At 37.1% G+C, this 57,671-nt stretch carries 55 protein-coding genes (1 of these 55 only partly in view); 33 read left to right on the top strand and 22 right to left on the bottom strand.

Going from position 1 to position 57,671, the window contains the following annotated elements:
* Positions 1 to 46: 46 nt before the first annotated feature.
* The 4 genes from J2743_RS06010 to J2743_RS05995 all read left to right on the top strand — a co-directional run bounded on the left by J2743_RS06010 (position 47) and on the right by J2743_RS05995 (position 1,439).
* Positions 47 to 391, top strand: a complete 345-nt coding sequence (locus J2743_RS06010) for a hypothetical protein (RefSeq protein WP_209625672.1) — start codon at positions 47 to 49, stop codon at positions 389 to 391.
* Between the two features lie 192 nt (positions 392 to 583).
* Positions 584 to 829: a hypothetical protein gene (locus tag J2743_RS06005; protein ID WP_209625671.1), complete on the top strand. Its 246-nt coding sequence runs from the start codon at positions 584 to 586 to the stop codon at positions 827 to 829.
* Positions 830 to 870: 41 nt separating this feature from the next.
* Positions 871 to 1,233 carry a DUF5518 domain-containing protein gene (locus J2743_RS06000; protein WP_209625670.1) on the top strand — a complete coding sequence of 121 codons (363 nt, stop codon included), beginning with the start codon at positions 871 to 873 and terminating at the stop codon, positions 1,231 to 1,233.
* A gap of 47 nt (positions 1,234 to 1,280) precedes the next feature.
* The gene (locus J2743_RS05995; protein ID WP_209625669.1) at positions 1,281 to 1,439 is read left to right on the top strand and encodes a hypothetical protein; all 159 of its coding nucleotides are present in this window, start codon (positions 1,281 to 1,283) and stop codon (positions 1,437 to 1,439) included.
* Positions 1,440 to 1,482: 43 nt separating this feature from the next.
* Here J2743_RS05995 and J2743_RS05990 read toward each other — a convergent pair whose 3' ends face one another.
* The 4 genes from J2743_RS05990 to J2743_RS05975 form a co-directional block, all read right to left on the bottom strand.
* On the bottom strand, positions 1,483 to 2,967 hold the full coding sequence (locus J2743_RS05990) for a TrkH family potassium uptake protein (RefSeq protein ID WP_209625668.1): 1,485 nt from the start codon (positions 2,965 to 2,967) through the stop codon (positions 1,483 to 1,485).
* Positions 2,968 to 2,971: 4 nt separating this feature from the next.
* Complete coding sequence (locus tag J2743_RS05985) at positions 2,972 to 3,124, bottom strand: hypothetical protein (protein WP_209625667.1); 153 nt, start codon at positions 3,122 to 3,124, stop codon at positions 2,972 to 2,974.
* 285 nt (positions 3,125 to 3,409) lie between these two features.
* On the bottom strand, positions 3,410 to 4,174 hold the full coding sequence (locus J2743_RS05980) for an ABC transporter permease (RefSeq protein WP_209625666.1): 765 nt from the start codon (positions 4,172 to 4,174) through the stop codon (positions 3,410 to 3,412).
* A gap of 1 nt (position 4,175) precedes the next feature.
* Positions 4,176 to 5,117, bottom strand: a complete 942-nt coding sequence (locus tag J2743_RS05975) for an ATP-binding cassette domain-containing protein (RefSeq protein WP_209625665.1) — start codon at positions 5,115 to 5,117, stop codon at positions 4,176 to 4,178.
* 364 nt (positions 5,118 to 5,481) lie between these two features.
* Here J2743_RS05975 and J2743_RS05970 point away from each other — a divergent pair, with 364 nt between their 5' ends.
* From J2743_RS05970 to atwA, 8 genes are all read left to right on the top strand, one after another.
* Positions 5,482 to 6,033: a hypothetical protein gene (locus tag J2743_RS05970; protein ID WP_209625664.1), complete on the top strand. Its 552-nt coding sequence runs from the start codon at positions 5,482 to 5,484 to the stop codon at positions 6,031 to 6,033.
* A gap of 200 nt (positions 6,034 to 6,233) precedes the next feature.
* The gene (locus tag J2743_RS05965; RefSeq protein ID WP_209625663.1) at positions 6,234 to 7,064 is read left to right on the top strand and encodes a hypothetical protein; all 831 of its coding nucleotides are present in this window, start codon (positions 6,234 to 6,236) and stop codon (positions 7,062 to 7,064) included.
* A 295-nt stretch (positions 7,065 to 7,359) separates the two neighbouring features.
* Positions 7,360 to 8,730 carry an MBL fold metallo-hydrolase gene (locus J2743_RS05960; protein WP_245248091.1) on the top strand — a complete coding sequence of 457 codons (1,371 nt, stop codon included), beginning with the start codon at positions 7,360 to 7,362 and terminating at the stop codon, positions 8,728 to 8,730.
* Positions 8,731 to 8,824: 94 nt separating this feature from the next.
* Positions 8,825 to 9,298, top strand: a complete 474-nt coding sequence (locus tag J2743_RS05955; RefSeq protein ID WP_209625662.1) for a pyridoxamine 5'-phosphate oxidase family protein — start codon at positions 8,825 to 8,827, stop codon at positions 9,296 to 9,298.
* A 39-nt stretch (positions 9,299 to 9,337) separates the two neighbouring features.
* Positions 9,338 to 9,823: a TspO/MBR family protein gene (locus tag J2743_RS05950; protein ID WP_209625661.1), complete on the top strand. Its 486-nt coding sequence runs from the start codon at positions 9,338 to 9,340 to the stop codon at positions 9,821 to 9,823.
* A gap of 17 nt (positions 9,824 to 9,840) precedes the next feature.
* Positions 9,841 to 10,608, top strand: coding sequence for a HEAT repeat domain-containing protein (locus tag J2743_RS05945; RefSeq protein ID WP_209625660.1), 768 nt, complete (start codon positions 9,841 to 9,843; stop codon positions 10,606 to 10,608).
* Positions 10,609 to 10,821: 213 nt separating this feature from the next.
* Positions 10,822 to 11,394: a DUF134 domain-containing protein gene (locus J2743_RS05940; RefSeq protein WP_209625659.1), complete on the top strand. Its 573-nt coding sequence runs from the start codon at positions 10,822 to 10,824 to the stop codon at positions 11,392 to 11,394.
* A gap of 56 nt (positions 11,395 to 11,450) precedes the next feature.
* Positions 11,451 to 13,055, top strand: a complete 1,605-nt coding sequence (gene atwA, locus J2743_RS05935) for a methyl coenzyme M reductase system, component A2 (protein WP_209625658.1) — start codon at positions 11,451 to 11,453, stop codon at positions 13,053 to 13,055.
* Between the two features lie 261 nt (positions 13,056 to 13,316).
* Here the strand turns inward: atwA and J2743_RS05930 are convergent, their stop codons facing one another.
* On the bottom strand, positions 13,317 to 14,000 hold the full coding sequence (locus J2743_RS05930) for a DNA alkylation repair protein (protein WP_209625657.1): 684 nt from the start codon (positions 13,998 to 14,000) through the stop codon (positions 13,317 to 13,319).
* Between the two features lie 183 nt (positions 14,001 to 14,183).
* On the opposite strand from J2743_RS05930, the gene J2743_RS05925 reads away from it, so the two are divergent.
* Complete coding sequence (locus J2743_RS05925) at positions 14,184 to 15,593, top strand: MFS transporter (protein WP_209625656.1); 1,410 nt, start codon at positions 14,184 to 14,186, stop codon at positions 15,591 to 15,593.
* Between the two features lie 40 nt (positions 15,594 to 15,633).
* Here the strand turns inward: J2743_RS05925 and J2743_RS05920 are convergent, their stop codons facing one another.
* The gene (locus J2743_RS05920) at positions 15,634 to 16,536 is read right to left on the bottom strand and encodes an AEC family transporter (protein WP_209625655.1); all 903 of its coding nucleotides are present in this window, start codon (positions 16,534 to 16,536) and stop codon (positions 15,634 to 15,636) included.
* A 623-nt stretch (positions 16,537 to 17,159) separates the two neighbouring features.
* On the opposite strand from J2743_RS05920, the gene J2743_RS05915 reads away from it, so the two are divergent.
* The 6 genes from J2743_RS05915 to J2743_RS05890 all read left to right on the top strand — a co-directional run bounded on the left by J2743_RS05915 (position 17,160) and on the right by J2743_RS05890 (position 30,591).
* Positions 17,160 to 17,768, top strand: a complete 609-nt coding sequence (locus J2743_RS05915) for a 4'-phosphopantetheinyl transferase family protein (protein WP_209625654.1) — start codon at positions 17,160 to 17,162, stop codon at positions 17,766 to 17,768.
* A gap of 60 nt (positions 17,769 to 17,828) precedes the next feature.
* The gene (locus J2743_RS05910) at positions 17,829 to 25,769 is read left to right on the top strand and encodes a non-ribosomal peptide synthetase (protein ID WP_209625653.1); all 7,941 of its coding nucleotides are present in this window, start codon (positions 17,829 to 17,831) and stop codon (positions 25,767 to 25,769) included.
* 79 nt (positions 25,770 to 25,848) lie between these two features.
* A complete protein-coding gene (locus tag J2743_RS05905) occupies positions 25,849 to 27,591 on the top strand; it encodes an MATE family efflux transporter (protein WP_209625652.1) in 1,743 nt (580 codons plus the stop codon).
* 102 nt (positions 27,592 to 27,693) lie between these two features.
* The gene (locus J2743_RS05900; protein ID WP_209625651.1) at positions 27,694 to 27,990 is read left to right on the top strand and encodes an STAS domain-containing protein; all 297 of its coding nucleotides are present in this window, start codon (positions 27,694 to 27,696) and stop codon (positions 27,988 to 27,990) included.
* A gap of 90 nt (positions 27,991 to 28,080) precedes the next feature.
* The gene (locus J2743_RS05895) at positions 28,081 to 28,497 is read left to right on the top strand and encodes an ATP-binding protein (RefSeq protein ID WP_209625650.1); all 417 of its coding nucleotides are present in this window, start codon (positions 28,081 to 28,083) and stop codon (positions 28,495 to 28,497) included.
* Between the two features lie 153 nt (positions 28,498 to 28,650).
* Entirely contained in the window at positions 28,651 to 30,591 is a 1,941-nt protein-coding gene (locus J2743_RS05890) for a SpoIIE family protein phosphatase (RefSeq protein WP_209625649.1), read from the top strand.
* Between the two features lie 393 nt (positions 30,592 to 30,984).
* On the opposite strand, the gene oadA is transcribed toward J2743_RS05890, so the two are convergent.
* Positions 30,985 to 32,703, bottom strand: coding sequence for a sodium-extruding oxaloacetate decarboxylase subunit alpha (gene oadA / locus J2743_RS05885; protein WP_209625648.1), 1,719 nt, complete (start codon positions 32,701 to 32,703; stop codon positions 30,985 to 30,987).
* 405 nt (positions 32,704 to 33,108) lie between these two features.
* Here oadA and J2743_RS05880 point away from each other — a divergent pair, with 405 nt between their 5' ends.
* Positions 33,109 to 33,936 (top strand): caspase family protein, encoded by an 828-nt coding sequence (locus J2743_RS05880; protein WP_209625647.1) that lies wholly within the window; start codon positions 33,109 to 33,111, stop codon positions 33,934 to 33,936.
* A 91-nt stretch (positions 33,937 to 34,027) separates the two neighbouring features.
* Here the strand turns inward: J2743_RS05880 and J2743_RS05875 are convergent, their stop codons facing one another.
* From J2743_RS05875 to J2743_RS05855, 5 genes are all read right to left on the bottom strand, one after another.
* A complete protein-coding gene (locus J2743_RS05875) occupies positions 34,028 to 35,131 on the bottom strand; it encodes an inositol-3-phosphate synthase (RefSeq protein WP_209625646.1) in 1,104 nt (367 codons plus the stop codon).
* Positions 35,132 to 35,428: 297 nt separating this feature from the next.
* Entirely contained in the window at positions 35,429 to 35,866 is a 438-nt protein-coding gene (locus tag J2743_RS05870) for a small multi-drug export protein (RefSeq protein ID WP_209625645.1), read from the bottom strand.
* An 80-nt stretch (positions 35,867 to 35,946) separates the two neighbouring features.
* Positions 35,947 to 36,243: a DUF2769 domain-containing protein gene (locus J2743_RS05865; protein ID WP_209625644.1), complete on the bottom strand. Its 297-nt coding sequence runs from the start codon at positions 36,241 to 36,243 to the stop codon at positions 35,947 to 35,949.
* Positions 36,244 to 36,253: 10 nt separating this feature from the next.
* Entirely contained in the window at positions 36,254 to 37,195 is a 942-nt protein-coding gene (locus J2743_RS05860) for a hypothetical protein (protein WP_209625643.1), read from the bottom strand.
* A 611-nt stretch (positions 37,196 to 37,806) separates the two neighbouring features.
* Entirely contained in the window at positions 37,807 to 38,040 is a 234-nt protein-coding gene (locus tag J2743_RS05855; protein WP_245248087.1) for an SPFH domain-containing protein, read from the bottom strand.
* Between the two features lie 446 nt (positions 38,041 to 38,486).
* Here J2743_RS05855 and J2743_RS05850 point away from each other — a divergent pair, with 446 nt between their 5' ends.
* On the top strand, positions 38,487 to 41,099 hold the full coding sequence (locus J2743_RS05850; protein ID WP_209625642.1) for a PAS domain S-box protein: 2,613 nt from the start codon (positions 38,487 to 38,489) through the stop codon (positions 41,097 to 41,099).
* A 59-nt stretch (positions 41,100 to 41,158) separates the two neighbouring features.
* On the opposite strand, the gene J2743_RS05845 is transcribed toward J2743_RS05850, so the two are convergent.
* Positions 41,159 to 43,093 (bottom strand): cation:proton antiporter, encoded by a 1,935-nt coding sequence (locus J2743_RS05845; RefSeq protein WP_209625641.1) that lies wholly within the window; start codon positions 43,091 to 43,093, stop codon positions 41,159 to 41,161.
* A gap of 530 nt (positions 43,094 to 43,623) precedes the next feature.
* Between J2743_RS05845 and J2743_RS12235 the strand changes: the two genes are divergently transcribed.
* Positions 43,624 to 44,256, top strand: coding sequence for a PRC-barrel domain-containing protein (locus tag J2743_RS12235; RefSeq protein WP_342451634.1), 633 nt, complete (start codon positions 43,624 to 43,626; stop codon positions 44,254 to 44,256).
* An 82-nt stretch (positions 44,257 to 44,338) separates the two neighbouring features.
* On the opposite strand, the gene J2743_RS05835 is transcribed toward J2743_RS12235, so the two are convergent.
* Positions 44,339 to 45,532 carry a cation:proton antiporter gene (locus J2743_RS05835; protein ID WP_209625640.1) on the bottom strand — a complete coding sequence of 398 codons (1,194 nt, stop codon included), beginning with the start codon at positions 45,530 to 45,532 and terminating at the stop codon, positions 44,339 to 44,341.
* A gap of 252 nt (positions 45,533 to 45,784) precedes the next feature.
* On the opposite strand from J2743_RS05835, the gene J2743_RS05830 reads away from it, so the two are divergent.
* From J2743_RS05830 to J2743_RS05805, 6 genes are all read left to right on the top strand, one after another.
* Positions 45,785 to 46,333 (top strand): PadR family transcriptional regulator, encoded by a 549-nt coding sequence (locus J2743_RS05830; protein ID WP_209625639.1) that lies wholly within the window; start codon positions 45,785 to 45,787, stop codon positions 46,331 to 46,333.
* 11 nt (positions 46,334 to 46,344) lie between these two features.
* The gene (locus J2743_RS05825; protein ID WP_209625638.1) at positions 46,345 to 46,803 is read left to right on the top strand and encodes a GyrI-like domain-containing protein; all 459 of its coding nucleotides are present in this window, start codon (positions 46,345 to 46,347) and stop codon (positions 46,801 to 46,803) included.
* A 107-nt stretch (positions 46,804 to 46,910) separates the two neighbouring features.
* The gene (locus J2743_RS05820; protein WP_209625637.1) at positions 46,911 to 47,288 is read left to right on the top strand and encodes a hypothetical protein; all 378 of its coding nucleotides are present in this window, start codon (positions 46,911 to 46,913) and stop codon (positions 47,286 to 47,288) included.
* 49 nt (positions 47,289 to 47,337) lie between these two features.
* Positions 47,338 to 47,751: a DUF3795 domain-containing protein gene (locus J2743_RS05815; RefSeq protein WP_209625636.1), complete on the top strand. Its 414-nt coding sequence runs from the start codon at positions 47,338 to 47,340 to the stop codon at positions 47,749 to 47,751.
* A gap of 89 nt (positions 47,752 to 47,840) precedes the next feature.
* Positions 47,841 to 48,677: an amidohydrolase family protein gene (locus tag J2743_RS05810; RefSeq protein WP_209625635.1), complete on the top strand. Its 837-nt coding sequence runs from the start codon at positions 47,841 to 47,843 to the stop codon at positions 48,675 to 48,677.
* Positions 48,678 to 48,739: 62 nt separating this feature from the next.
* Complete coding sequence (locus tag J2743_RS05805; protein ID WP_209625634.1) at positions 48,740 to 49,045, top strand: hypothetical protein; 306 nt, start codon at positions 48,740 to 48,742, stop codon at positions 49,043 to 49,045.
* Between the two features lie 24 nt (positions 49,046 to 49,069).
* On the opposite strand, the gene queC is transcribed toward J2743_RS05805, so the two are convergent.
* From queC to larC, 3 genes are all read right to left on the bottom strand, one after another.
* On the bottom strand, positions 49,070 to 49,765 hold the full coding sequence (gene queC, locus J2743_RS05800; protein WP_209625633.1) for a 7-cyano-7-deazaguanine synthase QueC: 696 nt from the start codon (positions 49,763 to 49,765) through the stop codon (positions 49,070 to 49,072).
* A 62-nt stretch (positions 49,766 to 49,827) separates the two neighbouring features.
* Entirely contained in the window at positions 49,828 to 50,118 is a 291-nt protein-coding gene (locus tag J2743_RS05795) for a DUF3795 domain-containing protein (RefSeq protein WP_209625632.1), read from the bottom strand.
* 30 nt (positions 50,119 to 50,148) lie between these two features.
* Positions 50,149 to 51,348 carry a nickel pincer cofactor biosynthesis protein LarC gene (gene larC / locus J2743_RS05790; RefSeq protein WP_209625631.1) on the bottom strand — a complete coding sequence of 400 codons (1,200 nt, stop codon included), beginning with the start codon at positions 51,346 to 51,348 and terminating at the stop codon, positions 50,149 to 50,151.
* A 238-nt stretch (positions 51,349 to 51,586) separates the two neighbouring features.
* On the opposite strand from larC, the gene J2743_RS05785 reads away from it, so the two are divergent.
* The gene (locus tag J2743_RS05785; RefSeq protein WP_209625630.1) at positions 51,587 to 52,030 is read left to right on the top strand and encodes an Hsp20/alpha crystallin family protein; all 444 of its coding nucleotides are present in this window, start codon (positions 51,587 to 51,589) and stop codon (positions 52,028 to 52,030) included.
* 32 nt (positions 52,031 to 52,062) lie between these two features.
* Here the strand turns inward: J2743_RS05785 and J2743_RS05780 are convergent, their stop codons facing one another.
* Entirely contained in the window at positions 52,063 to 52,251 is a 189-nt protein-coding gene (locus J2743_RS05780) for a hypothetical protein (RefSeq protein WP_209625629.1), read from the bottom strand.
* A complete protein-coding gene (locus tag J2743_RS05775) occupies positions 52,251 to 52,754 on the bottom strand; it encodes an MJ1244 family protein (protein ID WP_209625628.1) in 504 nt (167 codons plus the stop codon). The genes J2743_RS05780 and J2743_RS05775 overlap by 1 nt, the downstream gene beginning before the upstream one ends.
* A gap of 266 nt (positions 52,755 to 53,020) precedes the next feature.
* Between J2743_RS05775 and J2743_RS05770 the strand changes: the two genes are divergently transcribed.
* The 3 genes from J2743_RS05770 to J2743_RS05760 are packed head-to-tail and all read left to right on the top strand — an operon-like array spanning position 53,021 to position 54,888.
* On the top strand, positions 53,021 to 53,467 hold the full coding sequence (locus tag J2743_RS05770; protein WP_209625627.1) for a phosphatidylglycerophosphatase A: 447 nt from the start codon (positions 53,021 to 53,023) through the stop codon (positions 53,465 to 53,467).
* Positions 53,468 to 53,475: 8 nt separating this feature from the next.
* Positions 53,476 to 54,285, top strand: a complete 810-nt coding sequence (gene cobS / locus J2743_RS05765) for an adenosylcobinamide-GDP ribazoletransferase (RefSeq protein WP_209625626.1) — start codon at positions 53,476 to 53,478, stop codon at positions 54,283 to 54,285.
* Positions 54,286 to 54,888 carry a tRNA (cytidine(56)-2'-O)-methyltransferase gene (locus J2743_RS05760; protein WP_209625625.1) on the top strand — a complete coding sequence of 201 codons (603 nt, stop codon included), beginning with the start codon at positions 54,286 to 54,288 and terminating at the stop codon, positions 54,886 to 54,888. It abuts the gene before it with no gap.
* 24 nt (positions 54,889 to 54,912) lie between these two features.
* On the opposite strand, the gene J2743_RS05755 is transcribed toward J2743_RS05760, so the two are convergent.
* Positions 54,913 to 55,971 (bottom strand): PQQ-dependent sugar dehydrogenase, encoded by a 1,059-nt coding sequence (locus tag J2743_RS05755; protein WP_209625624.1) that lies wholly within the window; start codon positions 55,969 to 55,971, stop codon positions 54,913 to 54,915.
* 159 nt (positions 55,972 to 56,130) lie between these two features.
* On the opposite strand from J2743_RS05755, the gene upp reads away from it, so the two are divergent.
* Complete coding sequence (gene upp, locus J2743_RS05750; protein ID WP_209625623.1) at positions 56,131 to 56,766, top strand: uracil phosphoribosyltransferase; 636 nt, start codon at positions 56,131 to 56,133, stop codon at positions 56,764 to 56,766.
* Between the two features lie 35 nt (positions 56,767 to 56,801).
* On the opposite strand, the gene J2743_RS05745 is transcribed toward upp, so the two are convergent.
* Positions 56,802 to 57,305, bottom strand: a complete 504-nt coding sequence (locus J2743_RS05745) for a fumarate hydratase C-terminal domain-containing protein (protein ID WP_209625622.1) — start codon at positions 57,303 to 57,305, stop codon at positions 56,802 to 56,804.
* Positions 57,306 to 57,311: 6 nt separating this feature from the next.
* Positions 57,312 to 57,671 carry the final stretch of a tyrosine decarboxylase MfnA gene (gene mfnA, locus J2743_RS05740; protein WP_209625621.1) on the bottom strand. It continues 792 nt past the right edge of the window, so the window shows 360 of its 1,152 coding nt (coding positions 793–1,152); its start codon lies beyond the right edge, outside the window; the stop codon is at positions 57,312 to 57,314.

Here is a 57,671-nt window from a genome sequence, read left to right as displayed (position 1 = left end):
TTAGAAAAAACTTGTTCCTATTTGATTAGTTAAAGGAGTGATTAATATGGAAAAGAATCCATTAGGAGAACTGGAAATACCAGATGAAGGTCTCATAAAAGCAGAATTGCAACAAGAAATCGAAGCCCGCATTGCTGCTACTGTTGAAAGCCTATTTGTATTAGATGTTGAACTAGAAACATTTGTAAAACTAGTTAAACAGAATGTAGAGGATAATAAGGACAATCCTGACAATTTGCAAATCCTTTATGACTACCTAGATGAGATGTGGGGTGCAGTAATAGCTAATGAACTTCGAGATGTTTTATTAGACACTATCTGCATAGTTCAGGATTGTAAACATGAATTACAGGATGTTTTAGAAGAATTGGAGGAAACTTTAGAAAAATAATCCTTTGAAAATCTTTAAGGAGGTTTTAAGATGTTAGGTGAGCGTAGAAGGACCCGGAGGAGAACTAGAAGAAGGGTTAGAAGAAGAGTTAAGAGAAGATAAAACTGTTTAAGAGTTTAAAAATGGAAATTAAAATAATTTGATGAGGAATATTGAATAATAACTGAATAATAACATGATGGGAGTTTTATTATGCCTAGTTTAGGACCTCTGGGAAGAGGCGGAGCAAGAAGAAGAACCAGAAGAAGAATGTTGATGATGGAATCCGTGGCAAATCAAAACAGTAATAATCAGGATGAACCGGATAACGAAAGAGTGGCACCGCCAGAAGAAGATGTTTCAACTGATGAAACCATGGAAATATTGGAAAAGTTAGCCAGACTCTTGGTAGATAAAGAAGTTATAAGTGAATCAGAGTTTAACTTGTTATTTGGATGATGTGTTGATTTGGTGCAAAATGATCTGAAAGGAGATTAAAAATGGTTAAGTGGGGACCAGTTATTGTAGGTTTTATACTAGCTGTAATACTGGCAAATCTTTTTGCAATTTACATAAACCCTTACTGGGGAGTGAATTTAGCCCTATTCCTTTGTGGAATGATAGTTGGATTGTGGGTACATGAAGGAGTAATTGGAGGACTGTGGAACGCAACAATAGCCGGGGCATTCGGATCAATAGTTCTTGCAATACTGCTTATAATTGGTGGAACCATCTTCGGCGGCCTTGCAGGATTTGCAGCAGCATTAGCCACTGGAATTGCCATGGTAATAATCTCTCTTATTTTGAACATGATATTCATGGGGATAGGTGGAGCAATTGGTGGTTTAATTCGAGGAGATTAAACCACTTTTTACATATATTTTTCTATTTAATTTAAGGAGGTGGAACTATGGTCAATAAACAACAAGCAAGTGGTGGATCACTAGTAGGATTTGCTATTATTTTCTTAATCCTTTTCTTACTATTCCCAATTTTCACTTGGTACTTAATGTGGTTTGCAATAATAGCAATGCTAATCGCAGGTTTTATTTCATTATTTACAGAATGAATAAAAAAAATTAAAATCTTTTTTTCTTTTTTAATCTTTTAATTTACTTCCTCACAACATTGTTAATCGTAATTGCTATCAGAAGTAACACCGGCCAAATTTCTAATCTGCCCATCCAGAAATCAATTATGAAAACTATTTTCACCAAGGCTGGTGAGTTAGGGGTCATTATTCCACTGGAAAGACCAACATTACTCAGGGCTGAGGCTACTTCAAATATCACCCTGGAAATGTCAGGATAGTAAATCAAAACAATGATGACACTTACAATGTACACTAAAAGATAAGTTGATAGGAATGCCCCGGTTAACCTTATAACATCATCAGTTATCTGCAAATCAGTTAGGTGATGTATTTTTTTAGCCATAACAGCCTTACCAGGCAATATAAATGATGTCACCTGCCATGATATTCCTTTAAGCAGTATGCCCAGTCTCAACCATTTGATACCCCCACCAGTAGATAGGGATCCTGCACCAATGATCATGATTATGGTCATGAGGAAGGTGCCCAGCCCAATCCATTTACTAAGTATATTGGGGTAAAATGCGGTTTGCAGTCCAGTGGTGGTGATGGCTGAGACCATTTGAAACAGACTGTACCTCAGGTTAAGCAGTAAATTATTCCCATAAACCTGGTTGTTGTAGAGCATGAACGTTACCAGGATTGTGGTAATTATAATTAGAATATAAGCAACTTTGGTCTCTATATCTTTGAAATACTCCTTCCAGTTCCCTTTAAGGACTGTGTAGTGTAAGGCATAGTTGGTAGCACCAATCATCATTATAATCATGGCTGCAATCTCTATCCAGACGCTGTTATAATACAGAAGACTTTCATTGTGCATTCCAAACCCACCAGTGGATAAAGTGGTGAATCCATGGAAAACAGAATCAAAAATAGGCATTCCCGCAATATAATAAAGGATTATAGCTATAAAAGTAAATGATACGTACATGTAAACAATAATTCGAGTTGAATGTTTAATACTTGGGACCAATCTTTCTTCCCGGCCTTCTGCAATGTAAAGACGCAAAACATCAGCACCAGTGGATCTTAAAAGGGCTAAAAGAAGAAATATTATTCCAAGACCTCCAATCCACTGGGTAAAAGCCCGCCAGAATTGTATGGTATAGGAAACTGCATCAAGATTGGAATACATACTGAAACCAGTGGTTGTAAATCCAGACATGGCCTCAAAGTAAGAGTTAAGATAAGATAACTCTCCGGAAATATAGTAAGGTAAAGCCCCCAGTGCACCTGCAATAAGCCAGATAATGGTGGAGAATACCATGGCACTTTTCAGTGACATTTTAATTTCAACTTTGAATATTTTAGCAAGAATTAATCCAGCAACAGCACTAATACCTGCAGATAAAAGAAATGGAACAAAATATTGATTTTCATGATAAATAAGAGCTACAATAAGTGGGATCAACATGGCAACAGCCAGGAGTAGACAGGTGTTTCCGGTATGGTGCAGAATGGTTTTAAGTTCCCTTCTACTTAACCTGTGGATAAGTTGCATTTAATCACCTTATAAAAAACCTTATGAAAAAATACTCACCATCCATTTTTAACCTATGATCTACAGATGATGTTGAAATCATATCATAACAAAAAGAGATAAAACCCCATTTAAGTCTTTCAGCACCAATAACTACCATTTTAATTGTTTTTTTCATTGTTCCACCTTTAATAGACTAATTAAGGGTTAAAAATAACGCTTGATTAACTAATCAAGAATAACAGATGGTTATGTGCCTTATAAACTTTTTTAACCTTTTATTGGTAGATCAAATGACTATATAAAACTTTCGACGAAAAAACTTATAAAAATATTCTGATAAATTATTAAAACTCCCAAAGTATGATATTTTAATGTTTTACATGTTTTATTTAAAAAATAAGAATAAAAAAACAGATGATTCTCCAAATAAATCCCAATTATAAATTATTGTTCATTTTTTTTACATTAAACTCTGTTCCTTCTTGCTGAAGACCAGTGCCGAGATCAGGATCATGACCAGGGCAAAGAAGGTTATAACCACCATATCCACATATAGTGGCAGTGATGATGAATTTAGAATAATTGCCCTAAGTGCATCAATACCATAGGTCAGGGGATCCAGGTAGACTGCTGTCTGTAACCAGGTTGGTAATCCTGAAACCGGGAATAAAGCACCGCTCAGGAGGAAAAGGGGCATTACAATGAAGCTCATGATAAGGTTAAATCCTTCCATACTGTCCGTGAATGAAGCTATTAAAAGACCCAGTCCAGACAGGCCTAAGGAGATGATAGCTATGACCACCATGGATGCCAGGAGAGTGATAATGTCCATTGGAACATTAACCACAAAAGAGAGTATTAATAACACGAAACCCTGAATAAGGACTGTGGTACTGATTCCTATGGCTTTTCCCAGTACAATGGAAGGACGAGAGATGGGAGCTACCAGGATCTCCTTCAAAAACCCAAATTGCCGGTCCTGTATCACGGAAAGTCCAGAAAATATGGAAGTGAATAAAATGGTCTGTCCTATGATTCCTGGAAACAGGAAGGCCTGGTACCCTTCAGGAATACTACTAAATTTTATGGCAGAACCCAATCCAGTTCCAAATATCAGAAGCCATAAAAGTGGTGTTATCACTGAAGTCAATAAGCGGGACCGGTAACGGAGGAATCTTTTATTTTCCCTGAGCCATATAGTGTAAATTCCTTCAAGTTCCGCCATTTTATCTTTCCCCCTGTATGGTTCTACCGGTGTATTTGAGGAAAACATCCTCCAGGTTAGGATGTTCCAGTTCTATGGAGTAAACAAAGATGTTATGTTTATTGGCAAAATTCACCAGTTCTGCCACCAGATTCTCACCACGCTCCACCATCAGCTTGATTTCAGAATCTTGGAGGTAAACCTCCTGTACAAAGTCCAGGTTTTCAACCAACCCTGTGAACTCTTCCAACTTATCCACATGCACAGTAATAGTATCTGCTTTAAGCTCCCTTTTTAAGTTTTTAGGTGAGTTTGAAGTGATTATCTCCCCTTGATTAATTATGGCTACTTTTTCACAGAGTTTATCCGCTTCTTCCATATAATGGGTGGTCATCAACACTGATACATCCTGATGCTGGTTCAATTCCTTAATATATTCCCAGATACTTTCCCTAGTCTGAGGATCCAACCCCAGGGTAGGTTCATCCAGAAAAAGAACTTTAGGATGATGTATAAGTCCCCTGCCAATTTCCAGTCTGCGTTTCATCCCCCCAGAATAGGTTTTAACAAATTCATCTGCCTTCTGACCCAGGGCAATAAGATCCAGTATTTCTTCAATACGCTTTTTTCTCACATCTTTAGGCACTCCATAAAGTGATGCGTGCATTTGCAGGTGTTCACGTCCAGTGAGCATATCATCCAGGGCCCGGGACTGGAAAACAATACCAATAGATTCCCGTACCTCTTTAGGGTTTTTGATAATATCATAACCATTAACTTTGGCTGAACCACTGGTAGGATGCAGAATAGTGCATAACATGGATATCAATGTGGTTTTACCTGCCCCATTAGGACCTAAAACTCCGTAAACACTATTTTTAGGAATTTTGAGGTTCACACTATTAACTGCTGTGAAATCATCGTATTTTTTGGTTATATTCTGGGTTTCGATGATGTAATCCATGATTTTCCTCCTGGAAAAAATAATATTAATCAAGTGTTGTTAATTGGGTGCTGATAAGATTTAATTTTTTTCATAAGGTTCATCTTATCCTGAAACCTTCTGTTCTTGTAACTGTTTTTCTAAGGTTTTTATTCTGTTCCAAATCTCCCAGAAAGGCTATTAAGAAACAATCAGGCGAACATCTGAGAAGTACTATTGACGATTAACAGATGGAAGATACCAATTTAAAAAAAAATCATATAAACTTATTTTCATGAGATTACATATTAAATAAAAGAATGTTCATAACCAAAAATTGAGACAACAAATTAATAGGTTTTCGGCAGTTCTAGAAGATGCAACTGATGCCTGGAGGTTTCTGAAATTGAAAAACAGCAATATTTTGAAGATGGGACTCATAGGAACAATTATTTTAATTGTTTTATCGTCTGGTTGCACTAGTTCTTCTACGAACCAACCTAAAACGTTTTCTGATGGTGTTTCAAGCTTCAATTATCCTGCTGATTTCGATAATGTCACATATTCATCTGAGAATAACACAAATTTTAGTTCATCTATGCAAGCAATTGCTAAACTAGAAAACACGGTTCCTCTTAGCGTACATAGTATATATGTAGCTAAAAATACAAGTTCAATTTCCCCCAAGGAAATAAGAGATAGACTCGTTTCAAATGTTAAAAATATGTCTACAGGTGAAATATTAGCTAGTGCTACTGAAACTAACTCTAACAGTGTCGTTGTAAAAAAAATTATTTATACAGACGAATACGCATTTTGCATGAGGGAAGTACATGTTAACATGCATTTTAAAATCAATGACACTGTATATGTAATTTCAGTTTTTGGGCCTGATTCAAATAAACAACAAATCATGGATACGGCCAATATTATTTTCCAATCAATAACAGCAATGTAGAAAACAACTAGAAAAACCAGGAAACATTATCGGCTAATAATTTTTTTCTAGAATAAGCAAGGAATGTTACTATGGATAAAAATAATAGCATTTTAAAGGTTGTAACAATTCTTCTTGGTATTGGAATAATTATTGGATTTTTAATAATTTTTTTAAATTCCAGATCTCCTTTAGATATGTTGTTTATTAGTATGGGTCTGATGGTAGTTATTATTGGATTTCATACTCAAGGTGTTGAAATTAATAAGACAATTACTTATTTTGTGGCCATGGGCACTGTCAACGTGGTCCAATGGTTAATTGTTGCCTATACTTTATGTTTTATGGGTCAGATTCGTTTATATGGAGATTTTCTTATTATTCTGATGATTGCACCATTAATGAGCATTTCCCTAGCTAATCAGATTCATAAAAAAAGCCTGAAATCCCACGAAAACGAGAATATAACATCAGATAAGATGAAGGGGAGGTTAGATGATAAGGTAAGGGTTGTGTTGACATCTATAGGTTTTGTGATAATGCTAGTCTGTTTATGGAGTTTCATATTCTCTAAATCTCCTTTAGAATTATACGGCAGTTTTATAGGAATTATGGCTATTATCTGGGGATTTTATCGGGACAAAAATAATAAAACATCTTCTGATTATACGCCTGGTATGTCTCACCTTAAAATGTATCGTGAGAGTAAAAATATCAAAGTAACAGTTAATTATTCTCTGGCCATGGGAATTGTTTTAATATTCCAACTGTTGATTATTTGTTATATCATAATTTACTATCAATCTGAAATCCAAGGCATCCCCTTTGTCTTATTTATCACCTTTTGGGCCACTTTCTATTTTTATGTTCAAATCCGTGAAAGCGACCTGAAATACATTGGAAAAAGAAGGAAAAAAAGAAAGGTAAATAATGGTTATTTAGTCTGTGATAAATGTAATGGTTACTACAAACTCCAACCTGACGAATCACCAGACGACTTCACCGATGAATGCGAATGCGGAGGAAAACTAAAATATTGGGACAGTATCTAAATACCGTTTTTTTATAATCATTTTTACGAAATATATCCTCATCCCAAAAACTTTATCAGATGATTAAAGGATTGGACAATGAAAATGAGAAACTGCGAAGGTTGAACAAGCAACTTATCTAAAGTCCATTGAATTAAAAACTGAATAACCCCAACAAGCAGATATCGTATGAAAGAGAGTGAATTAAGGATAAATCTAAATAATCAATATCATATCAAACATTATCACATAGAATAAAAAATAAAACAAACCACATACAAAAATACAATTGGTTTATAATCAGGGGGATTGATTCTTGATAGTTGAACTGGTAAAATCAGAGGGAATAGCTCATCACTCCTATTTTGTTGGGAACAGTGGTCGTGCTGCTGTGGTGGATCCTCGTCGGGACGTGGAAGTTTATTTAAGCTTGGCTGAATCAAATGGACTGGATATTACCCATATCTTTGAAACACACCGTAACGAAGACTATGTCATCGGGTCTTTGGAGTTGGCTGATGCTACGGGTGCAGAAATATACCATGGAAGGAACTTAGATTTTGGATATGGTACTCCAGTCATTGATGGGGCGAAATTCACCCTGGGAAGTGTGGAGTTGGAAGTACTGGAAACTCCAGGTCATACCCTGGAAAGCATATCCCTAGCATTAAGGGATATGGGAGTTTCTAAAGAAGTTCAGATGGTCTTTTCTGGTGATGTGATCTTTGCTGGGGAAACTGGACGTGTTGATTTTTATGGTGTTGACAGAAGGCCGGAGATGGCTGGATTACTTTACGACAGTCTGTTTAGTAAAATACTGCCACTGGGTGATCATGTTATTTTATGCCCTGCCCATGGTGCGGGTTCTGTTTGCGGGGCAGACATACGCCAACAGGATTACACAACTGTGGGTTATGAGATGAAAACAAACCCTCAACTGAATTTAGCCTCGAAAAAAGATTTTATTGATTTTAAGATTAAAGAAACACTTTACACACCCCCATACTTTAAGAAAATGGAGGAGTACAATCAAAAGGGAGCTCCGATAATGGGCAGACTCCCCTATCTGAAGGCCATGCCTGCTAAAATCCTGAAAAAAATGCAGAGTGATGGGGCTCAGATCCTGGATGTGCGTAAACCCACCAGTTTCGGTGATGGTCACATTCCAGGAAGTTTCAACATCTGGAGGGAAGGTGTTGCTGCCTTCGCTGGCTGGTTCTTAAATTACAATGATCCGATTATCCTGGTTGATGACCATGGGTATGGTCTTAATGAAGTTCGCCAATCCCTGGTTCGTCTGGGCTTTGACAATATTTATGGTTACTTGGCAGATGGTTTTCCCAACTGGTATCTCCATGCAGAAAGTGTTGATAAATTGAATCTGTGGACAGTGCAGGATCTAAAAAAACACCAGTTTGATGGTGATTTCTTCCTTCTAGATGTGCGTCAAATCGATGACTGGGAGAATGGTTACATTGAAGGAGCATATCATATTTACTTGGGAGAAGTACCTCTTAAGATGAATGAGATTCCTGGTGACACTCCTGTGGTTGTTTACTGCGATTCCGGTTATAAATCTACCGTTGCCTGTAGTTTCCTTAAAAATAATGGTTACTCCAGTTTAACTAGTGTGGTGGGGAGTATGACTGCCTGGAAGAAGGCAGGTTATCCTGTGGTAAATGATTGATGCATTCTAAATTGTATTCTAAACAGTTTATTAATGAACTAGAAAAGTTATAGAATAATAGTTATGAGTCACATAATTAATAATGGTGATGCCCTTGAACATTCTAAAAATCCCTTCCATGGATAAAAATGAATACGATGCATTTATTAGAAAACGGTATTTGAGTAAAATTGCTTTTAAAGGTGATTATCCCTATATTGCTCCTTTCCTCTATGTTTTTGATGGTGAATTTATTTACTTCCTGAGTACCATGTACGGTAAAAAAGTAGATCTTTTAAAACAGAACCCGCAGGTTGCAGTGGAGATCGAGGATTATGAAAGTGACATGTCAAGGTACTGTTTTGTGACACTTCAGGGGCAGATAAATGAGGTTAATGATGAGGGTGAAAAATTAAAAGTCAGGAAGATGTTCACTAAAATGATAAAGGACAAGAACCTCTCCTGCAACATCCTGGCCGCCCTGGGACACTCACCAGAAGATCCCCTGGAATCATTACTAAAAGAAGAACGTTCTTTCGTATGGAAACTAACTGATGTAAAGGAAATTGTGGCCCTTAAAAATTCATAATTACATTATTAGTAACTATAAACAAGGAGAATGGTAGATATGGAAGGTTTTAATGTAAGAGAGATTCCTAAATTGATTGCTGCAGTGTTGATAGTTTTTCTTTCAGGCGCAGTGGGAAGTCTAGCCACCCTCCCCCAGATAACCACCTGGTACGCTGCCCTGGCTAAACCGAGCTGGACCCCTCCTAATGATTGGTTCGGACCCATATGGTCCACCCTGTACATTTTAATTGGAGTAGCCCTTTTCCTGGTTTGGAGACACGGTTTTGACAGACGAGACGTTAGATTCGCTATCTTAATATTTGCCGTGCAACTGGTACTTAACGTGTTATGGTCCCTGGTATTCTTCGGACTTCACTCCATATTAGGTGGTTTTGTAATAATCTTCCTGCTCTGGATAGCCATACTGGCCAACATGATCGCTTTTTATGTTATATCCAAGCCAGCTGGACTCTTATTTATACCATACTTGATATGGGTCAGCATTGCGTCCTACCTTAACTACAGCGTGTTAATGTTAAACTAACATCTTCGGAGCATGGAATGGGATACTACGATCTGAGTAAAGAGGAAAGGCAGAAGTTCGTCCTGAAAATAAAAAAGGAAATTGGAGAGGACCTTGAAAGTGGTAAATCCACTGCTATACTTCATTATTCCTCAGATGATGATGTTTACATTCGTAAAAATGTTTCCACCATTATGGGGAGGATTTACCGTGACCAGGGAATATTTCAAGAAGAGATAATCCAGGTTGCCAGTGATCTGTTAAAAAATGATGATGAAAATGTTAGGCAGACTGCAGTGTATATGTTGGGAGAGGTAGGGAAAAAAGATGCAGATATAGTTTTTCCCTACCTGGAAACTGCCCTTCGAGATCCTCATCACAAAGTTAGGAACTCTGTAATGAGTACATTAAAGGTAATGGGCCAGAAAAAACCTGAACCAACCCTTAAATTCGCAGAAATGTTTATACATGACCCTGACCCCGAGGTAAGGCGTAAAGTGGTGCATGGAATTGAACTGCGAGGTAGAACACACCCTGAAGATATCTTACCCATTCTGGAACAATTACAATATGAAGAAAACCCTCAGGTAAAAAAAATGATAATTCATGTACTGGGACAGATAAGCTACAAAGAAGGGTGTCTGGAGAAAGTGACTTCCGCCCTTAAAACCTGGAATAACAAAGAACTTGTGGAGAGCACCATACCCTACATAATTGAAGTACATAAAAAATATCCATTCAGTGATAAAACCTCTAAAGAGGCTGAAAAATATTTAAAAGAGAATTTCAAGGATTACCATATCTAATCCATTGTTGTTATATTGTAATTTATGTAATCCTATGCGTATTTTCATTAAACTATGAAACAGTAAACTTATTTTTGAAATTTCAAAATTAATAATAACTTTTTAGTATTTTTGGACAATCCATCCTTTAAACAAAGATTTTGAGAGAATTACAACTCTTTTTAGTAAAATGGTGCAAAACATATATATTGAATTATTGAATATATATTCACTATGGCAAGACCCCGGAGATTTAGAAGGATTTCTGAAAACCCCCAGATAAGATGTTTTAAACCGGAAAGAGAAGATCTGGATAATGTTAATCCTATTGAAATATTAATAGATGAATTTGAAGCAATCAGACTGAGAGACTATCATGATATACAACAAAAAAGATCCGCAGAAATAATGGGTGTTTCTCAGCCCACATTTCATCGTATTTTATCTTCTGCACGGAAAAAGATAGCTGATGCCTTAATCAATGGAAATACACTGGTAATCATTGGAGAAGGCCACATGAATCAATATGAATGTAATGAATGTGGATTTGAATGGCTACATCCCCGCAAAGAATATGAAAAATGTCCTGATTGTGGATCTACTAACATTCATATCGTAGAGGATGAAAATCGCTCTGAAGATTTATTAATGCAAAGAAAGTCATATGGAGGGACTGGACTCCGAGCAGGACCTCCCAAAGTTTGTAAATGTCCCAATTGCGGATATGAATCCCCAAAAGAGCGGTCAGTGCCTTGTAGTAACACTAAATGTCCAAAATGTGAAACTCCCCTTTGTGGAGTTGAATAACAATTTTAATGCATCTGTATGCGGATTATCTTAGATTAATTTAAATTGGTGGTTGAATGTCTTTCATAGAAATAAGAAACATAAGCAAAACATTCAATGGAGTTAAAGTACTGAACAATTTGAACATCAATGTAGAAGAAGGGACGATTTTAGGAATTCTAGGAAAGAGTGGTTCTGGTAAATCTGTCCTTTTGAACATGTTAAGAGGAATGAAGGATTACAAACCAGATGAAGGTCAAATTATCTACAATCTGGCTGTTTGCCCGGAATGTCTCACTGTTGAACCGCAATCCATGGAAGGAAAGGAGTGCGGGTGCGGAGGAACGTTTGAAAAAAGGGAGGTTGATTTTTGGGAAGCTGACCGGCACCTGTTTGCAGCTATCCGCCGCAGGATCTCCATAATGTTACAGAGAACCTTTGCATTGTACGAAGATGACACTGTGATTGATAACGTTTTAAAATCAATCGATGGACACAATGAAGAAGAAAGCACCTACATGGCTATTGATCTGATTGAATTAGCTCAGATGACCCATCGTATCACCCATATCGCCAGAGACCTTAGTGGAGGGGAAAAACAGCGAGTAGTACTGGCCCGTCAGCTGGCCAAGGAACCCATGATATTCCTGGCAGATGAACCCACCGGTACCCTGGACCCATCCACTGCTGAACAGATTCACCAGGCACTAATCGAGGGGGTGAAAAGTCAGGGCCTCAGCATGGTCATAACTTCACACTGGCCAGAAGTTATGAGAAACCTCTCTGATCACGTGATCTGGCTGGATAAAGGCGAAATAATTGAAGAAGGGGATCCAGAAACTGTGGTTAAGAGTTTCATGGAACATGTGCCCAAACCCAAAACAAGTGAGGAATTCCAAACTGGCGGACCCATCATCAAGATGTATGATGTTAAAAAACATTACTACTCCATTGAAAGAGGTGTGATAAAAGCTGTTGATGGCATTGACATTAGTGTGGATGAAGGCGAGATATATGGAGTAGTGGGGCTATCTGGAGCTGGTAAAACAACCTTATCCCGTATTCTTTATGGACTTACTGAACCCAGCAGTGGCGAAATAGAGGTTAAACTGGGAGACAACTGGATTGACATGACTGAAAAGGGCATCATGGGTCGTGGTCGGGTCAAACCATACCTTGGGATCCTTCATCAGGAATACAGTCTTTACCCTCACCGTAATGTCCTGGGAAACTTAACTGAAGCCATCAGCCTGGAGTTGCCAGCAGAATTTGCCAAGATGAAAGCGTTGTATGTTTTGAATGCTGTTGGATTTGGCGAAAATTATGCAGAAAGTATCCTCTACAAATACCATGATGAACTCAGTGGAGGAGAACGTCATCGGGTGGCCCTGGCCCAGGTACTCATTAAAGAACCAAACATTGTAATCCTGGATGAACCCACCGGTACCATGGACCCTATAACCCGGGTTCAGGTTACAGATTCCATTAAAAAAGCACGTAAAGAGCTTGATCAAACCTTTGTAATTATCAGCCACGACATGGACTTTGTCCTGGATGTCTGTGACCGGGCTTCCATAATGAGGGGAGGTAAGATCCTTAAAACCGGACTTCCCAGTGAAGTTGTGGATGAACTGACAATTACAGAAAAGGATAAAATGCTGAAAGAAGGCTTAAAATCTTAAAAAAAACATTAAGTCCATTAGGGACATTTTTATTTATTTTTATTATTCTTTTTAGATATTTTTTTGTGAACAGAACTACCCAGAATTTTTTAAAACTGGAATACCTAAAAAAATTTTTTCTTAACTAGTTTAAGGATGGTGAAAATAGTGTATAAAATAGCTCTACTAGCTCTGGCAATACTCGTAGTTGCTTTTGCAGTGATAAATGATCCTTTGAAAAAATATTAAAAATCATTTTAACTTCTTTTTCTTTATACCTTTTTACCAAGGCTTTCCAATCTTTTTTTGGACTTTTTCGCTCTTTAATTCCCTGAGTGCGTCTTTAGCTATCCATTTTGCGCTTTTAGAATCAATTTTAAGGATATCCTCAGCAACTATAATGGCTTTTCTATTAAAATTCAGGTTCCTTTTCCCAATATGTCTTAAAGCCCAGTTTACCGCTTTTTTAACGTAATTCCGGTTATCAGTTGATTCCCTGATTATCAAGGGGAAAAATTCCTCAAATTTTTCATCAGGGGCTCTTTTATCATGAACTGCCAGAACAGCGATTAATGTGAAAGCCGCTCTTTTTGTGAACTCTTCATCGCGTTTGCCCCACTCAAATATCTTCTGATATGCGAAAGGTGTCATTCGGAACAGTTTCATGCAACACTGGTCACATATCTCCCAGAAATCAAAATCAGCTGCCCATTCATCCATCTGTTCAGAAGTCACTAGATCAGGGTCTTCTATCATGCATGCCAGGATCCGTGTTTCCCTGTAACCTTTTTCCCACAATTTAAGGGCCAGGGCATGATTTTTCCCAGTTTTTTTGGCTATTCGCCGTAATTCAGGTATTTTCACAGCATATACCTTTTTTGGATTTATTCCAAACCGGGCCATTCCTTCCACATCTTCTGGGCTGGAGAGTGATTCCAGCTCCTGGATTATTTCTTCAAATTTCATAAGGACCTCCAACTCATATTAACCTTGAAGGATAAATAAATAGTTAAAAGGTATTCAAAAAGGGGTAATGCATTTCCAGTAGATATAAATCATTCATAATGGAACACTCCACAAATTCGTGCCAATTGTATATGAACTAATTTCAAAATCCTGAGTAACATGATTTTTCAGGGGGCATTATAAATGCTTGAAAATTTACAGGATAACCAGAAACTGATTCTTCTTGTTATTTCGCTGGCCAGTTTCATGTCATTTTTGGACATATCCATTGTAAACGTTTCCCTGCCCACCATGGCCAAATACTTCGGTGTGACCACCAGCGATGTTCTATGGACCATCCTGATATATATAATTGTTTTAGGTAGTTTTTTAATAGTTTTTGGTAAATTAGCCCAGCAGAAAGGTTTTAAAAAGGTTTTTCTAACCGGATTTTTCATTTTCATTGTTGGGTCTAGTTTAAGTGGTATTTCCACTCAGTTTCATGAACTAATACTTTTCAGACTCCTGCAGGCTTTTGGTGCAGCCATGTTCTCTGCCATTACCTCAGCAATGGTCTTACAATACCTCCCTGAAAACAAACGAGGTAGGAATTTGGGAATTGTAACCACCATAGGATCACTGGGGCTGGCTTTAGGCCCATTACTTGGGGGTTTCATCACAGAGTACATAAATTTCCACTGGATATTTTTTATAAACGTCCCTATAGGCATTATAGGCATGATTTTGGCACATGCCACTCTCCACGAAACTGAAAAACATGCAGGGTCTCTGGACCTTGTGGGGGTGGCCATGTTTTTCATAGCCCAGAGCACTCTTATTTTTGCACTTAACAAGGGACTGGATTATGGCTGGACTTCTGCAATTATCATTGGCAGCATTATCTGTTCAGTTATCTTCTGGGTTCTTTTCATTTTCCAGGAATCAAAAGCTGCTGAACCCCTGATTAATCTTAACTTTTTGAAGATGAGGGAGATTGCCCTGGCTAACAGTGCCAACATCTTCTCCAACATGCCATTTGCCGGAGCAGTGGTCCTCCTGCCCTTTTACTTTGAAGTGGTGAAGGGTATGAGTACCAGTCATTCTGGTTTGATGCTCACCATCATGCCCATTGCCATTTTTATAGTAGGGCCATTGGCTGGCACTTTTTCTGATAAAATAGCACCTAACCGGGTTACCCTTATGGGGGCAGTGATTGGGATCATTGGATGTCTGGTTTTATCCACATTCAACCCTTCAAGCAGTCTCCTATACATATCAATTGGCCTTTTGATTTTAGGAGCCTCAGTAGCAGCTTTCAATCCACCTAACACCAAATTCATTCTTTCAGAAAGTCCATCCAAGTACCGGGGAATAGCATCTGGCCTGGTTAACACTTCCAATATGATGGGTAATGGTTTTGGAACTGGAATTCTAGGTACAGTGGCAGCCATGGTTGTTTATAATACAGTAGGCCCCAGCACCAGTGACAAATTAACACCAGCTTTGGTTTCTCAAGGACTGCACAACGCATTTTTGGTGGGTGCGGTGGCTATGGGAATCGCGTTGATACTGATTGCCATGACTAAATATAAAAACCTGTCAATTGATTCTTAAGTCAATTGATTCCTAAATACATTCAAACGGTTTATATATACTATATGAACAGGATTAAAACTGTGATGGTTATAATACTAAGGGCGGTGCTCATGAATATGCAGGCTGCAGTTACCTTTACATCCAGTTTGTAGGTTACAGCCAGAACCAGACTTAACATTGCCGATGGCATGCCTGCCTCTACAATAGTTACTGTGCGGTCCAGACCAGATAACCCCACCAATCCCACAATGACCATGGCAATCATAGGAGAGATGATTAATTTAAGTACTGAAACAAAGGAAGCAACATCAAAATATTCTTTAATACCTTTAAATTCCAGTGAAAGGCCTAAAGATATCATTATCATGGGTATAGCAGCACCACTCAAATAGTTAAGTGTACTGGTAATGACAGATCCCAGTTGAAGATGTAGTAGGTTGGCAAAAACTCCACAGATAACTGCCAGTAACGGTGGAAACAGAACTGACTTTTTTATTATATCCTTATAACTTCCACCGTAACGAATTAGGAAGAATATTCCAAATGAGATGAAAAGTAGGGTGGAACCTACATCATAGAATACTGCCCTTACCAGCCCTGTAGCTCCAAAAACTCCCAATACAACAGGATATCCTAAAAATCCTGAGTTGAATAGGGCTGATGCTGTCACCACACCCCATCGGGTTTTAGCAGAGTAACCCTTAAAGTGAGTGAAGAAGTAAGCAATTATCCCTGATATAATGCCCATAGTAATACAGATAAGAGTGATAGTTCCAAAAGTTCTAATATTAGATAGATCTGCATGGTACATGGCTAGAAAGATTAATGCAGGAATAGCAATGTATACCACAATCTTATTAAGAGTCTGAGTATCTTCTGGCTTTAAAAATTCATATCTGCGGCATACATAGCCAATGAGTATCATCACTACAATGGCGAGAATAGTTTCATAGGAATTCATAATGTAACATATATATCTTGGTTCTCATTTAACTTTAGGCTGTCTCGTAATATACCGTTTTTTTTGATTTTTCTTTACAGAGTATGCTAAAGGTGAGCATCACGTTAACAATTCTAAAACTCGACAATCATTAATTTGAACACTATTTGAACATTTTCAGGGGTGTTTACAAGACAAAACATGACACACATGTAAAATTATTCTTTGTAATATTATTTTTCTTCCAATTCACCTCTCTCAACAGAATATAGTGGTTTTAAAAAAGCACCTCAACTCACTCTACAACCATATACACATACAGAGCAACTAGTGAATTATATTAACTCGTTTTGACCTAAACACTTCATAAGATCACCTTGAATAGGTTACTTAATACTCACCATGTGATCCCATAATACTTATAGACTTTCTACCGAGCCCTGGTTTATTACCAAAGTTTCCTACACTCTAAGTTGGAAAAAATTCATAGAAAAGCAAAGAAAAGGTGCCAAAAAAATTAACTAAGGTTAATCACATTAAATAGCAATATGATCCCTGTTATTTTTTTTAGTTTATGGTGATTCATGAATATAAAGAATATAAAAATTTCCTAAAGTGAGACAATGCGGTTATACTATATGAACGTGTCAAAACTTGATTGTAATAAAATACCAGCCTCGTTGTCCAATGAAAGACTAAAAAAATCCAAAAGATATGTGCATCAAAAAGATCGTTATTTATCCATTGGTGTGGAAATTCTGTTAAATCACGTTTTAGGAGAAATTGGTATCTATGACCCACTTTTTGGCGTGGATCACTATGGTAAGCCATTTCTAAAAAATTATTCCGATGTTTTTTTTAACTTGTCACATTCAGAGGAATATGTAGCTTGTGCAGTTTCTAATTCACCGGTTGGTGTGGATATTGAACACATTCATGATATAGATTTAAACATAGCAAAATATTACTTCTATGGCAGTGAATACAAACATATCATACATAATAAGGACAAAAAGAAAGCTTTTTTTGAATTATGGGTCCTTAAAGAGAGTTATATGAAAATGACAGGCTTAGGATTTAGACTTCCCCTTGATGAATTCTCTATTGAAATTAATGATGAAATCAAGTTAATACACCAGGAAAACACTGGTGAATTTGGAGTCTGGAATATTTGTAATGACGAATATATGTTGGGAGTATGCTCCAAGGGGAAGATTACAAAACCAGTTCTAATAAATTTAAATGATTTATAAAATTAAATACTATTAAATGAGATAAGAGAGATTATGGGAAAATTTAAGGGGGATGTGTACATGGATGGGTTTGAATTATCAAATGCACAAAAAAGAACCATTATAACTGAAATCAGTAAACCAGGCACTGAAATCTATATTCTTTCATTTAAATCTAAATTTCCACTAAAAGATGAAAAATATGTGAAACAAGCCTTAAACATGCTTATTGCTGGAAATCTTCAGTTACGCATCAGGAAAGATGAAGACATGAATTTCATACAGTACTATGCTGATGAACCTGGTTCTTTTTCGTATTTAGATATGTCCCATAAAAGTGAAGATGAAATAAATGATTACATAAATTTATTTTCGGTTAAACCCTTCACTGAAATCTTCGATACTCCTTTATATAATTTCACACTCCTCAAAACTCCAAAAGAGTTCATAGTGCTTGGTCGTGTTCATCATATCATTATGGATGGAAGTTCGGTGAGTATTTTTGCCAGAAACTTGGAAAACTGTGTTTATGCTTTAAAAAAAGGAGAAGAATATCAAGTACCCCAACTTTCATACCAGGGCTATGTGGAAAAGGAAAAAGAATATCTTTTAAGTGGAGAAGCAAAAGAAGATGAAGATTTTTGGCTCTCTAATCTGGATGGATATTCCAAGGATTGGTATCTTTTAGAAGATATGGCTATTAAACGTAATTATTTTTATTTAAAACCCGATTTGATCGATAAATTAAATAATTTATCTTCTGTTGATGGTGAAAGGATATCTCCCTTTGTATTGGCCTTATCAGTTGTATCTTTATACTTTGCTAAGAGTACTTGCAGTGAAGACACAGTCTGGAATAGTGTGTATCATGGTAGAGATTTTGATAAGGATATACATGAGATGTTGGGCATGTTTGTGAATATGATGCCTCTCAGACTTGATTATGATAAAAATAGGTCATTTAAAGAGGTTTTATTGTACGCTAAATCTGTGCTGAAAGATGGTTTGAGACATGGCAAACTATCCTTTAACCGGTATGGTCCCAAATTACAGCAGAAAGGCATTGATCCAGCAATGCTATCCATGTATTCAATAGTATCCAATTCAACAGATTCAAATGTGGAATACTTATTTAATAATTCCAGAAGTGAATTCCCGTTCCATGTCCGTGTGAATCCATCTCTACCTGATAAAAATGGTTTACAGCTTTTACAGATTGAATATAATAAGGACTGTTTTTCAGATGATCAAATCAGAGTTATGGTGGAAAACTTAGAAAAACTGCTACACACCATTGCAGATAATCCAGATATCGTCTGTGATGAGATTGAAATAGAAACCAGTGATTTTTACAAGGCTGAAAAGTATTTCAAAGAAATGATGAAGAGAGTTGATGGTGCAACATCTATATCTGCAGATCAAAGTGGTAAAGAAGAAGAGGGTTCCCTGAAAGAGAGATCCATCACCATAGATAAATCAGATATCCTGGAATTTTCCAAAAGCAATGATTTTAACCCTAACCATCTGTTTTTATCAGCCACACTGTTTGCACTAGTTAAATTTGTATTTAGTAAAGATATCTTAGTATCCGTGACCTCTGATAATTCTTATAAAGGCCAGGAATTACCTTTTGCACAGAATATTAACACATATAGAACTGTGAAGGATTATTTAAGTGCTGTAAAAGAATGTTTCCAGGAAGTAGTTAATTTTGATTATTATCCTTTCATCAGGATATCCAGTGAAAATTTCATAACACCAGAATTTTTATACACCTACGTAACACACGATTATGATGAATCAACCCATAATTCTGATGAAAATTTAGAAAATAAGCCCATAAAACGTGATGAGACTGAATTTGAGAAGTTTAAACTAGTTTTTTTAGTTGAAAATGATGATAATGAGTTTAAACTTATTTCCAAGTATAACGATGCCATTTATTCTGAAGATTTAATAGATGTATTCATGGCAAGCATTAGCACTCTTCTAGATAAATTGATGGAAAACCCGGAAACCTTACTTTCAGACATTCCTATTTTACCTGATGATGGTATGGAAGAACGTTTCCAGATGAACCCTGTGGAAGAACCTTTATTGAATAAGCTTTTTGAAAAACAAGTAGAAAAGAATAAGAATAAAATTGTATTGACTGCAGAAGATGGTGAGTTCACTTATGCTGAATTGAATAAAAAGGCTAATCGGATTGCCAATGCATTACTTAAACAGGGAGTGAATGTTGAAGATAGAATTATTTTCATGTTGAAACGTGACAGTCGCCTTATTGCTACTATGCTTGGTATTGTGAAAGCAGGTTGTGTTTTCATCCCTGTTGATCCTGAATACCCTGAAGAAAGAATAAAACAGGTTATAGAGGATAGTGATGCAAAATATGTTATAACAGAAGAAGATTTACCTAACGCTTCAGATCTACCTAATGCCTTAGATGTGGATGAATTACTTTTGGAAGATGATGAAAAGAACCCCAATCCCAGATTATCTCCGGATAATCTATGTTACATGATTTATACCTCTGGTTCCACAGGCAAACCCAAGGGGGTGATGCTGACTCATGGTGGTATCACCAATTATGTGTCACCAGTTCCCCAGAACATCCCTATACACGCCCTAGTAAGGAAATCCCGTAAAATGATATCCATATCAACTGTATCATTTATTGTATTCCTGCGTGAGATTCTGGCAACCATTACCAATGGTATGCCAGTGGTGTTTGCCAATGAAGAACAATCCATAAACCCTCTAAAACTGGTTGAACTATTTGAAAAAACAGGGGCAGATGCTTTTGGAGCAACACCCACCCGATTATTACAGTATTTAGAAATTGATGAAATAAAGAAGACCATGCCCCGGTGTAAGGTGATAATTGTGGGTGGTGAAACCTTCCCTCCCCAACTCTATAATATCATGTCCCAGTACACCCAGGCTGAGATCTATAATTCCTATGGCCCCACTGAAATCACCATTGCCTCCCATGGAAAACTCATCGAGAGTGATGATATATCTGCTGGTGAACCCCTCCTGAATGTAACTGACAGGATCATGGACATTGATGCCAATCCCTTACCCTATAACATTGTAGGTGAGCTGTATGTGGCTGGTGCAGGAGTTGCCAGAGGTTACTGGAATAACGAAGAACTTACCAATGAACGATTCATCATGTACAATGGTCTTCGCTACTATAACACTGGCGACCTGGCAAAAAGGGATAGTGCCGGTGAATTGTACGTTTTAGGCCGAATAGATAGGCAAATTAAACTTCGAGGTCTCAGAATTGAACTTGGTGAAATTGAAAATGTCATCAACCAGTACCCTGGTGTTAAATCTGCATTTGTACTGGTAAAGACCATGCATGATACTGAACATTTATGTGCATACTTTACCGAGAATGAGAAAATAGATGTTGCAGATTTAAGGAATACCCTTTTAGCTGAACTACCCACTTATATGGTTCCATCCTATTTTGTTCGCATGAAAGAATTTCCTATGACTCCCAATGGAAAAACAGATCTGAATAACTTCCCTGATCCTCAAAAAGAAGATTATGAGTTAGCAGAAATGGTAGAACCAGAAACTGATCTGGAGAAAGATATCGCGGATATGTGTTCAGAAATACTGGGCACAACCAATTTTGGTGTGACTACAGACCTTTTCCAGCTTGGCCTTACTTCTTTATCAGTTCTTAAATTAGTTTCAGAAATTTCCCATAAATTTGGAGTCAGCGTTAATGTCACCAATATAATGAGGGCCCGAAACATACGGGAAATTGCGAAAGAAGTATCATCATCCACTGTAATTGAAGAAAAACACTACAAAAAACGGGAATTTTATCCTTTGACCCAGAATCAGTTGGGTGTCTATTTTGATTGTGTTAAAAACCCTGAAAAATTAACCTACAACCTGCCAAAAATGATAGTTTTCAAGGATATAGATCCTCTAAAACTAAAAGATTCCATCTTGAAACTAATCTCCAAGCACCCCTATATTAAAACACGCCTGGTTATGCGTAAGGGGGAAATATATCAGCAACGAATGGATGATTTAGATGTTTCCGTTGACATCATTGAAGGTAAAGTTACCGATAAGATTATAAAAGATTTCATAAACCCGTTCTCCCTATTTGAGGGTCCTTTGTTCCATTTTAGAATTTACACCAGTCCTGAGGAAACCGTTCTTTTATCTGATTTCCATCATATCATGGTGGATGGCACTGCCCTGAACATCCTCTTCAATGATCTGGGAACCATCTATGATGGGAAATCAGTTGGTAAAGAGGAGTATGATGGTTTTGATTTAAGTTTAGAGGAGATAGATGTAGAAAAAAGTCAACTGTACTTTCAGGCTGAAACCTATTTTGAAGATAGGGTAGCTGAATTTGACAGTGCCACGGTTATCTCCCCTGATCTTAAGGGAAAAGAATCAGAAGGATATTTAGGTGAAGTGGCACTATCTTTAGATAAAAAATTGGTTGAAAACTTCTGTAAAGATCATTCAATTACTCCTAACAACTTGTTTTTAGCTGCAACTGTATTCACACTGACCAAATTTGTTTATAATAAGAATATTCTGATTTCAACAATTAGTAATGGTAGGAGTAACCCCTATTTCCAGAACACAGTGGCTATGATGGTTAAAACATTGCCACTGGCTTTAAATGTCAATACTGATCTTACAGTAAATGATTTCTTCCAATACGTAGAAAACATCTGGTTAGATGTCTTAAAATATGAGGTTTATCCATTTACCCGTATTTCAGATAAATATGATATATTTCCTGAATTTTTATATGCCTACCATGGGAAGATCATTGAAGATATTCATATAAATGGTCATACTCTGGAAAGGGAAAGCCTGGAATATGAAGCACTAAAATTCAAGTCAAGTGTGAATATCATAGACACCGGCTCCAGATTCCATGTACAATGCCAGTACAACGATGCAATTTATTCTAAAGATTTGATGGAAACCTTTATAAAAAGCCTGGAACTGGTGGTAAACAAGATCATCCAGAACCCGGAAGATTTATTAAAAAACATCTCCATTGTACATGATGATGAGAAGAAAGAAGATTTCCGAGTTAAACCAGTACCAGAGCAATTAGTTAACAGACTTTTTGAAAAACAGGTTCTTAAAAGTTATGATAAACTTGCTTTAATGGCTGTTGATGGCAATTTCACTTATGATGAAATCAACAGGAAGGCCAATTGTATTGCCCAGGCGCTTATTAAAAGAGGATTAGAAGCAGAAGACAGGGTTATGTTCATTTTAAATAGAGATAGTCGTCTTATTGCTGCCATGATGGGTATTGTGAAAGCAGGATGTGCTTTCATCCCTGTGGATCCTGAATATCCTGAAGACCGGGTTAAACATGTTCTGGAAGATAGTAGTGCCCGCTATATTATCACTTCCCATGACTTTATAAGTTCTCGAGGATTACCTGGTGCTTTAGATGTGGACGAATTACTCTTAGAATATAACGAAGAAAACCCCCAACTTGAAATATCACCGGAAAATCTATGTTATCTTATTTATACTTCAGGTTCCACGGGCCTGCCTAAGGGAGTGATGTTAACCCATGCAAATATCACCAATTACCTGTCTCCAGATCCAGAAAATTGTTATGCCCATGCATTTGTGAATAAAGCCCATAAGATGCTTTCCATATCTACTGTTGCTTTTGATGTTTTTTTGCATGAAACATTCTTGACCCTGATGAATGGCCGTACCCTGGTTTTTGCAGGTGATGAAGACAGTAAAAACCCATTAGATCTTGTAAAATTATTTAAAAAAACTGGGGCTGATGCTTTCAGTGCAACACCCTCCCGAATGTTACAGTACCTGGAAGTAGAGGGTATGGATGAGGCTTTAGCAAACTGTAAAATTATCAGTGTTGCCGGTGAAAAATATCCGCCACAACTACATAGAAAACTGGAAAGCTGCACATCTGGAGAGATCTACAATGTATACGGTCCCAGTGAAACCACCATTTCCTGTAACACCAAACACATCACCGATGGGGATCACATAACTGTGGGTAAACCTTTATTAAACGTAACTGAAGAAGTAATGGACCTTGATGGAAATCCTCTTCCCTGTGGAGTTATTGGAGAATTGTATGTGGGAGGAATGGGAGTAGCCCAGGGATACCTCAATAGAGAAGAACTCAACCAGAAACAATTCATCACCATAAATGGTGTTCCCTACTACAAAACTGGTGACTTTGCCAGTAAAGAAAGAAATGGTGAATATAATATTTACGGACGTTTAGATAACCAGATCAAGCTAAGGGGCCTCAGAATAGAAATTGGGGAAATTGAAAGTGCAATTTCTGATTATCCTGGTATCAAGTCTGTGGCAGTGGTAGTCAAGAAAGTACAATCCCAGGACCATTTATGTGCTTACTTTACCAGTACTGGACAAATTGATATTGATGATCTGAAAAATGAATTAAAAAAACGTTTAACAAAATATATGGTACCCACCATATTCATGCCACTGGATAAACTACCCCAAACACCCAATGGGAAAACTGATCTTAAATCCCTCCCTGAACCGGTGTTAAAAGAGAGAATATACGTTCCACCAGAGAATGATACTGAAAAATTCTTTGCCCAGGCATTTGCCAAAATACTGGACATGCCTAAAGTGGGAGTTACTGATAATTTCTTTGATTTAGGTGGAACCTCGCTTCTGGTAACCAAAATCACCATTGAATCCCTGAACCAGGGTTATGAAATAAAATATGGGGATGTTTTTGCCAATCCCAGTCCCCGCGAATTGGCCAGGGTTATAACCGAAGCCGAAAACTCAACAAAAGAACAGGAAAATTACTCTTATGATATTCTCAATGGAGTTTTAGAGAAGAATACCATTCAGAATTTTGTAAATGGTGAAAAAGAAGAATTAGGTAATGTCCTGTTAACAGGAGCCACTGGATTTTTAGGGATACATGTTTTAAAGGAATTCATAGAAAATGAAACAGGCTCCATATACTGTATGCTTAGAAAGGGAAGGCGCACCACACCAGAACAGCGTTTAAAAATCCTTCTGTTCTATTATTTCAGTGAAAATTATGAGGAATTATTTGGATCCCGGATTCATGTGATTGGGGGAGATGTTACCAGTAAAGCTGATTTTGAAAAAACACGGGGTCTTCCCATAGACACGGTTATCAACTGTGCTGCTAATGTGAAACATTTTGCTGCAGGAACCCAGATTGAAGACATCAACATTGGTGGAGTGGTTAATGCAGTTGATTTTTGTAAAAAGAAGGACTGTAAATTTATCCAGATATCCACAACCAGTGTAGCTGGTGAAAGTGTTGATAATGTACCACCATTGGACACAGAATTTGATGAAAAAATTATATACGTGGGTCAGTCACTGGATAATAAATATTTAAGCAGCAAATTCAAGGCAGAAAGAGTGGTAATGGAGGCTATCAGTGAAGGATTACCCTGCAAGATCGTGCGGATGGGAAACCTTATGGCCCGACAGTCAGATAGTGAATTCCAAATTAATTTCGAAACCAATGGCTTTGTAAACCGCCTAAGAGCCTACGCAGCCATCGGGAAAATACCGTACTCTATTCTAGGAGGAAAAGTAGAGCTCACCCCCATAGACCTGGCAGCCCGGGCCATTATACTCTTGGGCACAACACCCCCTGATTGCACTCTGTTCCATGTTTACAATAATCACCAGATCTACATTGCAGACATTATAGATATAATGAGGACTGTGGGCTTTGATATTTCCGGAGCAGAAGAAGATGAATTTAAAAAAGCCTTTGCCCAGACCAGGGAAGATAAAGATAAACAGGATGCCATCTCAGGACTGGTCACTGCCATGGGCATGGGAAAAGGTAAGGGAAGAGCCCTGGTTCCTGTGGTTAACGATTACACCACTCAAATTTTATATAGGCTGGGTTACCAGTGGTCATTAATCAATGATGAGTATATTAAAATGTTTATAAACTATCTTAAAGAGATGAACTTCTTTGATTAATGGTTTAACCATCCATAATCATTTGTAGTATCCAATGGTATCCTTATTGGAAAAAATTGTATCCTTATTGGAGAATTGTATGTACGAAAGAAACTATGACCTGGTATCTGCCAAATTTAAAGAATTTTTTTTACCAACCCTACTGATGTCCATGGCCATGAACATCAGCACCTTCATGGACACCGTAATTGTAGGTAACACCTTAGGACCTATTAATATATCTGCTATGGCCCTTATTGCCCCCATAATTACTTTTATTAACCTTATTTACTGGATGGTGGGTTTGGGAGGTTCTCTGCTTTCTGCAGTGGCTAAAGCTGACCGTGATGAAGAAAAAAGTGACATGTTCTTCACAGTCTCTATAATCCTGCTCATCACCATTGGAGTGACCTTTTCCGTGTTGGGATTGGTGTTTTTGGATAATCTGGTAGCTGCCCTCACCAGCAATCCCCAGCTGGCATTACTGGTTAACCGGTTCCTGGGTGTTTACTTTATGGGATCACCCCTGTTATTTCTTTTAATGGGAATTGCTTACTTCATACGTGCCGATGGCAAACCCAAATTATCATTCTATGCACTGTTAATAGCCAACATTGTAAATCTGATAATGGACTTTTTCTATATACTGGTTCTGGGAATGGATATTCAGGGAGCAGCTCTGGCAACCGTCACCGGATACACCGTGGGCACCATCTTCATCATGCAATATTTTTTCTATAAAGATAGAACCATGCATTTCCTGTCTTTGGCAAAATGTAAATTATACGCAGTATGGGATATTGTAAAGATAGGTTTTCCTCCAGCATCTTTACAACTATTTCTAACCATCAAACTATTTTTCATAAACACCCTCATCTCTCTGGTAGTAGGCAAACCAGGCTTAACAGCATTTTCAGTTTATTACAACAGCCTTTTCATTGTTTACATGTTTTTAATTGGAACTTCCCAGGCCATGTCTCCCATAGTTTCTGTTTACTTCCAGGAAAAGGATTATTTTGGAGTAAAATACACCATCAACACTTCACTTAAGATCGTATTATCAGCAGGAGTGGTGTTCACCATACTCTTTATGGCCTTCCCCGGACCATTACTGAATTTATTCGGAGTTCATGATGCTGTAGACCTGGCAGTAGGGATAAATGCCATACGCATACTTTCCTTAAGCATTATTGCCATGGGTATCACTTTTTTAATGATGTTTTATACTCAGGCTATTCAGCAGAAAGAACTATCATTTATCATCTCCATAACCGAAGGTCTTTTAATCCCAGTAACCAGTGCTTACCTGCTTGCCGGCATTATAGGTGCAGATGGTATCTGGATATCATTTTTGATAGCAGAACTGGGTGCAATCCTCATTATTTATCTGGCCACTCGTATCATCTCTAAACGCTCCCATGGAAAATATTCAGGATTTTTCTTACTGGGTAACCATGGGGATACTCCAGTGATGGATGTAACTATTGGCAGTTCTGTGGAGGAAGTGGTGGGATTATCTGAAAAATTGATTGATTTTGCCACAGCGAATGGCGTGGATGAGAAAATTGCCATGAGAATTGGTATGACCATGGAAGAGATGACCATTAACACTATAAACTACAATCCGGATAAAATAGATTATATTGATATTACAGCAAGAATAGAAGACAAAAAAATAACCATGGCCTTTAAAGATTCAGGAGTTGAATTTAACCCTGCCAATTTTTTACCGGAAGAAAAAGATTCCTTTGAGAACATTGCTGTGTTACAAAAAATGGCAGATGATATAAGCTACGCCAGGGTTATAGGATTAAACAGTACGGTTATTTCTATAAAAAAGTGAAAAACCTATAAAAAGGGTATAAACATGAAATTAATCATATTAATAATAAAATTAAAATATTAATGATTATATTTAAGTTATATGTCATTCCGGGGTTAAACCATGAACATCGATAAAATATCAGAAGAAGATAAACTGATTATCAGATTAGAAGGCAGACTGGATACCAGCACAGCACCGGTTTTAGAAAAAGAACTAAAAAAAGATATTCCACAAGTAAAAACATTGATACTTGATTTTGGCAAATTGAAGTATATTTCCAGTGCCGGGCTGAGGTTGATTCTTGCCACCCAGAAAACAATGAATAAACAGGGTAGTATGATCATTAGAAACGTCAATGATTTTGTTATGGAAGTCTTTGAAACCACTGGATTTATAGATATTTTGACCATTGAATAATCCAATCATATAATTAATTATTTACCATTGAAACCATCAAATAATCCACTTTTACAAAAAAAAGTTAAAATAAGGGTTAAGGGGGTGTTTATGAATACAATAACCATAACCGCCAAAATAGAAAACCTGCCAAATGTGCTGAATTTTATTAATAATCAGTTAAATGGTTTGAATATCAGTGGAAAGACACTATTCCAATTGGAACTTGCCATTGAAGAAATTTATGTAAATATTGCCAGATATGCATATGTTGGAGAGGAAGGAGCCGTTACCATTACCTCCTGTATTGAAGAGGATCCTTTACAAATTATAGTAGAGTTTACAGATTCTGGAGTTCCTTTCAATCCATTAGAAAATGAAGATCCTGATTTTTCCCAGAAAACAGAAGAAAAAGAAATTGGAGGGTTAGGGATTCATTTGATTAAGAAAAACGTGGATTCCCTAGGATATAAATTTCATGATAATAAAAATGTTTTGACCATTAAAAAGATTTTAAATTCAGGGTGAACTTTTAAGTTTGAGATAATCTTTAAGTTTTAATGAATATCTCATAATTTAAGAAGATTTATTTAAAAAAATTAGTTTAAAGAGATTTTTTATGGTTTAGATGATTTTAACCCTTAAAATAAATTAAAATAAATGTAAGTGGTGAAGATGGAAATGAATGAAAGAAATTGTTCAAGCAGTAGCCTCAAATTCAATGTGGTGCGGTTACTGCTTTGCAGTGTCACCATCTTCATAATCGAATTTGTTTCTAATATCTTCATTCCAGTAATACCTGTGTTGGAGTTAGGTCCAGGCAGTGCCTTACCCCCTACCCTAGGTTTGATGTTCGGTCCTTGGGGAGCAGCCGGAGTAGCACTGGGAAATTTAACATCCAATATATTGGCTGGTTACCCCCCTGAAACTTACGTTACAACCCTTTTTATACAATTTTTCTATGGTTACATTCCCTACAAATTATGGTACACACTGGATATTGGGGAAAAGATCAGTTCACCCCGATTAGACACTGTGAAAAATTTAATTAAATTTGTGGTAATCATGTTCATCAATGCCATTATCATGGCCGGTTTATTAGGGTTTTTAATGGATTCAACAGGATCATATGATCTGGTTTCTTTAACCACACTCATATATGCAGTTAATAACTTCGATTTTTCTATAATGCTGGGATCTCTGATTATCATTGCAGCCAACATCTATGGAATTAGAATGTATAAACCAAAAATAGTTAAAAAACCTCTAGTTTCACCCAAAATCTTTGACGTTATAGCGATAAGTGCCATTATAATTGCTGTGGCAAATACGGTGTATTCTGCATTTAGCGATCCTGATATCTGGGCATTTGCCGCAGGAGCCATATCTTATTCTTTGATTTTTTTATATCTTTTAAAGCCAGTGACTAAACAGATCAAAGAAAAAACAAGTGAGATAAAGATTTCTTTAACAGAAAAGTTAATTGTAATTTTCATAATTACCGGTGCAATTATTGCCATTGTAACTGGAATCAGATCTATTTTAACCATCACTGGAATAGAAGGGGCTGAAATCCTATTCTGGGAGTCTGTTTACCTGAATATTACCATCATACTCACGATTTTTTATGTATCTGCCATAGGATTTTTATGGTATATAGAAAAAAATATCACAACTCCCATAGAATCCATATCAGATATTGTAAAGAATTATGTTGGTGATTCTGAGGATATAACCAATAGTAGTGAGATTATATCTGAATGTGAACAGTACATAACCAAGGAAAGTGAAGTGGGAATTCTGGCTAATTCTTTCCAAAAAATGGTCAGGGATTTGGAAATTTATGTAAAAAACTTGAAACAAGTCACCACAGAAAAAGAAAGGATAAATACCGAGTTAAATGTTGCCAAAAAGATACAGGAAGACATGTTACCCCGGAAATTTCCACCTTTCCCTGAGAGAAATGAATTCGATATTTATGCCATGGCCCTACCAGCCAAGGAGGTGGGTGGTGATTTTTACGATTTCTTCCTGGTTGATGATAATCATCTGGCAATAATAATTGCCGATGTTTCTGGAAAAGGTGTGCCCGCTGCCTTATTTATGGTGATTACCAAGACTCTGATTAAAAACCAGACTCAACTTGGAAAGAGTGCTGCAGAAGTCTTCACAACAGTTAATAATCAGCTATATGAAGGAAATGATGAAAACATGTTTGTTACTGCATTCATGGGCGTTTTAGAGATTGATACTGGTATCTTCACCTATGTAAATGCTGGACATAATCCTCCTTTGATAAAATATGGTAGAGATGAGTATGGCTGGTTGAAAGCAAAGCCAGGGTTTGTTCTAGCAGGTATGAAAAATGTGGAGTACCATCAAAAGGAGATCACACTAAAAACTGGTGATAGAATTTATTTGTATACTGATGGGGTTACTGAAGCCACTAATAGCAGTGATGAACTATTTGGAGATTCTCGTTTGCTAGAAACCATGAATAATAAAAAAGGTTTAAATCTCAGTGAGCAGTTAACCTATGTTAAAGGAGAAATTGATGTATTTATGGGTGACGAAGAGCAATTTGATGATATTACTATGCTTATTATCGAATATAAAAAGTAAATAAATGTACAATCAATTTAAACATCTTAATTGATTAGAGAATTGAATTTAAAGAACTTTCATACCGATTAATGTGTGCAAAAATTTTATAATTTGAGTAACGTATGATATAAATGGGAAGATCTAAAGACAAATTTATTTGTTACAGATGTACGAAATGGTTTTTGAATATTATTTTAGATGTATCAGTGATCTGATGGTGTATCATTGTCTTGAATGCTATTTGGATAATGTTTAAATACAAAATAATCAGCTGAAATCATGTTTTGGTTTTGGTTTTTGCCTTAACTGGCTGTGATGATTTTGCCGTAATAACAGAACTCACAAACTATCCTAACCGAAGTTACAAATTGTTCCAGCTTTCTTAGCTTCCATAAAAAAAGGTGGGAGGTGTTATTTTATAACCATTATGGTGTCATCTGCACCTACAGTATCTCCTTCTTCCACGAAGATCTCCTGAACAGTGCCTGATTCTGGGGCATGAATATCATTTTCCATCTTCATGGCTTCCAGAACAGCAACCACATCTCCTTCTTTGACATTATCCCCCTCTGTAACTTTAAGTTTGAGGATCATTCCCTGCATGGTAGCGGTTACCCCACCTTCCACCGGACCTAAAGGTTTATTTCCTTCAGCAGGTTCTATTTCTAGATAACCTGTTGGGACCACTTTTACCTGGAAACTTTCCCCGTCCACATCCACCTGGTATTCAGTTGGTATGGAAGCAGTTTCTTCAGCAGGTGTTTCAGTTTTAGGTGGTGTTAGTGGTTCTTCTTCTACTTCTCCCCTCAAAAATTTGGGTGCCACAGCAGGATAAAGAGCGTAGGTTAAAAGATCTTCTTCTTTTTTGATGATGCCCATTTCTTCTCCCTCTTTTCGGAATTTGTCCAGTTCTGGTTCCAAAAGATCTGCTGGACGGCAAGTTATGGGTTCCTCATCTCCAATGATTTTATGGGCAATTTCTGGGTTAATAGGGGCAGGTGGCCTTCCATAGAATCCTTTCACATAATCTTTAACTTCTTTAGAGGGATTTTTGTATCTTTCTCCTCCCAGGACGTTCATCACCGCCTGAATACCCACAATCTGGCTGGTGGGTGTCACCAATGGCGGGTAACCCAGGTCTTTCCTGACCCTTGGCACCTCGGCCAGCACATCTTCGTAACGGTCCAGGGCATTTTGCTGCTTTAACTGGGAAACAAAATTAGAAAGCATTCCTCCCGGTATCTGGTAGAGCAGCACATCCGTATCCACCCTTTCTGTAATCGGGTCTAATATGCCACTGTATTTTTTTCGGATTTCCTCGAAATATTTCTTGATCTGAGTTAATAGCTTCAAATCCAGCCCAGTATCATAAGGGGTTTCTTTAAGGGCCGCCACCACACTTTCAGTTGGGGGTTGGGATGCACCCCATGCTAATGGCGAAATAGCAGTGTCCAACAAGTCAACACCTGCTTGACAGGCAGCATAATAACTCATAGGAGTCATACCACTAGTACAGTGGCAATGCAGGTTAATTAGAAGGTTAGTTTCCTCTTTAAGAACTTTGACTAATTCATAGGTATCATGTGGAGAGATGAGTCCTGCCATGTCTTTTATGGCCAATGAATCACATTCTAATGCTTCCAGTTCCTTGGCAAGTTCCACATATTTTTCCAGAGTATGATAAGGGCTAGTGGTGTAGCTGATGGTGGCCTGCACATGAGCATCCTGTTCTTTAGCTACTTTTATGGATAGTTCCATGTTCCTAATGTCATTTAATGCATCGAATATTCTGAAAACATCCACCCCATTGGTATAAGCCTTTTCCACAAATTCTCTGACCACATCATCAGGGTAGTGCTTGTAACCCACCAGGTTCTGTCCTCTGAGGAGCATCTGCAGAGGAGTCTTTTTCACTGCTTCTTTGAGGCTGCGTAGTCTTTCCCAGGGATCTTCATTCAAGTAGCGGATGCAACTGTCAAAGGTGGCCCCTCCCCAGGATTCCAGAGAGAAATAGCCCACCTTATCCATTTCTTCGGCAATGGGCAACATATCTCTTGTTCTCATCCTTGTGGCCAGGAGTGACTGATGCGCATCTCGGTAAGCGGTTTCAATTAGCCTTATCTTTGTCATGGTGACCCTCACACATTGTATAAACTTGTCATAAATAGAATAATTAATTTCCTTATATAGATAGGGTGAACTTCCTTATATCATTACCCTTAAGCAAAGGCAATGCCGATAAAAATTTTAAAATATCCCGGTATTTGTTGATTGTAATCCAGATGCTAAGTTTAATGTATAATATTAATAAGTATGAAATTAATATATCTAATGTCAAAGATAAACTGATAATTAAATTTAAATTTAGATAATTATCGATTTTAAACTAAATTAATAATTTTTTAATAAATAAATTGAGAATAATAGTTTAATAAGTCTTTAATGGCAAAGAATATGTATCATTGTAGAATAATGAACATTATTTTATATTACTGATATAGATTTAGTAACAAAATGAATGCCAGGTGAATCATTATGACCGGTAAAATAGCACTATGTGTTGGGATAAACAATTTCAAAAATTTCCCTTCAGCTGCATTAAGGGGTTGTGTGAATGATGCCAATGATATGGAAAAAATGTTAAAGGATTTGTTGGGATTTCAGGCCCAGGAAGTATTAAAACTCATAGATTCAGAGGCAACTAAAACCCGGATAATAAAAGATCTTGAAAAAATGGTGGATGGGGCTAAATCAGGCAGATATGATCATGTGGTATTTAGTATGTCCAGTCATGGTACTCAAGTACCAGATCTAAGTGGGGATGAACCTGATCGTGTTGATGAAGCTTTTTGTCCCTATGATTTAGCTCAAAGTGGTGATAGCTGGGATCCTGAACACATAATTGTAGATGATGAGCTTAGAGATCTGTTTATACAACTCCCAGAAAATGTAATTCTAGAGGTCTTCCTGGACACCTGCCACAGTGGGACAGGACTTAAAGCAATAGATCTCATATGGGATCGTCAGACCCGATACATACCCCCACCATCCATGGAAGGCTTCCAAAAAGTGGATGGTAAACGGCAGAGGGGACTGAATAAAGCCTTGCTGGAGAAGGGAATGCGTGAACATGTATTATGGGCAGCATGCCGTGCTGATCAAACCAGTGCAGATGCCAATATCGATGGAGACTGGCATGGGGCATTCACTTACTTTTTCTGCAAGGAAATGATGGCCAGCCAGAACAAACTTAGCCGTAATGAAATCTTAGAAAAAGTCAGGAAAGACCTTCAGGAAGGTAATTATACTCAGATACCCCAGTTGGAGTGTGAAGCTACAGTTAGGAATAAAAAAATAATATAAAATCCACATTTAGGAACAAAAGAATGATATAAATTTTCTTTTGTTTTAAAAAAATTAGAATGAATGCCTAATGGAAAAAATAGATGATGTTTTATCTTTCCCGGTCACCCTCAATAAATTCTTCCACCATCTCCACAGCCACATCATCTGTAAACTGTTCAGGTGGGTGTTTCATGGTGTAGGCACTGATGGATGTGAGTTGTCCTCCGATACCTCTTTCCAGGGCTAATTTGCAACAGCGAACCGCATCTATCACACATCCTGCAGAGTTGGGGGAGTCTTCCACACTGAGCCGTAGCTCGATGTTCATGGGAACATCTCCAAAGGTTTTACCCTCCATTCTCAGAAAGCAAAGTTTGTTATCCTTCTGCCATGGTACGTAATCTGAGGGTCCGATGTGGATGTTTTCAGGATCCAGTCTTTCACTCAACACTGATTGAACTGCTTCGGTTTTGGATTCTTTTTTAGAGTCTAATCTGTTGCGGTTAAGCATGTTTAAAAAATCAGTGTTTCCTCCAGTGTTAAGTTGATAGGTGCGTTCCAGTTTAACTCCTCGTTCTCTAAAGAGGTTAGCCAATGTTCGGTGGGTTATGGTGGCGCCGATCTGGGCTTTGATATCATCTCCAACCATTGGAATTCCTTTTTCTTCGAATTTTGCAGCCCATTTTTCGTCACTGACTATGAATACTGGCATGCAGTTGATGAAGGCACAACCTGCTTCCAGGGCGCATTCTGCATAGAACCTGACCGCTTTCTCAGATCCCACTGGTAGGTAATTTAAGAGAATTTCTGTCCCGGTTTCCTGTAGTATCTTCACGATTTCTTCTTTATTTTTTTCTGGTTCTTTTGAAATAACAAAAGTATGATTTTCCGGATAATCAGCCATGTGGGGTGCTACTCCATCTAGTAAGCTGCCCATTTCTACTTTAACTCCTTTTGGCTTGATATCTGGACAGAAAATAGTAGTGCAGTTTGGCTGTGCATATATGGCTTCGTTCACATCCATACCTACTTTACGTGCGTCAATGTCAAATGCTGCCACAATATCTATGTCAGATGGTTCGTATCCCCCGATTTCCCAATGCATGAGGCCGATGGCATCATCTGGCTTTTTATTTTCATAGTAATAGATACCCTGGATCAGTGAACTGGCACAATTGCCTATACCAATTATCGCTATCCTTATCTTTTCCAATTTAACACCTTCTAAAAACATCAATATCAACGCTAATTAGGATTGGTTGATATTATGATAAAATCAATATCCTCGTTTCATGTTTCATAAGCTAATTAACTTCTTCTGAGTGTAAAGTTAGCCTGATCTACTATTAAATGTTTCGCACAATCATCTATTAAATGTTTCCCACAAGAGGCTACCACTGTATTATTATTTAGACCATTATAATATTAATTATTAAATCCTTAAAATACCATTAAACACTTTAAAATAATATTAAATTCTTAAAATATCATTAAAGATTTTTAAATAGTATTAAACCATGTTTTCAATGGCTAATAAGCCCATTACTCCGGCAATGGTTAATCCAATGCTCCACAAAACAATGCCTATGCTCATCCATAAAAGTAGACGTTCTTTTTCAGCTCCCAGAGCAATGCCAACTGCAGCGCCTAGTGGTGCACCAAAAAGTAGGGGTGATAACAATCCCAAGCCTACTGGCCCATATCTATTCCAAATTTTATACAATCTACTTTTCTTGAGAGATTTTTCATCCCCATATTTCCACTTTAGGAGTCTGTTCCTTAAGTTATCCCCTACTATGGTTACCAAAGCTGCAGATAGTATTGCACCTGCAGCAGATACAGTAGCAATTAGTACTGGGTTAACTTTCATAACAAATCCTAATGGTATTGCCAGCCATAATTCGACTACACTGGCTACAAATATTATTAAGATAGATTCCAGACTCATGATGTCACGAATATGTTTTTTTAATCATGTGCAAAAAGAATATGGATGAAGGGTAAATCTTTTAAACTTTGATCATTATTTTATCCCTTTTTCTGTTTTATTTCAGTGCCACGGTGGCAGTAAAAGTTGTACATGACCCCTATTTCGTATTTTTGGGCAAGGGGGCAGGTGGGACATAGACATCCCATCTCCATGGTAATGCAACCATCACTTTTCCCGGTGATGCAGAATACATTTTCCTGTTTGTCCTTGGCACAGTCATTGTAGCTGGGGCAGATAGGGCAAACACAATCTGTTCCTAATTCTTTAATCTTTTTTACATATTCTTCATCACTCAATTGACTCAGTTCTTCTGTTAACTTTTCAAATTTATCCATTTAATCACCATTAAATAACTGATATTGCCAGGAATGCAAATATCCACCACGATATAATTAAGATACCATGAGATATGATGGGCAGCTTCCCGAAACTAGCCTTAGATGTCTTAGAACTAACTAACCATGTCATTATGAGAATTATGATTAGGATTAAACTGTTAAACACTCCCAATATATTTAAAGGATCGTTGTAAATCACTAAAAACCATACTACAGTGGCTATGATTGTTCCATACCATAAAACTGGCTTTATGATCCCCCAAACTTTTAGCATGATTTTGGTAATTTCCTCAGACTTTCTGGACTTCACCAGGAGGGAGAATAAGACCGTAAGACTTCCCAGTGCAAGAATGATTCCTACAAACTCAAAAAAGAGGGTGGAAATGGGTTTGGCAAAAAATTCTTCTTTAAGGAGTGGTAAAGTAAACAAAGCAGTTATGGCTTCGTTGGCAGGAAATGCCTCTATTTTTCCAATGGCTAATGAGTATTTTCCCTGGTTCTGGGAGTTGAATACCTCAATAATATAGGTTCCTGCAGGAATTTCAAGGGTGGCTTCCGGACCTTTAAGATAATAATCTCCCCCAAATTCCTCAAAATAGGGATTCCATGTTGAATTAGTGCCGTTTAAAAACATTACCACGTTTCCTGATGAATCTGTAACCTTTGCTGATACTAATTCACCCCCTTGTCCTGGACTGGTGGGTACCAGCAAATTTAGATACAATTCAAATGGTTTATCAGATTTTATCTGATAATAAACTGGTTCACCATTTAATTGTCCGTAAAATGCTTGAGATATTTCCGGGTTATCCACGATAATTGGGTTTTCAATAGAAACAGCAGTTCCAGTGTCAAGTCGAGGTTGATGGGCGCTTAATGATTCTAATGATAAAAATAAGAGGAACACAAATAATATAATTAAACCCAAATTCTTTGCTTTGGATGCCATTAATCGTTATTTATATGTAATTGGAATATAAAAATTTTCGTTTTATATACAATTTAAACACAGAATAAGTTCAAATGAAAAAAATAGATAAAATATGAGGGTGAAGCCTTCAGAATGGAGGTTTTATCAGAGGTAGTTAAAAATGGATGTCTGAAGGCTTATAACCAACGTGGTTACCGTGTATTTTTCATAATATTTTACTATCCCTAAGATTTATCTTCCTATTGACCAACATCCACCACAAAAGTTCAGGTGTTACCATAATAAGAGGAACATTCTCGTTTTTTAAGGGAGTTCACTTATATTTAGGATTATGGCCCCAGTTTAAGAATCCATAAGTCCAGTGGGGGTTCATCTGACAGAAATATGGATGAAGAAAATTCTTAGTTCATGCCTTATACTCTAAAATACACTTTAAAAATAGTTTTCCCCAAATGATGCCAAAATTATGCCAATTCAGTACACATCTAACCCTGTTTTTTAGATTTTATTCATTGGGCTTAAAAATTCTACTTGAATTAGTATGAGGTCTAATTCCCATTAAAAACATGACCGCTTAATTAAACAGAGATTCATTAATTGTTATCTTTTTAATGGCTTCTGCTTTACCTTCAGCCTCTAAATAGCTGCCTGTTTATCACCCTCAGCTCGCTTAATTTCAGATTGTTTATAAACTCAGCTCCCAATACAGCAGCCCTTTTCATTCTTTCAGCCTTCATCTGCTTAGACATAGCCTCTACTATATCTTTAGGGGGTTCTATCCGCTGTATTTCTACCCTAACAACCTTACTACCCCATTTATCAGTGGCATCATCTAAAACTTCCCTGAGCTGGGTGTTGATCATTTCCCATGAATTTAAAGTTTGATCCAGTTCTAAATCACCCAAATATCAATTTTTAATAAAATATAATCTGTTTAAAACTTTTACATCTTTTCCAACATTTTAATTATTTTATCAAGCTTTTCAGCCGACATTTGAAGCTTAATTTCAACACAATCCCCTTTAGCCATGAACATAGATTTAAACAACAAAGCATAGAATGTTTAATATTTAATGATAACTCTTTTATTAAGATCTGAACTTACACACCCTGATATCTGTGAAACAACATTGATTAGTGTAGATTTAATAAAAAAATTAGAACACGAATTTATTTAAATTATTCTTTAATAAGAATTGATTTATTCTTTTTATAAGGCTACTATGTTCTGTAATATTTTAATTCAGAAGTTATAATTAATATAAGAGATAAAATATATACTATTTTTAAGTTAATAGGTGGTACTTTGTTGGAAGAAAATAATATAAATTGGAAAGACTTTTTCCAAGCAATTAATCACCCCGCACTTATTTTAGATGCATCACATTTTATTTTAGCTGCTAATAAAGCTTCACAAGAATATATGGGCTTATCTGAGAATGAAATACTTGGAAAACAGTGTTTTGAACTTATCCATAACATTGATTCTAAAGAAGCCCCAAGTCACTGCCCTCTGGAAATGTTAATTAAAGAAGGTGTTAATGAACCAGTTGAAATGGAAATGGAAACTTTCGGAGGATATGCACTGGTCTCCTGCACCCCTATTTTCGATAAAAAGGGGAAACTAGATAAAATTATTCACATAGCTACAGATATTACCCAAAGAAAAACAGCCGAAGATAAATTAAAAGAGTCTCAGCAACTTTTAAATGATATTATTGAATTTTTACCTGACGCCAATCTGGTAATTGATGAGAAAGGCGTGGTTATTTCATGGAATCGGGCCATTGAAGAAATGACTGGAATTAAAGCAGAGGATATGATTGGAAAAGGAAACTACGAATATTCACTACCTTTTTATGGTGAACGTCGACCAATACTGATTGATCTGGTGAACAAATCCAATGCCAAATTACAAAAAAAATACAAATTCATAGAAAGGGATGGTAACGGACTTTTAGGTGAAAATAAAGGTTTGGTTCAGGGAACAAAACGTATTCTGTGGGGTAAAGCTGCAACTCTCTATAATGGAGAAGGAAATATAAAAGGCGCTATTGAAACTATCCGAGATGTTACTAACCTTAAAAAAGGCCAAGAATCTCTCAAAAAGAGTGAAGAAAAATACCGACTCATGGTAGAAGAGCTTAAACAGGCTGAAAATGCTCTCAAAGAAAGTGAAAGGAGTTACAGGGAGCTGGTTGATAATTCACTAGTGGGGGTTTTCAAAACAAATTTAGAGGGGGAAATACTTTTTGCCAATGAGTCTATGGCTAAAATATTCCATTATGCCAATGCTGATGAATTGAAGAAAAATAATATCATAAAACTATATGAAAACCAGGAAAAAAGGTTTAAATTTCTCCATGAACTGGAAAAAAATGGTAAATTTACCGATTGCGAAGTTCAAGCTGTTGGTAAAGCTGGTGAAAAAGTAAATGTGCTGGTAAGTGCCAGTCTAGAAGATAATGTGATTTCAGGTATGTTTATGGACATCACTGATCGTAAGAGATCTGAATTGAAATTAAAGGAAAGTGAAGAGCAAATCGCTGCCATTTTCAACACAGTTAAATCAGGCATAATTTTGGTGGATAAACAGGGTTTTATTGATTTTGCAAATCAACACATGGCCGAAATGTTCAACTTTAATCTTTCTGAACTTATTGGTATGAGTTACTTGGACCTAACAAGTGACAATGTAAGAGAAGAAGCAGAAAAAAGTATGTTAACACTGCTTAATGGTGAAATTGACTATGTGTCACAGGAAAGACTTTACCAAAGAAAAGATGGATCTGTTTTCTGGGGTCAAATATCTTCCAACCGGTTACATAATGATGATGGTTCGCTCAAGGGGCTTATTGGAGTTATCACCAATATAAGTGATCGTAAAAAGTCAGAAGAACAATTAAAAGAAAGTGAAAATAAATACAGGACAGTTATCGATACTGCTGGTGAAGCTATAATATTATTTGACAATAAGGGAAATGTGATGGAAGCCAATCAAAAAGCATTGAAAATTTTAGGTTTAAAAAAAGAAGAATTAATTGGAAAAAACTTGATTACTCTTCTGCCAAAAATTAAAATTGATACAAAAGAAGCTTTATCCTCATTTAAAGATGTAATGTTTGGAAGGGATATTTCTAAAACTGAATGGGCCTTCACCAACGTTAATGGTGAAGAAAAAATAGTGGTGGCCCATTACACGCTCTTGAAGAAAGGAAATAAAACTATGGGAATTACTCTCCTTTTGGAGGATATCACTAAGCGTAAAAAAGCAGAAAACAGAATAATAGAATCTCTCGAAGAAAAAGAGGTTCTACTTAGAGAAATTCACCATCGGGTAAAGAACAATATGCAGATCATTTCCAGTCTCCTGAACCTGCAGATACAGTTTGAAGATTTAGATGAAACTGTGGGAGTACTGAAAGAGAGTCAGGGTCGGGTGAAAAGTATGGCCATGGTCCATGAGAAACTATACAAGTCAGATAGTTTTTCAAAAATAAATTTTAAAGAGTACCTCAAAAATCTTGTTTCCGATATATTCTATTCATATGGCATTAAAATGGAAACTATTAACTGGGAACTAGACATTGAGGATGTTAATATTGGTATAGATACAGCCATACCTTTAGGCCTTATAATAAACGAATTAATTACTAATAGCGTTAAATACGCCTTTCCAAACCATGGAAAGGGAAATATAAAAACCATTTTTAAATTAAAAAATCAAGGTTATGTTTTAATTATTTCAGACAACGGAATAGGAATACCTGAGGATCTGGAGCCTGGAAAAACAGAAACCCTTGGATTACAATTGGTGATGAGTCTGGTAAAACAGTTAGATGGAACTTTAAAGCTGGATAGGGAGAATGGAACCAGATATACCATTAAATTTAAGGAACTAAAATACAAAGAGAGGATTTAGATAAATAAATGGTTTTCAATGAACTATGATTAGTTTACTCATGGAAAATATTACAATAATTATTCCCTTTTTTCGCCAGCCATAATAACCATGTCATCTTCTAAGATCTTAAAATTAATATCTGGATCTTTAAATGTTTTTGAATTTCTAACAACTGCCAACACTTCACCATTATAATTTTCCATAAATTTGGTAAGAACTTCTCCATCCATATCACTCCCCACGGGTATTGAGAACACCTCAGTGTTTGCACCATTGTTTAGTGTGCAGGTGACCGATTCGTCCTGGGAAAGAGTTCTGAACATCTGGTAACCATCAGAGCGGATTTCCGTAATGAAATCATCGATCTGTTCTTTTGATAAATCGTACTGATCCAGCACCCTGCTGAAGATTTCAATTGAAGTTTCAAATTCTTCAGGTATTATCTCATCAGCACCCATCTGATACAAGTTTTCCATATCTCTAATGTATCGCGTTCTGACGATAATATAGATGTTTGGATTGAGTTTTTTGGCAACATCCAGGATTTTAAGGGTTCCTATTGGATCTGAAATTGCCACCACCATTATCCGTGCCTCCCTTATATTAACATTTTTTAAGACAGTTCCATGGGCAGCATCACCAAAATAGATGGATTCTCCATGAACTTTTTCATTTCTCACGATTTCGGGGTTTATTTCAACAACCACATAGGGAATTTGTGCTTTTGAAGCGGCTTTAGCCATGTTCTTCCCATTTATACCAAAACCAACTATTACTAGATGGTCACTTAGAACTTCTTCAGGTGGGGTTTTAAATGGATAAAATCCGTGTTTAATTCTGGGAGGTAGGGGTAATTTATCAGAAAAATTGGATATGAGGGGTGCAATGGCCATTATAAACGGAGTTACCGACATAGTGATAAGGGAAACTGCTAGAAATATCTGGAAAAAGTTTTGATTAACAATTCCCAGTTGGAGTCCGGTTGCAGCCAAGATGAAAGAAAATTCACCTATCTGACTTAATATCAAACCCACTAAAATCATGACCCTGAATGATAACCCTAACAGCCCAGCAGTGATACCAGTGATAAGTGACTTTAAAATAAGAACAGCAAGGGTAATGGCTATTATCAAAAGCAGGTTTTCTGCCATGAAACTTGGATTCAATAGCATTCCTATGGAAACAAAAAAGAAACTCATAAATATATCCTGGAATGGTAAAACATTTCCCAGGGCCTGGTGACTGTAATCAGTATTGGAAATAATCAACCCCGCTAAAAAAGCCCCTAATGCCGTTGATAAACCTATACTTGATGTTATCCAGGTGATTCCAAAACATATTAAGATGATAGTTAAAAGGAACAATTCTCTGCTTTTAAACCGGGCAACGTAATGTAAAAGTTCAGGTACGATCCATTTAGCACTGATGAAAGTGAATAAAATTAAACCCGCACCCATGGCAATTAACAGGGGCCAGTTAGTTGCAGTTACATTGTTGATGCCGGCTAGTACTGGAGTAAAAAGGATTACCAGAACAACGGCAATGTCCTGGAAAATTAGGATTCCCAGGGATATCTGCCCATGGATACTGTCCATCTGATCTTTTTCCTGGAGAAGGCGCAAAACAATGGCAGTGCTGCTAAAAGAAACCAGAAACCCGATGAAAATAGATTCTGATGAGTTAAAACCTAAACTTAAACAGATTAAATATACCGCAGCTAAGGTTAGTGTAAGCTGCAGTGAACCACCAATAACCACGTATCTTTTTATCTGAGAAAACTTTTCCAGGGAAAACTCTATTCCTATGGTAAAAAGGAGGAAAATCACTCCCAAATCTGCCAAAAGACTAACTTCATCTGGAGAACTTATCAGACCCAATCCATGGGGACCAGCTAATAAACCTGTTACAAAAAATGCTAAAATCGCAGGGATTCTAATTTTACGGAATATTAAAAGGACTAAAACTGCTAATCCTATTATTATGACTACATTTTTTAATAAGGGTATCTCCATCCAGTTCGCTCCTTAATCATATATATAGTTCTGGTTTTATTTATGAGTCTTATGGTTATAAACTATTAAAAATGAAATATTTATCTTAATCTCTTTTATTTTTAGAGAATCATTAAATATTTATCTTTTAATGGATTTTAAATGATTTTTTTACCTAAACGTTACCTCTAAAATTGAATTCCTAGCATTCAAAATTATGATTTTTCCAAGGTTAAGTTTTGTAATGTGTTTCATATTGGACAACTGTTAACTACGATTAAAAATAAAAAAATAAACATGAACCTACGTTTAATAGAGATGATTGTTCTTAAAGGGTTCAAGAAGAATTGGTGGATCTAAGGGTGGTGGATCTATTAAGGAGTAAAATATGCGAATATTGACTTTTCTTCTAATAATTCTTTTAGTACTTATACAAGTCAGTGAAAATCCTTTAATAATGAAAAAGGGGATGTGGTTTTGAAATTTGAGTAGTTTAATGCGTTATGATTTAAATTACTTGTGGTTCATTTAATCCATTTGGAGGAGTTTTTATGCCTAAAATAAATCAAAATAGTCTAAAAATTAGTGAAAAACTTTCAAGCGATAGTAAAAATATTTCTGGACTGCATGGGCAGATAAAAGAAAAATTAAGCCATGGAACAGACACAAATGATGTATCCAACCAAACAAACCCATTTCAAAATGAATATAGCCATCAGTTGTCAGAAGAATTGGAATTTGCCGCCAAAAGTGATCCCTACGCATTAGAACTTGAAAAAAGATTTATAACCGTGTCAAATGATTTAAACAACCTTGACAAAGATTTCATTGTGGAAAATGAATATGATGCCGGAAAAGGATATATTGACAAAAATATCAGTGCAACTGGTGATAATGTAAAGTTAGTCCCTGAATCTAGTTATGGAGGGATGAAAGGGATGAGTATTATGAGAATAAAAGATAAAATTATTGGTAAAGAAGTTGTGGATATCGATGCAAATTTAATTGGTAAAGTAAAGGATGTAGATGTAAATTTCCAGAACAAAACCATGGAAGCATTTATCATAGGGAAAGGTGGAATTTTAGAAGGTTTGGGTGGTTCTGGAAATGATATTATAGTTCCTCTTCACATGGTCATGGCTATTGGAGATAAAATACTCATAAACAGTGCACCTCAAATCTAGATTATGTATGAAAATATACTCTCTATTATGTATGAGAATATAATTTATACAACCATGTACCTGTAAAAAAAGGGGATAGTATTTACTGATTTCTTTGGCTATAAATTTTTGATAACGGCAGAGCTGTTACTCCATGGGCCACTACACTAACTAGTACTGTGATAAAAACCACTAAGATAAAAGTATCCTTTCCTGGAAAAGTGGTTAATCTTTCCAGAGCGTAACTAGTCAACACTACTGATGCTAATCCTCTGGGACCAAACCATCCCATGAACAATGCTGTATCCCAATTTATTTTAGTCCCGATTAAAGATATAGCCACCGGTAACATGCGGATAACAGTTAAACTTAAAATTACATAAAGAATTACCTGCCAGGTGATATGTGGCAGTAAACCGACAATAACTATGCCTAAAATGAAAAAGACAGTTAAATTTAAAAATTGCCCTTCTGTTTCTGCAAAATCCATTAAAACTTTACCTGCATCCTGAGTAATGTATCCTGCTGCCAGACCACCAACAAACGCTGCAATAAAACCACTGCCACCCATTTCATCAGCCACAATAAATGAGATTATAGCCAGAACCAAAAAAGCTATTCTCTGATATTCAGAAGTTATCCAGCTTTTGTCTCGTGATTTTATAACCAGCCAGGACCCTAAAAGTCCAACAACAAGACCTGCAAGTACTCCTAATCCTATCTGTTCCAGTGCAACTTTAATGAAGTAACCAGTAGGAGAAAATGTTTCTGCGGCCATGCCAATGCTAATGAAAACCAGTAAAAAGGGTACAACCAACCCATCATTTAATCCACTCTCAATTTCCAGTGCTTCACGGATTTTAAGTGGTATTCCCTTATTTTTCACCACTATCTGTCCTAAGGCAGCGTCGGTAGGAGCCAAAACCACGCCAATTATTGCTGCTTCCCAAAAAGTTAAATCAGTAAATATTAAAGTTGCAAGCACGACCCCCAGAATTATGGTTAATATAAGTCCAATACTAAGGAGTCTTGGAGGTAAGTTATTGGTTCTAAGATCTTTTAAGGGAACTCTGGATGCATCGGTGAATAAAACCAACACCAGGGCTATTTCTGCTATTAAAAATAATGTTGTGGAAATGGGTGGTTCTTTAATATCCACATAACCTGTAAAAAACCATCCTGATAAGATTCCAGCGAAAATAAATATCATCTGCGGACTAATTGGTAGTTTATCAATTTTTAAAGAGATTATGGCTACAATAAAAAGCATGATGAGGAATAATAATAGTTCAATCATTGTTATCTCCATTCCTATCTATACCATTCTTAGATAAAATCTTTTTGTTATTTATTCTATTTTTTATTATTTATTGTGAAAAAGATTATCTTGAATGCATTTCTGGGTTCAATAAAAAGATTACTTAGTGTATTGGAAAATTAAGGCATTATATATTCTGGAATAAGTAGAATTCACTTGCATTGTTTTACCGTTATTAATGTATTTAGTTAATCAGAACCTTTTTATATTATTATAAATATAGAATATTATATGCCTAGAATATCAGATTTAGAGGTAGCCATACTGGGCATGTTATATGAAGAACCACAGTACGGTTACCAACTGGAAAAGACCATTGAAGGATGGGGTATGCGTAACTGGACCCAGATAGGATTTTCATCCATTTATTATGTTTTAAAAAAGTTAGAAAAAAAGGAACTGGTCACATCAAAGCTAGAAAGAGTGGAAGGAAAGCCTTCTCGTAAGGTGTTCACCATCACTGATCTGGGGAGGAAGACTCTGAAAGAAAAGATTGTTGACCTGCTTTCATGGAATAAAAAGTTAATTAACCCTTTTGATCTGGGACTGGCTTACCTTAACTATTTAGAACCGCAAAAAATCATTGAATGCCTGGAAAATTATCTAGAATCAGCTGAAGGTAGGATTAAATTCCTGGAAAGCTCGGTAAAAATGCAGGAAGAACTAAACACACCTTATTACGTTGTGGCACTTTTTAGCAGGCCCTTGGCAACTCTCAAAACAGAGAGGGAATGGGTAACTGAATTCATTGAAAAAATTAAAAGGGAAGAAAATCTTTAGAAGGTGGAAAAATGGAAATAGTCGAAAAGAAACTTGGAAAAATGCAGGTTGCATACATAACCTATAAAGGGCCCTTTGATGAAATTCCTGTTCTCATGGGTGAAGTTGTGGGGTTCATAATGGCTAAAGGACTGCAGATGATGGGTCCTCCATATGGAATATTCTTCAACAGCCCCCAGGAAGTACCAGTAGAAGAGCTGATGTATGAAATAGCAATCCCATTTGCAGGGGAAGCAGAAGAAGAGGGAAAAGTTAAAATCAAAACAGTTCCTGAGCAAATGGTCCTATCAACCATATATAAAGGTCCTTACAGTGAATGTGGAACTGCAATAGGTGCCCTGGCACAATATGCCTACAAAAATGGATATGAAATTGTAGGCCCACTCATGGAAACTTACCTCTCAGACCCCAATGAAACACCAGAAAATGAATTACTAACCGAAGAATCGTTCCCAGTGATTAAAAAGTAGATTTAATCTATAAACATTCTATTTTTTCTTTTAGAGATGTTTATGAAATAGATTGAGAAAATATTTGGAATTATTAAGGAAATATTTGTAAATTAGTGGTTTTGAACATGAACAAATACTTGAAAATGATCTTTTTCGGATTGTTAGTGTGGCTGGTGCCATTTGTGGTATCATTTTTCATCTACCCATTGAAAACTGCAGGAAACCCACTATTTGAATCTATTATGCCGGTAACTCTTACTGTTATCGTGGTGGCCTTGGCATATTTATATCTAAAAAACTTAGAAACCGGTTACACAAAGGAAGGAGTTATGATCGGAGTTATCTGGTTTGTGATTAGTATAGCTATCGATTTGGTAATGTTTTTACCTCCCAATCCTATGCAAATGACTTTAAAAAACTATATGATGGATGTGGGCATCACTTACCTCATGATACCAATAATAACCTTTGGAATGGGATATCTGTTGGATTCAAAGGTTTAAATGTATTATCACATGAAACAAATAATTGAAATTTGTGGAAGGTTTGATTATGGGTAGAATACCGGATGAAACATCCCCTTGCGGAGTTTTTTGTGGAGCATGTCCCTCTTATGCGAAAAGCTGTTTAGGCTGCGGTTCTGAGGATCACCAGCAGCGTAGGAAAAGTAAGTGGAAATGCAAAATTAGGAATTGTTGTTTTGAAGAAAAAAATCTTAACTTTTGTATTGAATGTGATGAATTTCCCTGCCAATTACTAGAAAAGAAGTTGAAAAATTCTCATCCTGGCGAGGCCAGATTCAAATATCGCCATGAAATATACGATAACCTTAAAGAAATTAATGAAAAGGGTGTAAAAAACTGGATTAAAGAACAAAATAAGAGATTTAAATGTCCAAAATGCGATGGACGTGTTGTATGGTATAAATATGCATGTAATGAATGCGGATATGAATATTCACCTTAAATTGAACCTTATATGAAATTAGGTAAAATTAGGCAATTAGTGTAGCTAAAATCATGCTACTTGGCTACGTATTATTATGGAGATTTATTATGATCATTGACTCCCACATACACCTGCATCCAACAGAAAAAGTTGGAAAAATGGTTGTAGAAATGATTAAAGAGAAACATGGTGTGGATTATTACAGTTACGGCACACCAGATGATTATTTGAAAGACATGAAAAATGCGGGGATAGATAAGGCAATTATGGTTAGTTTCGCTCCGGATAACCAGCTTAAAAACAATAACTTCTGGACAGTGGCCATAACTCGACCAGGTAAAAACAGGCCAGCTAAATATCCCATGTTCATCCCATTTATCTCAGTAAGCCCCACCATGACCGGTCGAAAACCATTGGAGGAACTGGAACATAAACTCAAATGGGATATGAAGGGAGTGAAAATACATCCTGTGGCCCAAAAATTCGCTCCTGACGATGAACTGATGTGGCCAGTTTACCAATGGTTAACAGATCATGATCTACCGATAACTGCTCATTCTGGGATGAATATAGACACTAATTCTACCTATGGAGAGCCCAATAGATGGCTACCTGTACTGGAAGACTTTCCAGAGTTGAAACTGGTCCTGGCTCATCTGGGTAATGGATTTTGGGATCAGACAGTTGAAATAGCTGATAAATATCCTCAGGTGATGTTTGACACTGCTATTGCCATTTCACACATCAACTCCCCTACCACCTTAGATGATGAGGAAGCTGCTGACTTGATCAGAACTATAGGTCCTGAAAGAGTGATGTTTGGTTCTGATTATCCCTGGGTTGACCCTAAAAATGACATAGAACATATAAAAAATCTTCCAATACCTCAGAAAAGTAAAGAATTAATATTGGGAGAAAATGCAAAAGGATTCTTAAATTTATAAATTGAATTAAATTTATTGGAAATTTATTTATTAAAAAACAATACATTAGTAAGGGGATTTCCATGGGTTCAAAAAATAGTTATTCAAGGAGAATATCATCAAAAGAAGCAGATAATAATTTTATATTCATTTTAAAAAATAAATTATCATTTTTCCCCCAATTAGGAGAAGATTTCGTACTTAAAGAAAAGGAATCAGCACATGAAGTTAGGGTTGAGTCCTATCCATGCACCTGTAGGGGACCGGATTTACCCCATGAACATTACTTTATAAGGTGGGAAGGGCTTAAACAAGGTAATAAACTGGAAATTAAGAGAAGTTCCTCTGGAAAAGATGAATATTATTTGAAATATTTAAACCATGAGTGAATTCAAATCCACCCACCCTGAAAGTCACTTATCCCGATATTGGGTTTTATCCTCTACATTTGCAGATTTGAAGGCTCTTTTACGCCTCATGCATGATTCACACCAGCCACAATGTTCTTCTCCACCCATGTAACATGAGTAGCTGAGTTGCATTGGTGCTCCTATCTTATCACCTAATTTTACAATGTTTTCTTTGTGCATCCTGATAAGAGGGGCTTCTATCTGCACATCATCCAGTGAACCAATTTCCAGAACATTGTTGAAAGCATCTAAGAATTCTTTAGAATTATCGGGAAAGGTTGCTGCTTCTTCCAGATCCCATCCAACTATGATCTTCTCTGCGTCTTCTGCCTCGGCAAAAGATAATGCAATGGCTGTGAACACCACATTCCTACCAGGAACCCATACTTTCCGGGCAGTTTCATCACAAACTTCTTTATCATCCAGTTGATCTGCTTCAAGTTTGGGAATTTCATCCTTGCTGGTCAGTGCAGAACCACCCAGCTGGGTTAGCCAGGGAAGTTTGATAACCGTATGCTCCATGCCTAATTCTTCACATATAGCCATTGAAGATCTTATTTCCATCTTGACACTTCTTTGACCATAATCAAAGGTTACAGCATGAATATCATAATCTTTCACCAGGAGGGAAGTGGCTACTGTTGAGTCCAGACCTCCTGATAGAACAGATATCGCTTTTTTTCTGTTTGAATTATTCATTTTTAACACATTTTTAGAAGATTATCCTATACTTTAGTAGTTATAAACATGTTTTTAACTCTCTATTTAGATTTTAATCTTGTTATCCTGTCAGAAATAGATCTTTCATGCTCTTCATCAGAAATATTGGGATCTTTCAGTTCATTAAATATATTGCAGGGTAACTGGGAACATTCCCCACAATTTCTATAGGTTTTATCATTAACCGCACAATTGAAGATTGGGCAAACCTTTTTTGGCATTATTTCTTGGGCCCAGAAGGTTTTTCCTTTAACTTCATTACATCCCTGGCATGTTTCATTAAAAAACTGGCATTCCTGACAGACCAGTCCACATACTGCAATGTTTTTCATATTTTTTTCCTCCCAAAAGCCCATTGATAATCAATCATCTTCCACTTTTACATTCTGGTTAATGATTCTTATAATATCCTTTAAAGGAAGTCCCATTTCTCTGGAAATCTTTTTGGCATCCTCATATTCAACAGTGCTGTTAATTATCTCTTCACCGATCTTGGCCACCTTAATCCGTACAGTCCTTACCTTTCCATTAAAATCAACTTCAACTGGAATTATCTCCCGATCAACAATATGTCTATGGACATATGGCATGGTTCTAACACCCAGTGTTCCTGTTTCTCGGATTATGATTTCTGACAGTTTATTGTTCATGGTAGCTTTAGTTATCACCCTTAAAAGGTGTCCTGGCCTGTTTTTCTTGGCTATAGTTGGGATTATTGTGACATCCAGGGCGCCTTCTTCCATCAACCTGTCCATGGTGTTGCCTAAAACTTCTCCAGTAACATCATCCAGGTTAGTCTCCAGGATGGAGATTTCATCTGTGGGAACCGGTAAAATTCCTGACACAACCCTCAGTACATTTGGAAATTCCAGATCGAGTTTTCCAGCACCATAAGCAACTTTGTGATTAGTTATCATTGGGTAAAATTCACAGAATTCATCCACCATATTAACCAGCAAAGCTGCCCCAGTAGGAGTGGTTAACTCATAGTTTACTGGACCACCAGTTACAGGAACATTTTTAAGTATTTCCAGTGTTGCAGGGGCTGGAACACTTAGATCTCCATGTTTACTTTTAATCCTGCCCCCTCCGAGTGCTGGTGGTAGTCCATAAACTTTCATCTTATGAAGTCCTAATTCATGGAAAGCATAGGATGCACCCACTATGTCTGCCACAGCGTCTGCCGCCCCTACTTCATGGAAATGGATTTTATCAAGATCAATTCCATGAACACGGGATTCTGCAATTGCCACTGTTTGGAAAACTTTTTTAGCAAAGTTTAAAATAGTTTTTGTTACTTTTTCATGTTCTATGCTATCTAAAATCTCCAATAGATTGGTGTATCCCATGGCCTGGTGGTCAGAGCATCGGACATCGGCAAAACTGGCGGAAATTCCTGCTTTGTTAACCTCAGTTATTTCAACATCCACTTCACCAAAATGAGAACCATAAACTTCCATGACATCCCCAACTATCTCGCGATCTGCCCCTAAATTGATTAAAGCCCCAATTATCATGTTTCCAGATATTCCGGACTGTTGAGGGTCTATTATTAGAACCATAAATTATAATCCTCCAATATGGGTATATTCAGATTTCCTATTAATGATTATTTCCTTTGAATCTATATTAATCTGAGATTCACCCATTTTTCCTTAATTGTTGATCTGTTTTATATTATTTTACAATGACTATGTATCATTTTTTTGGGTTTTTCTGGGAAATTTTATATAATTGATTTGGTCATTACATTAATTGACTCGAAAACGAGGTTGACTCATAAACTATGAGGTGAAATAAATGAAAAATAAACGGAGTACTCGGGATAAAAAAGGTTTTATCGAGAAAATGATGGAAGATACCGCACGAACTATTGATAATATCAGTAAAGACATTGGAAAATCCATCATTGACTACACATTTGTTCCTGGGAAAGATATTCTCGAAACTGATGAGAGCATGATCGTTCATGTGGACCTGCCAGGTATTAAAAAGAAAGATATTGAACTGGATGTCACAGAAACCAGGGTCAGGGTAAAAGCTAATTTTGACTTTGAAGAAGAAACTAACCGTGGAACCCCTCTAAATCGCCATGATCGAAAATCAGGAGTTGTTAGAAGAACTGTCAGACTTCCCAAAAAGGTTATTCCTCAGGAAGCTGAAGCCAAATACGAAAACGGTGTTTTAAAGGTTGAAATTCCAAAACAGGAAAAAACTGAGAGTTTCAAGGTTGAAATTAATTAAATAGGTATATAATTTATACCTATTTCCTTTTTCTATTTTTCGTCATCAGTATCGCATTTCACAGGTAAATCTACCATGTGAAAGGTGTAATAACGGCTGAATCCACAGTCCCGGCATCGTATTTTGATACTGTACTCATCTACCTCTACATCATGAATAGTGGCATCTCCACAGTTATAACAGCTGGCACTCTTTTCAAGTTTCCATTTTTTAACAGCCATTACTGTTCCTCCTTTTCTACACCTTTTATGAGGTAGTATCTGGCTGCACCACAATTAGTGCACCATATTTTAGCTTTGTTTAAATCTATTCTTATTCTTTGAACAGCTTTTTCACCACAGTAAAAGCAAGGTACTTCTTTCTCAAGTAACCATGTTTCAGCTCGTTCTTTATCTTCATCTTTGTAGTTCACGATAATGCGCCGAATTGGAACCTCTAGAATGGTATATTTTTCACCTTCCATGGCGTTCATTACTGATTCTACAATTTCATCTGTTTTTTCTTCTTCCACCACACAACAAATAAGCATAGCATCGTTAGCATAGTCCCTGATGAGACTTATTGCTGACTTAGGATCTTCTTTAATAGAGAATCCCTTCCAATCCTGAGGAGACATACCTTTATATTCCAGGAGATAAAATCCGGTAATGCCTGCATCAGTAAGGGCATTCATAGCTTTTCCCAGATTTTCAACTTCTACGAAGACTCTAAGATGAACTCTCAAATTAACACCCCCATCTGTTGATCTATCCGCTTATAGGCCATCAAAATATCCTAACAATGGTAGGATATAATTTTCCATATTATCTAGACCAGATAATTGTAGTGATATTTATGTTAATATATATCTAAATAATTTATCCATAGGAAGGGTCAATGTATTGTTCACTACAAAATTCATACCAAATAGGATTTATTCACCCCTTTATTTAGAATAAATTATTTAGCAGTGCCCCCACTATAATTAATTAAAATTTATAGGTGTTTTTAATGGAAGATGAACAGATGCCCTACACTATTTATGAGTTAATGTCAGAAGTAGGGGTTGAAGTATCCCAACTGGTAGATGCAGGTTTAGAACTTCTGGCAGGAGTTGAAAGAACCAGGAAACTGGAAATTGTGCTGGAAGAACAGATCCGGAAATCGTTGGCAGATATCAATGTTGTAGTGTTAATTGTAGCCGGGATCAAGGTTGAAGAAGACCTTCAAAAACACAGAATCAGTGGGATCAATGTGGATGATGACCCAGCTTATCTGTACTCTGACGAGGTTCTAGGCATGGCCATTGCCAACCAAATTGCTGGCACTAAAGCAATATTCAACTTTAAACGGTATGATGAGGAGAAACCAGGGATTATTGGAACTTTAGGACCTATGCTGGATGATGTTTTTGCCGGTCTGGTGGCAGGTTCCATGTCCAAGGTTTTTGAGGAGTGATTATCGCCATGAACAGTTCACAAGGTAAGGATACCCTTTCTGATACCGAAAGGAATGAACGTGCACCTCTTAGCTGGCAGGGGTTTATGGGCCTGATATCCTTCTCCACAATATTACCCCTAAATATTCACAGCACCATTCCAGAAATGGCAAGGTTCACATTTTTGTGGCCTTTGATTGGGGCTTTCATTGGAATAATTGTGGGAGGTTTTGGTTGGCTGATTTTAGATCCATTACATCTACCCCAATTGTTATCAGCTGCATTGATTTACACTCTGGCCATTTCATTTACTGGTTTCCACCACCTGGACGGTCTGGTGGATTTTGGCGATGGATTAATGGCCCATGGAGATCCAGAGCGTAGAATAGAGATAATGCGAGATAAAAGAATAGGAACTGGAGGTCTGGCTAATCTTTTGACAGTTTCTCTAATAACTTTCACTGCCGTAACTACCATACCCCCAATTTACATTCTTACTGCACTTTTTACTTCAGAAATTGCTGCTAAAACGAGTTTGGTGAGTTGTGCAACGTTTTCCAAATCTTTGGATGATGGTACTGGACAGTACTTTGTAAAGAACATGAACTGTAAACTTCTAACAGTTTCCATAATTTTCGCTCTCCTGTTAGGATTCCTGGCTTTTAGTTACATAGGAGTCGTTGGCATAGTAGGGGGAGTGGTTGCTGGACTTATCATGGTTTTAATAACCAGGCGAAGTTTCAAGTATACAACCGGAGATATACTGGGAGCATCCAATGAGATAGGGCGGATGTTATCCTTAGTGGTTATGGTTATATTCATTTCGTGGGGTTTTTAAATGCAAGTTAATGTTTTACGTCTGGATCATCGCAGGCAACGTGATGCACGGATTACCACCCATGTTTGCCTGACTGCCCGTGCATTGGGAGCATCAGGAGTATTTTTAAGTGGTGACCATGATAAAAAGCTCATTGCAAATGTTCAGGATGTGGTTAAACGTTGGGGTGGTGATTTTCAGGTGGGATACCGTAAAGGATGGCAAAATCTCCTTGGTGAATGGAAAAAAGGAGGTGGAGAAATAATCCACCTAACCATGTATGGAGAGCCAGTTCAGGAGGTAACTCCCAAAATCAGGGCCTCAAATAAAGATAAACTGGTGGTGGTAGGTGGTTCCAGGGTTCCCAGTAAAGTGTATCAAGAGGCAGATTGGAATGTCTCGGTGACCACACAACCCCATTCTGAGGTTTCATCCCTAGCCATATTCCTGCACATGTTGTATGATGGAAAAGAAATGGAATTAGAGTTTAAAAATGGAGACATGAGGGTTATACCTTCACCTCATGGCAAAAATGTGTTAATAAGGGACAAAAAGGGAAATGCAAACAGAAATGGGAATAAAAACAAAGAAAATGATGATAATGAACCGGAAAAAAGTGAATGATCCAATAGACTACCCTAAAATTTCTTAATAATCCAGTTTAATCCTTATTATCTTATCATCTCCTGATTGGGGAGTTCCCCGACCATCACGATTGCAAGTGGAGATGTAAAGGTACCCTTCATGCTCCACCACATCCCTTATTCTTCCCAGATCCGTTAACAGGGTTTCTTCTCCCACGATGGTTTTTCCATCAGTAGACAAGTTTAATTTCCTTAGTTGAGAGCCTTTGAGACCTGCCACGTAAATAGCATTTTCATAGTAGGCTATTCCAGAAGGAGCTAAAGTGAATTCCGTGTAGGCCCTTAAAGGCTTTATGAATCCAGGTGCAGTATTATTACCTTCATAAAGAGGCCATCCATAGTTTCCACCCTTAGTTATAATGTTAATTTCATCGTTCATGGTTTGACCATGTTCAGATGCGTACATCATCCCCTGTTCATCCCAAGTTATCCCCTGTGGGTTCCGGTGTCCGTAACTGTAAACATAAGTTCCATAAGGATTGTCATCTGGAACTGTACCATCCGAGTTAAGGCGTAATATTTTACCAGCCAGGGAACTCAAGTTCTGAGCCAGAGCAGAATCCCCAGAATCCCCAGTAGTTGCATAGAGCTTTCCATCTGGCCCAAACTTCAGTCTTCCTGCATCATGTATCTGGGCAGCAGGAATGTTGTCAACGAGGATCGTTTCATTAGACAGCTGGTCTCTTTCCAGTTTGAAACGGGAAATGCGGTTATAATCACCAAAAGTATAGTAAAGGTAGATGTAATTGTTTTGAGTGAAGTTAGGATCTACAGCAATACCCAGAAGTCCTGATTCACTGTTTTGTGTTACATTAATGGTTCCCACAGTTTTAACATTCTGGTCTTCCAGAATACTGACATTACCTCCACGTTCAGTGAATATTAGACGATCATCTGGTAAAAATGCCAGTGCCCATGGAACTTCAAGGTTTTCTGCCAAGATTTCGGTACTGTAATTAGAACCAGTTTTGTTAACACCTTCAGGAACTGCCAAAAAGAAAACTACCAAAATAGCTATTAATATTATTGGAACCGCAATTATAACCAGTAACTTGGTTCGCATTTTCACACCCTACATTTAGTATGTAGTTTAACTAAAATGAATTTTGGGAAAATCTGATAAACATATAATTACAGTTAAAACAATTATAGGAAAAAAATAAAACAGAACTAAAAATTGAATAAATGACATTTACACAATGTAAGTCGCAGGTGTGAAAGTATGATCAAAATAATTGACCATTTACTGGTGCAGGAAAAACTCACCCTGATCAGGGAGGAGAACATAGATAGAACCAACTTCCGGGCAGGGATAACTGAAATAGGCAGTTGGTTAGCCTATGAACTGGCCAACACACTTGAAAAAGATGATGTGACCGTCCAAACTCCTTTAGGAACTGCTGCAGGAGTTGAAATTAAATGTGAAAAGGATTTAGTAGTGGTAAGTGTCTTAAGAGCCGCTATACCATTAGTTGAGGGGATTATGTGGGTTTTCAAGGAGGCACAGTACGGTGTGGTAGGAGCCTGGAGAAAAGATGAACCACCTTTCCCAGTGGAGGTGGGTTACTTCAAACTACCCTCTGTGGAGGATAAGATAGTGGTGGTTGCTGATCCTATGTTGGCCACTGGAAATACCATGAACGCTATTTTAGATCGGATCCAGAAGAAGGGAAGCCCACGTAGGTTAGTGGTGCTCAATGTCATAGCTTCTAAACAGGGTATTAAATGTGTGGAGGCTGAACACCCTCAAGTTGAAATATACACCTGTGCAGTGGATGAAAAGCTCAATCACGATGGTTACATTGTTCCTGGTTTAGGAGACGCAGGGGACAAGGCTTTTGGAAAACCAGGGCCCTGAAATGAATAAAAACAAATTAATATCATGGAATTAGTTTAGTAAATAGACTCACCCTGAGCAACTGCCACTATCCCCGGGAAATTTTTGACTTCCAGACGATGTATGGCTTCCATACCTTCCTCAGGAAATGCCAGAACTTCGGATGATGTGACTTTGCTGGTAAGGAGGGCTGCTGCCGGGGGTGTGACCACAAAAACAGAATTATACTTTTTAAGGGCATGGATGGTTTCATCACCCAGGGCTCCTTTCCCAATGTGCATTCTCACACCATTTGCAGATAGTGGAGCTATACTATTTTCTATTTCGGTTTTGTTGCTGCTGGTTGGTGCTATACCAGCAGGGCTTACTGCTGTGTGCATAATCACCGTACCGGTAAGATCTGCAGGACTTTCACCATTTTCAAGGAGTTTTACCAGACGGGGAAGGGCAGCATCCCGACCAGTGAGAATTTCTCCACTAATAGCAATACGATCTCCCACAACCAAATCATCAACATCCATTTTTTGGATGGGGGTCTTTATTACCTTAAAATTTGTCATTATTCATTAATCCTCTTTAATTAGTTCAAGATCCGCCAGAAATGCCTTAACATGCTCTCGTTTCAAATGAGGCATGACTATGATCCTGATTGCCTGTGGGTAGGATGCCAGGGAAACAGCCCATCCCCTGTTTTCAAGTTTGCTGGCTATCTCTTCTACTGGAATTTGTGATGAACGAAAAGCCACTATATTAAGTTCAGGGCGTGTTACAAGTTCAAATCCTGCTTTTTCCACACCTTCAGCTAAGTGTGAGGTGATCTCCATACATTTTCTGGATACCTCCTGGTATCCTTCCCTGCCAAGGTGCTTCAGGAGGGCCCAGGTGGCTGCTGTGGCTGCCCCGGTACGGGTACCTACCACTGTGGA

The sequence above is a fragment of the Methanobacterium petrolearium genome (genome assembly GCF_017873625.1).
GTDB lineage: Archaea > Methanobacteriota > Methanobacteria > Methanobacteriales > Methanobacteriaceae > Methanobacterium > Methanobacterium petrolearium.
The sequence above is the reverse complement of the archived record's forward strand: the minus strand, read 5'-3'. Positions and strand labels throughout refer to the sequence as shown.

What these genes read in the sequence shown, in the direction of transcription:
- J2743_RS06010 (WP_209625672.1), top strand. Translation starts at nt 47, where the DNA reads ATGGAAAAGAATCCATTAGGAGAACTGGAAATACCAGATGAAGGTCTC.
- J2743_RS06005 (WP_209625671.1), top strand. Translation starts at nt 584, where the DNA reads ATGCCTAGTTTAGGACCTCTGGGAAGAGGCGGAGCAAGAAGAAGAACC.
- J2743_RS06000 (WP_209625670.1), top strand. Translation starts at nt 871, where the DNA reads ATGGTTAAGTGGGGACCAGTTATTGTAGGTTTTATACTAGCTGTAATA.
- J2743_RS05995 (WP_209625669.1), top strand. Translation starts at nt 1,281, where the DNA reads ATGGTCAATAAACAACAAGCAAGTGGTGGATCACTAGTAGGATTTGCT.
- J2743_RS05990 (WP_209625668.1), bottom strand. Translation starts at nt 2,967, where the DNA reads ATGCAACTTATCCACAGGTTAAGTAGAAGGGAACTTAAAACCATTCTG.
- J2743_RS05985 (WP_209625667.1), bottom strand. Translation starts at nt 3,124, where the DNA reads ATGAAAAAAACAATTAAAATGGTAGTTATTGGTGCTGAAAGACTTAAA.
- J2743_RS05980 (WP_209625666.1), bottom strand. Translation starts at nt 4,174, where the DNA reads ATGGCGGAACTTGAAGGAATTTACACTATATGGCTCAGGGAAAATAAA.
- J2743_RS05975 (WP_209625665.1), bottom strand. Translation starts at nt 5,117, where the DNA reads ATGGATTACATCATCGAAACCCAGAATATAACCAAAAAATACGATGAT.
- J2743_RS05965 (WP_209625663.1), top strand. Translation starts at nt 6,234, where the DNA reads ATGGTAGTTATTATTGGATTTCATACTCAAGGTGTTGAAATTAATAAG.
- J2743_RS05950 (WP_209625661.1), top strand. Translation starts at nt 9,338, where the DNA reads ATGGAAGGTTTTAATGTAAGAGAGATTCCTAAATTGATTGCTGCAGTG.
- J2743_RS05945 (WP_209625660.1), top strand. Translation starts at nt 9,841, where the DNA reads ATGGGATACTACGATCTGAGTAAAGAGGAAAGGCAGAAGTTCGTCCTG.
- J2743_RS05940 (WP_209625659.1), top strand. Translation starts at nt 10,822, where the DNA reads ATGGCAAGACCCCGGAGATTTAGAAGGATTTCTGAAAACCCCCAGATA.
- atwA (WP_209625658.1), top strand. Translation starts at nt 11,451, where the DNA reads ATGTCTTTCATAGAAATAAGAAACATAAGCAAAACATTCAATGGAGTT.
- J2743_RS05930 (WP_209625657.1), bottom strand. Translation starts at nt 14,000, where the DNA reads ATGAAATTTGAAGAAATAATCCAGGAGCTGGAATCACTCTCCAGCCCA.
- J2743_RS05925 (WP_209625656.1), top strand. Translation starts at nt 14,184, where the DNA reads ATGCTTGAAAATTTACAGGATAACCAGAAACTGATTCTTCTTGTTATT.
- J2743_RS05920 (WP_209625655.1), bottom strand. Translation starts at nt 16,536, where the DNA reads ATGAATTCCTATGAAACTATTCTCGCCATTGTAGTGATGATACTCATT.
- J2743_RS05910 (WP_209625653.1), top strand. Translation starts at nt 17,829, where the DNA reads ATGGATGGGTTTGAATTATCAAATGCACAAAAAAGAACCATTATAACT.
- J2743_RS05905 (WP_209625652.1), top strand. Translation starts at nt 25,849, where the DNA reads ATGTACGAAAGAAACTATGACCTGGTATCTGCCAAATTTAAAGAATTT.
- J2743_RS05900 (WP_209625651.1), top strand. Translation starts at nt 27,694, where the DNA reads ATGAACATCGATAAAATATCAGAAGAAGATAAACTGATTATCAGATTA.
- J2743_RS05895 (WP_209625650.1), top strand. Translation starts at nt 28,081, where the DNA reads ATGAATACAATAACCATAACCGCCAAAATAGAAAACCTGCCAAATGTG.
- J2743_RS05890 (WP_209625649.1), top strand. Translation starts at nt 28,651, where the DNA reads ATGAATGAAAGAAATTGTTCAAGCAGTAGCCTCAAATTCAATGTGGTG.
- oadA (WP_209625648.1), bottom strand. Translation starts at nt 32,703, where the DNA reads ATGACAAAGATAAGGCTAATTGAAACCGCTTACCGAGATGCGCATCAG.
- J2743_RS05880 (WP_209625647.1), top strand. Translation starts at nt 33,109, where the DNA reads ATGACCGGTAAAATAGCACTATGTGTTGGGATAAACAATTTCAAAAAT.
- J2743_RS05870 (WP_209625645.1), bottom strand. Translation starts at nt 35,866, where the DNA reads ATGAGTCTGGAATCTATCTTAATAATATTTGTAGCCAGTGTAGTCGAA.
- J2743_RS05865 (WP_209625644.1), bottom strand. Translation starts at nt 36,243, where the DNA reads ATGGATAAATTTGAAAAGTTAACAGAAGAACTGAGTCAATTGAGTGAT.
- J2743_RS05860 (WP_209625643.1), bottom strand. Translation starts at nt 37,195, where the DNA reads ATGGCATCCAAAGCAAAGAATTTGGGTTTAATTATATTATTTGTGTTC.
- J2743_RS05855 (WP_245248087.1), bottom strand. Translation starts at nt 38,040, where the DNA reads ATGATCAACACCCAGCTCAGGGAAGTTTTAGATGATGCCACTGATAAA.
- J2743_RS05845 (WP_209625641.1), bottom strand. Translation starts at nt 43,093, where the DNA reads ATGGAGATACCCTTATTAAAAAATGTAGTCATAATAATAGGATTAGCA.
- J2743_RS12235 (WP_342451634.1), top strand. Translation starts at nt 43,624, where the DNA reads ATGCCTAAAATAAATCAAAATAGTCTAAAAATTAGTGAAAAACTTTCA.
- J2743_RS05835 (WP_209625640.1), bottom strand. Translation starts at nt 45,532, where the DNA reads ATGATTGAACTATTATTATTCCTCATCATGCTTTTTATTGTAGCCATA.
- J2743_RS05830 (WP_209625639.1), top strand. Translation starts at nt 45,785, where the DNA reads ATGCCTAGAATATCAGATTTAGAGGTAGCCATACTGGGCATGTTATAT.
- J2743_RS05825 (WP_209625638.1), top strand. Translation starts at nt 46,345, where the DNA reads ATGGAAATAGTCGAAAAGAAACTTGGAAAAATGCAGGTTGCATACATA.
- J2743_RS05820 (WP_209625637.1), top strand. Translation starts at nt 46,911, where the DNA reads ATGAACAAATACTTGAAAATGATCTTTTTCGGATTGTTAGTGTGGCTG.
- J2743_RS05815 (WP_209625636.1), top strand. Translation starts at nt 47,338, where the DNA reads ATGGGTAGAATACCGGATGAAACATCCCCTTGCGGAGTTTTTTGTGGA.
- J2743_RS05810 (WP_209625635.1), top strand. Translation starts at nt 47,841, where the DNA reads ATGATCATTGACTCCCACATACACCTGCATCCAACAGAAAAAGTTGGA.
- J2743_RS05805 (WP_209625634.1), top strand. Translation starts at nt 48,740, where the DNA reads ATGGGTTCAAAAAATAGTTATTCAAGGAGAATATCATCAAAAGAAGCA.
- queC (WP_209625633.1), bottom strand. Translation starts at nt 49,765, where the DNA reads ATGAATAATTCAAACAGAAAAAAAGCGATATCTGTTCTATCAGGAGGT.
- J2743_RS05795 (WP_209625632.1), bottom strand. Translation starts at nt 50,118, where the DNA reads ATGAAAAACATTGCAGTATGTGGACTGGTCTGTCAGGAATGCCAGTTT.
- larC (WP_209625631.1), bottom strand. Translation starts at nt 51,348, where the DNA reads ATGGTTCTAATAATAGACCCTCAACAGTCCGGAATATCTGGAAACATG.
- J2743_RS05785 (WP_209625630.1), top strand. Translation starts at nt 51,587, where the DNA reads ATGAAAAATAAACGGAGTACTCGGGATAAAAAAGGTTTTATCGAGAAA.
- J2743_RS05780 (WP_209625629.1), bottom strand. Translation starts at nt 52,251, where the DNA reads ATGGCTGTTAAAAAATGGAAACTTGAAAAGAGTGCCAGCTGTTATAAC.
- J2743_RS05770 (WP_209625627.1), top strand. Translation starts at nt 53,021, where the DNA reads ATGGAAGATGAACAGATGCCCTACACTATTTATGAGTTAATGTCAGAA.
- cobS (WP_209625626.1), top strand. Translation starts at nt 53,476, where the DNA reads ATGAACAGTTCACAAGGTAAGGATACCCTTTCTGATACCGAAAGGAAT.
- J2743_RS05760 (WP_209625625.1), top strand. Translation starts at nt 54,286, where the DNA reads ATGCAAGTTAATGTTTTACGTCTGGATCATCGCAGGCAACGTGATGCA.
- J2743_RS05755 (WP_209625624.1), bottom strand. Translation starts at nt 55,971, where the DNA reads ATGCGAACCAAGTTACTGGTTATAATTGCGGTTCCAATAATATTAATA.
- upp (WP_209625623.1), top strand. Translation starts at nt 56,131, where the DNA reads ATGATCAAAATAATTGACCATTTACTGGTGCAGGAAAAACTCACCCTG.
- J2743_RS05745 (WP_209625622.1), bottom strand. Translation starts at nt 57,305, where the DNA reads ATGACAAATTTTAAGGTAATAAAGACCCCCATCCAAAAAATGGATGTT.